This is a genomic window from Vibrio sp. Vb1574 (genome assembly GCF_033338675.1).
In genome coordinates this window covers 57,672-115,342 of sequence record NZ_JAWOTC010000004.1, presented here as the reverse complement: position 1 = coordinate 115,342, position 57,671 = coordinate 57,672, and the positions used below count along the sequence as shown (strand labels likewise).

The 57,671-nt window shown below is 46.6% G+C and carries 42 protein-coding genes and 1 pseudogene (2 of these 43 cut by a window edge); 24 read left to right on the top strand and 19 right to left on the bottom strand.

Annotation, left to right across the window (positions count from 1 at the left end):
* On the top strand, positions 1-2,243 hold the 3' portion of the coding sequence (gene pulA, locus R7O12_RS04605) for a pullulanase-type alpha-1,6-glucosidase (protein WP_318097345.1). 1,747 nt of this gene lie to the left of the window's left edge; the window shows 2,243 of its 3,990 coding nt (coding positions 1,748-3,990); its start codon lies off the left edge, out of view; its stop codon occupies positions 2,241-2,243.
* Positions 2,244-2,342: 99 nt separating this feature from the next.
* Here the strand turns inward: pulA and R7O12_RS04600 are convergent, their stop codons facing one another.
* From R7O12_RS04600 to R7O12_RS04580, 5 genes are all read right to left on the bottom strand, one after another.
* Complete coding sequence (locus tag R7O12_RS04600) at positions 2,343-3,959, bottom strand: endonuclease (protein ID WP_318125655.1); 1,617 nt, start codon at positions 3,957-3,959, stop codon at positions 2,343-2,345.
* A 331-nt stretch (positions 3,960-4,290) separates the two neighbouring features.
* Positions 4,291-5,904 carry an alpha-amylase family glycosyl hydrolase gene (locus R7O12_RS04595; RefSeq protein ID WP_318103788.1) on the bottom strand — a complete coding sequence of 538 codons (1,614 nt, stop codon included), beginning with the start codon at positions 5,902-5,904 and terminating at the stop codon, positions 4,291-4,293.
* Positions 5,905-6,024: 120 nt separating this feature from the next.
* Positions 6,025-6,531, bottom strand: a complete 507-nt coding sequence (locus R7O12_RS04590) for a hypothetical protein (protein WP_017634473.1) — start codon at positions 6,529-6,531, stop codon at positions 6,025-6,027.
* Positions 6,532-6,848: 317 nt separating this feature from the next.
* Entirely contained in the window at positions 6,849-7,658 is an 810-nt protein-coding gene (locus R7O12_RS04585) for a MalM family protein (protein WP_005374786.1), read from the bottom strand.
* Positions 7,659-7,758: 100 nt separating this feature from the next.
* Complete coding sequence (locus R7O12_RS04580; protein WP_005374784.1) at positions 7,759-9,030, bottom strand: maltoporin; 1,272 nt, start codon at positions 9,028-9,030, stop codon at positions 7,759-7,761.
* A 446-nt stretch (positions 9,031-9,476) separates the two neighbouring features.
* Between R7O12_RS04580 and glgX the strand changes: the two genes are divergently transcribed.
* The gene (gene glgX, locus R7O12_RS04575; protein WP_213906959.1) at positions 9,477-11,468 is read left to right on the top strand and encodes a glycogen debranching protein GlgX; all 1,992 of its coding nucleotides are present in this window, start codon (positions 9,477-9,479) and stop codon (positions 11,466-11,468) included.
* Between the two features lie 78 nt (positions 11,469-11,546).
* Here glgX and R7O12_RS04570 read toward each other — a convergent pair whose 3' ends face one another.
* Together R7O12_RS04570 and R7O12_RS04565 are read right to left on the bottom strand one after the other, a co-directional pair.
* The gene (locus R7O12_RS04570) at positions 11,547-12,917 is read right to left on the bottom strand and encodes an L-serine ammonia-lyase (RefSeq protein WP_318103791.1); all 1,371 of its coding nucleotides are present in this window, start codon (positions 12,915-12,917) and stop codon (positions 11,547-11,549) included.
* A gap of 11 nt (positions 12,918-12,928) precedes the next feature.
* The gene (locus R7O12_RS04565; RefSeq protein ID WP_318103794.1) at positions 12,929-14,470 is read right to left on the bottom strand and encodes a sodium:solute symporter; all 1,542 of its coding nucleotides are present in this window, start codon (positions 14,468-14,470) and stop codon (positions 12,929-12,931) included.
* Positions 14,471-14,808: 338 nt separating this feature from the next.
* Here R7O12_RS04565 and R7O12_RS04560 point away from each other — a divergent pair, with 338 nt between their 5' ends.
* The 3 genes from R7O12_RS04560 (at position 14,809) to R7O12_RS04550 (ending at position 18,485) form a co-directional block, all read left to right on the top strand.
* On the top strand, positions 14,809-16,104 hold the full coding sequence (locus tag R7O12_RS04560; protein ID WP_045390635.1) for an MFS transporter: 1,296 nt from the start codon (positions 14,809-14,811) through the stop codon (positions 16,102-16,104).
* 101 nt (positions 16,105-16,205) lie between these two features.
* Complete coding sequence (locus R7O12_RS04555; RefSeq protein WP_005374772.1) at positions 16,206-17,222, top strand: nuclear transport factor 2 family protein; 1,017 nt, start codon at positions 16,206-16,208, stop codon at positions 17,220-17,222.
* 177 nt (positions 17,223-17,399) lie between these two features.
* Positions 17,400-18,485, top strand: coding sequence for a porin (locus tag R7O12_RS04550; protein WP_017634480.1), 1,086 nt, complete (start codon positions 17,400-17,402; stop codon positions 18,483-18,485).
* A 69-nt stretch (positions 18,486-18,554) separates the two neighbouring features.
* Here the strand turns inward: R7O12_RS04550 and R7O12_RS04545 are convergent, their stop codons facing one another.
* Genes R7O12_RS04545 through hisD form a run of 4 tightly spaced genes read right to left on the bottom strand, consistent with a single transcriptional unit; the run spans position 18,555 to position 22,350 of the window.
* Complete coding sequence (locus R7O12_RS04545) at positions 18,555-19,268, bottom strand: alpha/beta fold hydrolase (RefSeq protein ID WP_182016037.1); 714 nt, start codon at positions 19,266-19,268, stop codon at positions 18,555-18,557.
* Position 19,269: 1 nt separating this feature from the next.
* Complete coding sequence (locus tag R7O12_RS04540) at positions 19,270-20,274, bottom strand: cupin domain-containing protein (protein WP_186585589.1); 1,005 nt, start codon at positions 20,272-20,274, stop codon at positions 19,270-19,272.
* Between the two features lie 47 nt (positions 20,275-20,321).
* Complete coding sequence (locus R7O12_RS04535) at positions 20,322-21,056, bottom strand: SDR family oxidoreductase (RefSeq protein ID WP_318125654.1); 735 nt, start codon at positions 21,054-21,056, stop codon at positions 20,322-20,324.
* A 1-nt stretch (position 21,057) separates the two neighbouring features.
* A complete protein-coding gene (gene hisD / locus R7O12_RS04530; RefSeq protein WP_215810067.1) occupies positions 21,058-22,350 on the bottom strand; it encodes a histidinol dehydrogenase in 1,293 nt (430 codons plus the stop codon).
* Between the two features lie 289 nt (positions 22,351-22,639).
* On the opposite strand from hisD, the gene R7O12_RS04525 reads away from it, so the two are divergent.
* From R7O12_RS04525 to R7O12_RS04470, 12 genes and pseudogenes are all read left to right on the top strand, one after another.
* Complete coding sequence (locus R7O12_RS04525; RefSeq protein ID WP_005374748.1) at positions 22,640-23,389, top strand: HpcH/HpaI aldolase family protein; 750 nt, start codon at positions 22,640-22,642, stop codon at positions 23,387-23,389.
* 150 nt (positions 23,390-23,539) lie between these two features.
* Complete coding sequence (locus R7O12_RS04520; protein ID WP_206957627.1) at positions 23,540-24,496, top strand: LacI family DNA-binding transcriptional regulator; 957 nt, start codon at positions 23,540-23,542, stop codon at positions 24,494-24,496.
* Between the two features lie 267 nt (positions 24,497-24,763).
* Positions 24,764-25,759 (top strand): TRAP transporter substrate-binding protein, encoded by a 996-nt coding sequence (locus R7O12_RS04515; RefSeq protein ID WP_182016039.1) that lies wholly within the window; start codon positions 24,764-24,766, stop codon positions 25,757-25,759.
* 58 nt (positions 25,760-25,817) lie between these two features.
* On the top strand, positions 25,818-26,381 hold the full coding sequence (locus R7O12_RS04510) for a TRAP transporter small permease (RefSeq protein ID WP_206957626.1): 564 nt from the start codon (positions 25,818-25,820) through the stop codon (positions 26,379-26,381).
* Complete coding sequence (locus R7O12_RS04505; RefSeq protein ID WP_005383432.1) at positions 26,378-27,658, top strand: TRAP transporter large permease; 1,281 nt, start codon at positions 26,378-26,380, stop codon at positions 27,656-27,658. Before R7O12_RS04510 ends, R7O12_RS04505 begins: the two co-directional genes overlap by 4 nt.
* Positions 27,659-28,171: 513 nt before the next feature.
* Positions 28,172-29,146 carry an ester cyclase gene (locus tag R7O12_RS04500; protein WP_064376319.1) on the top strand — a complete coding sequence of 325 codons (975 nt, stop codon included), beginning with the start codon at positions 28,172-28,174 and terminating at the stop codon, positions 29,144-29,146.
* 49 nt (positions 29,147-29,195) lie between these two features.
* Positions 29,196-30,191, top strand: a complete 996-nt coding sequence (locus R7O12_RS04495; protein WP_017634491.1) for an ester cyclase — start codon at positions 29,196-29,198, stop codon at positions 30,189-30,191.
* Positions 30,184-31,896, top strand: a pseudogene (locus tag R7O12_RS04490) (sodium:solute symporter family transporter); the annotation flags it as partial. The gene R7O12_RS04495 and the pseudogene R7O12_RS04490, both read left to right, overlap by 8 nt.
* A 225-nt stretch (positions 31,897-32,121) precedes the next feature.
* Entirely contained in the window at positions 32,122-33,129 is a 1,008-nt protein-coding gene (locus R7O12_RS04485; RefSeq protein WP_017820101.1) for a LacI family DNA-binding transcriptional regulator, read from the top strand.
* A gap of 146 nt (positions 33,130-33,275) precedes the next feature.
* Positions 33,276-33,920 carry a recombinase family protein gene (locus tag R7O12_RS04480; protein ID WP_054576561.1) on the top strand — a complete coding sequence of 215 codons (645 nt, stop codon included), beginning with the start codon at positions 33,276-33,278 and terminating at the stop codon, positions 33,918-33,920.
* A complete protein-coding gene (locus tag R7O12_RS04475) occupies positions 33,917-35,101 on the top strand; it encodes a multidrug effflux MFS transporter (RefSeq protein ID WP_158173280.1) in 1,185 nt (394 codons plus the stop codon). Before R7O12_RS04480 ends, R7O12_RS04475 begins: the two co-directional genes overlap by 4 nt.
* A 77-nt stretch (positions 35,102-35,178) precedes the next feature.
* The gene (locus tag R7O12_RS04470) at positions 35,179-35,823 is read left to right on the top strand and encodes an START domain-containing protein (RefSeq protein ID WP_170889931.1); all 645 of its coding nucleotides are present in this window, start codon (positions 35,179-35,181) and stop codon (positions 35,821-35,823) included.
* 80 nt (positions 35,824-35,903) lie between these two features.
* Here the strand turns inward: R7O12_RS04470 and R7O12_RS04465 are convergent, their stop codons facing one another.
* On the bottom strand, positions 35,904-37,658 hold the full coding sequence (locus R7O12_RS04465) for a hypothetical protein (protein ID WP_258479639.1): 1,755 nt from the start codon (positions 37,656-37,658) through the stop codon (positions 35,904-35,906).
* Positions 37,659-38,085: 427 nt separating this feature from the next.
* Here R7O12_RS04465 and R7O12_RS04460 point away from each other — a divergent pair, with 427 nt between their 5' ends.
* Both R7O12_RS04460 and R7O12_RS04455 read left to right on the top strand, forming a co-directional pair.
* Positions 38,086-39,039, top strand: a complete 954-nt coding sequence (locus R7O12_RS04460; protein WP_005374721.1) for a M23 family metallopeptidase — start codon at positions 38,086-38,088, stop codon at positions 39,037-39,039.
* Positions 38,943-39,395, top strand: a complete 453-nt coding sequence (locus R7O12_RS04455) for a polymer-forming cytoskeletal protein (protein WP_080659230.1) — start codon at positions 38,943-38,945, stop codon at positions 39,393-39,395. Before R7O12_RS04460 ends, R7O12_RS04455 begins: the two co-directional genes overlap by 97 nt.
* An 88-nt stretch (positions 39,396-39,483) precedes the next feature.
* On the opposite strand, the gene R7O12_RS04450 is transcribed toward R7O12_RS04455, so the two are convergent.
* Positions 39,484-42,234, bottom strand: coding sequence for a M16 family metallopeptidase (locus R7O12_RS04450; protein WP_318125653.1), 2,751 nt, complete (start codon positions 42,232-42,234; stop codon positions 39,484-39,486).
* A 364-nt stretch (positions 42,235-42,598) separates the two neighbouring features.
* On the opposite strand from R7O12_RS04450, the gene R7O12_RS04445 reads away from it, so the two are divergent.
* A complete protein-coding gene (locus R7O12_RS04445; protein WP_005383451.1) occupies positions 42,599-44,485 on the top strand; it encodes a methyl-accepting chemotaxis protein in 1,887 nt (628 codons plus the stop codon).
* A gap of 117 nt (positions 44,486-44,602) precedes the next feature.
* Here R7O12_RS04445 and fecE read toward each other — a convergent pair whose 3' ends face one another.
* The 6 genes from fecE to R7O12_RS04415 form a co-directional block, all read right to left on the bottom strand.
* Complete coding sequence (gene fecE / locus R7O12_RS04440; RefSeq protein WP_005383457.1) at positions 44,603-45,367, bottom strand: Fe(3+) dicitrate ABC transporter ATP-binding protein FecE; 765 nt, start codon at positions 45,365-45,367, stop codon at positions 44,603-44,605.
* Between the two features lie 2 nt (positions 45,368-45,369).
* Positions 45,370-46,341: a FecCD family ABC transporter permease gene (locus R7O12_RS04435; RefSeq protein ID WP_005383459.1), complete on the bottom strand. Its 972-nt coding sequence runs from the start codon at positions 46,339-46,341 to the stop codon at positions 45,370-45,372.
* Positions 46,338-47,297, bottom strand: a complete 960-nt coding sequence (locus R7O12_RS04430) for a FecCD family ABC transporter permease (protein ID WP_318103839.1) — start codon at positions 47,295-47,297, stop codon at positions 46,338-46,340. The genes R7O12_RS04435 and R7O12_RS04430 overlap by 4 nt, the downstream gene beginning before the upstream one ends.
* 74 nt (positions 47,298-47,371) lie before the next feature.
* Entirely contained in the window at positions 47,372-48,295 is a 924-nt protein-coding gene (locus R7O12_RS04425) for a Fe(3+) dicitrate ABC transporter substrate-binding protein FecB (protein ID WP_169628466.1), read from the bottom strand.
* Between the two features lie 101 nt (positions 48,296-48,396).
* The gene (gene pvuA / locus R7O12_RS04420; RefSeq protein ID WP_318103806.1) at positions 48,397-50,535 is read right to left on the bottom strand and encodes a TonB-dependent siderophore vibrioferrin receptor PvuA; all 2,139 of its coding nucleotides are present in this window, start codon (positions 50,533-50,535) and stop codon (positions 48,397-48,399) included.
* A gap of 120 nt (positions 50,536-50,655) precedes the next feature.
* The gene (locus R7O12_RS04415; protein ID WP_025768678.1) at positions 50,656-52,692 is read right to left on the bottom strand and encodes a TonB-dependent receptor; all 2,037 of its coding nucleotides are present in this window, start codon (positions 52,690-52,692) and stop codon (positions 50,656-50,658) included.
* A gap of 250 nt (positions 52,693-52,942) precedes the next feature.
* Between R7O12_RS04415 and R7O12_RS04410 the strand changes: the two genes are divergently transcribed.
* The 4 genes in view from R7O12_RS04410 to R7O12_RS04395 are tightly spaced (at most 6 nt apart) and all read left to right on the top strand, a layout consistent with a single transcriptional unit that may run on beyond the window.
* Positions 52,943-54,154, top strand: coding sequence for a hypothetical protein (locus R7O12_RS04410; RefSeq protein ID WP_318103809.1), 1,212 nt, complete (start codon positions 52,943-52,945; stop codon positions 54,152-54,154).
* Complete coding sequence (locus R7O12_RS04405) at positions 54,151-55,983, top strand: IucA/IucC family protein (RefSeq protein ID WP_318125652.1); 1,833 nt, start codon at positions 54,151-54,153, stop codon at positions 55,981-55,983. The genes R7O12_RS04410 and R7O12_RS04405 overlap by 4 nt, the downstream gene beginning before the upstream one ends.
* 6 nt (positions 55,984-55,989) lie before the next feature.
* Positions 55,990-57,195, top strand: a complete 1,206-nt coding sequence (locus R7O12_RS04400; RefSeq protein ID WP_005374702.1) for an MFS transporter — start codon at positions 55,990-55,992, stop codon at positions 57,193-57,195.
* A protein-coding gene (locus R7O12_RS04395; RefSeq protein WP_318125651.1) for an IucA/IucC family protein crosses the window boundary here: on the top strand, positions 57,167-57,671 show its 5' end (the start). Its footprint extends 1,325 nt past the window's final position; the window shows 505 of its 1,830 coding nt (coding positions 1-505); its start codon is at positions 57,167-57,169; its stop codon lies beyond the right edge, outside the window. The genes R7O12_RS04400 and R7O12_RS04395 overlap by 29 nt, the downstream gene beginning before the upstream one ends.

Sequence of the window (57,671 nt, the reverse complement as noted above, 5' to 3'; positions counted from 1 at the left end):
GTATTCTAGAGTTCCGCGAAATGGTTCAAGCGACGCATAAAATGGATCTGAAACTGGTCATGGACGTCGTGTACAACCACACAAATGCATCTGGTGTGAACGAAAAATCAGTACTGGATAAGATTGTCCCTGGGTACTACCACCGCCTAAACGTCAACACTGGCGGAGTCGAAAACTCAACCTGTTGTGATAACACCGCAACCGAGAACTTGATGATGGGTAAACTAATGGTTGACTCATTGATGGTATGGGCGGATGACTATAAAGTCGATGGTTTCCGTTTTGACCTTATGGGCCACCAGCCGAAAGATGTGATGGTTTACGCACTTGAAAAAGTCCGTGAAATTGACCCGAATACCTTGTTCTACGGCGAAGGTTGGGACTTTGGTGAAGTCGCGCAAAACGCTCGCTTCGATCAGGCGACACAAGTCAACATGGCAGGGACAGAAATCGGTACTTTCTCTGATCGTCTGCGTGACGCAGTTCGTGGCGGAAGCCCGTTTGATGGCGGTGTAGATTCTGAAGGTAAGCACCCACTTCGCTTTAACCAAGGCTTTGGTAACGCCGCTTATCCTAACGAAGAAACCAAAACTGACGCCGAATCGGTGAATGGTCGTTTACACAACCAAGATCTGGTTCGTCTAGGTATGGCTGGTAACTTGGCTGACTACATCCTTCTTGATTACAAAGGCGAAACCAAGCTGGGTAAGAACGTTGATTACAATGGTGCGCCTGCAGGCTACACAAAAGTGCCATCAGAGAACATCTCTTACGTGTCTAAGCACGACAACCAAACATTGTGGGATAACAACGCCTACAAGATTGCGACAGGCACTTCATCTGCCGAGCGTGCACGTATGCAGTCTGTGTCCCTATCAACGGTGATGCTTGGTCAAGGCATTCCATTCATCCACATGGGTTCTGAGCTATTGCGCTCTAAATCCATGCAGCGCGACTCGTACGATTCTGGTGACTGGTTCAACCGTGTATTCTTCGACGGAAGCGACAATAACTGGAACGTTGGTCTACCACGTGAAGACAAAGACGGTGCAAACTGGGAGCTGATCAAAACCATCGTTGGTGACAGCACGGCGAAACCAGATTCAACCGACATCGAGCTGACTAAGCAACAATTCCTAGAGCTACTAAAAATCCGTAGCACAAGCGAACTGTTCCGCCTAGATACCGCGCAAGAAGTGATGAACCGTGTTGACTTCCGCAACGTAGGGAAAGACCAAGTGGAAGGCTTGATTGTGATGTCTATCGACGATGGTACATCAGCAGGTGCCGATTTAGATTCGAACTACGATGCTGTTGTGGCCGTTGTGAACTCAACATCAACTGAGAAGTCTTTCAAAGTTGCTGGCGCAACTGGTTTCGAGTTACATGAAGTTCAACAAAACTCTGCGGATGACATCGTGAAAGGTGCAAGCTTCACCAATGAAACGTTCACAGTACCAGCACTGACAACAGCGGTATTCGTGCAGCCACAAGACGGCGCACAAGGTGCTGGCCTACCAGTAAACACGGATAACAAAGACGTATCGAGCATTCCTCCTTACGGCGAAACCGTTGTTTACGTGAAAGGCACGATGAACGAGTGGTCTGATAGCAGTGATTGGGCGATGACCTTTATTGGCAACGGCATGTACTCTGTAACTGGCGTTCTTGAAGCAGGTGAGCACGAGTTCAAATTCGCGGACTCTGGTTGGGCAAATCCAAACATCGGTTGTGATGCTGCGAATATAGCTTCTGGTTCACTAGACTTAGGTTCAGAAGGTAACTGTAAGCTGTCTGTTGCTGAAACAGGTAAGTACAACTTCACTCTGAACGCGCTGCATGTTCAAGATGAAAGCGTAGAAAAACCGGTCGTGTCAGTGACCAAGTCAGCAGATGCACCAACATTCGGTGAAACAGCACTTTACTTACGTGGCACTATCACTACATGGGATGCTCCAGCACAAGACTCAACAGCGAAGTTCAGCTATGTTGCAAATGACGTTTATTCGCTAGACATTACCCTAGCGGCGGGCAACTACGAGATGAAAGTTGCGAGCGCAGACTGGGCAGCAGACACCAACTTCGGTGGTGAAGGCAGTGTTGAGCTTGGTAAAGCGCTGACGATGGAAGCCGGTGGCGGTAGCGCAAACCTAAAAATTGCGATTGCAGAAGCAGGAAACTACAACTTCCACTTCAATGCGGCTGACAAGTCGGCGCCAATCGTGACGGTAACGAAAAACTAGTTTCATTTAAAAACATCCGTAATGAAAAAGGGGAAGCATCACGCTTCCCCTTTGTTTTGTTGGCGTCACTAAATGGTGGATACCAAAATCAAAAAGGTGTTAGTTTCCCCAAATCTGTTCAACAAACTCAGGATGATCAATGAATGGATTACGATTGCCCTGAAAATCAAACACTTGTTGATTGCGGTTTCGTTCTTTTTCACTAACGGGATCATTTTTGTGCCAACGCTTAAGCATGTTTAACATCCAAGGTTCAAAAACCTTTGAACTTGAACCATCAAGGACAGCATCCGCATTGCTTGAATTGCCTTCCCAGTTACCTACAATATTTTCATAGCGGGTTGCCATGTAGAAATAGGCACGAGCAAAATCGCCTTTAAACTCATCGATCGGCTCAAACACCGTACCGGAGTAGCCCAGACTAGTGCTTGCTTGGCCAAGTTTAGAGCCATTACTAGACACGTAGGTCGCGGTGCCCACTTCACCAAATGGCCAATTACTGCGCTTCGCGTTTACATAACCATCGGTTGCAAACAAGTGATGACCGTCTGAGTTCATCGGCTCAACCTTACCGCCAAACCAGCTTTTCGGAAAAGAGTGCTCACGGTTGTAGCAATCCCCTTCCGTTTTGTATTGGCCACATTGGTCTGTGACTTTGGTAAAGCTTACTGTATCGCTAGCAGATGGCTTTTCAGAATACATATCGAGAATAGAGCCATCATTTTCGTAATAACGATCAATATCGGCATCTTTTACCAAGGTCCAGACCGCAGAATAGCCTCGGCTGGAGTGATTATTGATAATGTTAAACAACGCTGTTTTTAGAGCGTATCCCGTCTTACCAGATGCCGCTTGATAGTAACCATCAACCACTGGTGGGGTCGTGGTTGAGTCACCTAACGTAAAATCGGTGGTTTCACTTTTCGAGAATTCAGCGCCAGAAGCAAGAGTCTTATCTCCCTCAGTCAGCGTGTACGACCCCGCGCCACTGCCACAACAAATGCCGTCACCATACTCGTCTTGAATCGTGAATTGGTAGTTACCGTCAGCTAAGCACATGCTCTTTTCAATGGTGATTGCTGACTCATATCCCTGACCAGAAAACAGTACTTCAGCTTGGTTGTTTTTTAACGTCCAGCTAGTTTCTGAACCATAATTATCGGTTGTGAGAGTCAAGACCACTTGGTGATCACTACAACTTTCTACAGGAGGTTGTGTACTTGTCTCGGTCGGTTGAAAATTATCGACGTAGACAACTTCTGAGCCATCAAAACTGGCTTCATCGTAAAAACGCAAACCGACGTTGATGGTCTTGTTCGAGCTCGCTGTGTAATTGTGCACGAGCTCTTGCCACTGGTTTATCTGTTGTGGGTTCGAGTAATTGTGATAACCATCAACCACCAGACGTGCTTTTACATTTCCTTCGGTATGATAAACCGAGACAGAAAACGGATAGGTTTTCCCTTGCTCCACATTAATGGTTTGCAAAAAGTCGGTGTTGCTTTGGGTACCTGTATTCACGACGACCTGGGCAGCCAGACCACCCGATTTGATTTGCTCGCTGCTTGGCGACACTGTAATGCCCGCGTCAATCTCTGACCACTGCGTAGGTACATTGCCATTCCACTGCTCAAAGTCACCGTTGATAATTTGGCTATATGCAAACGGAGAGCTAACAGCAGCAAGGAGACAGAGGGAGTTTGTTATGGATTTCATTATACTTTTCCATTAGTTATATAAATCCCAAACACGATAAACATATTAGTGGGGCATAAGTAATCCTTCAATCACATTTTTACGTTGCACAAGTGTTAATTTACTTTTTAATGTGCAGCTTATCTCACAAATATCCATCTGCTGAAAACAAATGCCAATACAAAAAGCGAAGCAACTTGTTGGCTACATCGTCGTAAAACCATTAAGGGAAAAGTAAAACAGACAGAAAAAAGCCAAGTGTGAGCCTATGGGGGTCAGCAACAACACTTGGCTTGTTTATAAGAAAGCTTGTGGTCAGCTCAACTGGTGAGCATAAATTCTGGATAATTCCTTAAGGTTTTACCGCAAAGAATCGTCCTTGTAGTGGCGACATCAGAATCTGATATTGACCATTACTCGGAGTAATTTTTTCATTCGTGAGCAAATCCACCAACTCACCAGTACCAACACTCTCCTGAGTAAGAGTGACGCTTCTAGCGCTCTGTAAGGTATTTAGCGCAAACAAGACTTTGTCCGAACCAGATTGTTTCAAGTCCACATAACTGCCGTTACTCGCAACTAAATTCGTGCGTGACCCTTGATAAAGTGCAGGATGCGCATCGCGCATTGTCATCAGCGATGTCACATAAGATTTGAGATCGGCTTGGTTTGCATCAAGCGTCGCCGTCACGCCTTCAATTTTCGCACTACTGCGCGCAACGTGATCATCGCACAAACCTTGAATGGCGCAGGTGCTGTTGTCTTCTTTTGCGGCAAAACCATCCACTTGATCCCCGATTTCATCACCGTAGTACAACGTGATTGGCCCGGTGTACGCCGCTTGGAAAGCAAACGCGGCTTTATGGCGTAACCAATATTCTGCATCATTCACATCCGCCAAGTTTCCGCGCTGTAACAAGTCACCAAAGCGCACTAAATCATGGTTGCCGATCATCAAATTCGGCTGCGCATGTGTTGGATATTGGTTGTGTGTGCTGTAGCCGTTGTCTAACCAATCCGCACCGCGACCACCCACGCCGCTCTCATTCACGGCCAAAGTTTCAACGAGGCGATATCGCATAGGGAAGTCAAACGCAGAGCACAATGCCGGATCGCTGTTCGATCCATACGCCTCATTCGCGATCTCAGACTCCCCTTTCCAAATCTCTGCCAGCATGTAACCCAACGGATTCACTTGTTCGCCTTTGCTATTGGTGTACGTCACACTTTGTGAGGCTTCATCGACGGCTTTACGAAGTTGTGTCCAAGCGTCTGTCGGAACTTGATAGGCTTGATCTAAACGCCAGCCGTCAATCTTCAGTTCTTTGATCCAATACGTTGCCACTTCTTTGTAGAAATCGAGACTGGCTGGGTAATCAACGGGGTTGCTCGATCCCGATGGCAACAAACCGGAGGGAGATGGTTTGATCAAACCATTCTTATGGTGGCCAAATACGCCATCAAAAAACACGTACAAACCGCGTTTGTGTGCTTCTTCGACCAAGGTTCTCGCCGTTTCTAAATCACCAAAACGTGGATCAATGGTGAAGTAATCCGTAGCAAAGTAGCCCGTGGCATCCAGACGATCGGCCCAGTGTTCTTGGCCCGCTATCGCTTCCGATTCAAAAACTGGCGTCAACCAAATCGCGTTCATCCCTAAATCTTGGATGTAATCGAGTGAATCAATCACTCCTTGCAAATCGCCGTTATGATGGCTGGTGCCATAACCTGTACCGTGACCAATGCTCGCATCACCATCTACAAAACTCTCTACCATGATTTGATAAGTACGAAGTTGGTTACTTTGCGCCATGACATTGGCTTGGCAAGCATAACTGGTATCCGGTAGCGGAGTGCTACTATTAGTGTCGCCACCACCAGAAGAATTACACGCAGATAAAGCACCAATCACACTTAACGCAAGCAACGATCGAGACAGGCGATGGTTACGTAGGATATTACGCATTTTATTCTCCCTAACTTACTCAAATAAACTACGGAAATTTGAGTAATAAAATTAACCCCGACATGTGTTTCATGCAGGGGTTAATAAATAAAAATAGATTTTAAATAATTGAATGGAATATTATTGGCACTTATTTACCATGACATGAACAGGTTTGCCTTTGCCTTCAAACTGAAGACTCCATACATATTTACCATCTTCTTTAATATCAACCGAAGTATCCGTACCGTAACCACCAAATGTTAATGGTGTTAATTCACCAACGTTCATTCGATTACCTTTTGCGGTAAATTGTGGGAACCATAATTCGGTCGCATACTGCATTTTGTAGGAGCCTACTTTTTCTTGAACCACGGCTTGGTAGAAATTATTCCCTTTGTAGGTGTATTGACGCTGAGGCACGTGTTTCCAATCGGAATCCGCAAAAGTACCCACCACAAATAGTGGTTTAGAAATAGGTCCTTTCGCCGTGCTGTCTGGGTTGTCACACGCTTTCATGAAAGCAACCACTTCGTCTTGAGACATATTAACAACTGGCTCTGTGGCCGCTTCAGGTTCTGCCGTCGATTGACAACCTACTAAGGCAACAAGTAGGGCAGCAGCAAGAGAGGTCTTCATCATGTTCATTTCACGTAATTCCTTTTTAGTATATCCAAAGCAAAATAAACTCAACGGTTAAAAGAAATATTAATCGTTATTAAAATGGAAATATCAAACGCCAAATAAATATCGTCAGATTGCGAATTTAAATCACTTTGAGAAGTTTGTTTATTTCCTAAGTACACAAAATAAATTAGGAACTGCCATTAATTATTGATCCAACCTATATAAAAAACAAAGTAATAAAAATAATTATGTGAATAAGGTAACTCTATGTAGGGGTATTTTTATTAGTTTATTTTCTATGAAAAAGGTCAGCATTTCGCTGACCTTTTTTTATCTGATTATTTTCTATTTACGGCTTTCACAAACACTTGTTGCGCACCTTCGATACCCAGTTCTTTTGCTTCATCAAGCAAAGTGAGCGCTTTCGGAATATCATTCGCTGCGACTGCCGCTTCAATTGAGCTGTAGTAGTAGCTAGTAAGGTCCGTACCTTGGGGAATGTTATCGTTTTTCGCAACAATCTTAGTATTCACAATATCATTCGCGGATACCGAAAAGCGGAACTGACCAAGTGGGCTATGTTTCGCTAGAGGGTCTGCAATATCTGGCGGCTGAGTGTGACGCGCCATGGCGAAGGCTTTTGCAGGGTGTAAAACTTGTGTACTTCCTTTTAGATCGGCGGAAGTCGTGTAAACCAACACATGCAGATCGTTACCTGTCATGTCTGGAATCACATTGAGATCAAGTACGAATTTATCGTTGTCCAACAGTTTTGCTGGTTCATACTTAAACTTTGAAAAATCTGCTTGGTAAATGGTTTCTCCTGCCGAGTTCATCACTGCGACATTAGGAGCATAAAATTGAAGTTCTTTACTTACGAATGTCTCTAATTTGATATCGAGACTGCCACGGTTACCTGGAAGAGCAAACGCTGCAATAGCGCCAGCACTGTTACCATCCAACAACATTTGGCTTTTATCAGTCAAAGCGAATTCAGTAACCACAGGCACGTTAAGCGGTACCCATTGAATATCACCCGATTGCGTGATCACTTGTTGCTGACCTTTTGGACTCATCTCTACTTGTTCTACAGACGCACAACCAGTAGCCAACATGCCCAGCAGTACGGGAGCAAGCCATTTTTTCATTACTGTCTACCTCGACTCTTTATTGTTTTTTAAATAAATACAGCCAGATAAGTTCTGGCTGTATCATTCTAGGACAATTTAGGACTTAGTGGTTAGATGATTACCACCAAGCTTCAGCTTGTACACCGAACTGGAACGTATCGTCTGAACGACCGTTGTCAAATGTGTTTGAGTTGTCTTCTTTGTCAGCCGTTAGGTAAGAAGCGTAAACACGGATCTCAGGACGAGCCCAGAAGCTAGAGCCAGCAGACCATGCTTGAGCAACAGTTAGCTTACCGTATTTGTTTTCTTCGCCGTCGTTATCGTCGATAGCGTAACCAGCTTCGAAAATAGTTTTGTGGTTGTCATCCCATTTGTACATTGGACGAACAACAACAGACATTGTTTCCCACTTGTCTTGGCCAGCCCACATGTCTTCACCAACACCGTACACTAACTGGTGACCCATTTCCCAGCTGTCGCCCATGCCGATTACACCCCAGTTGATTAGGCGGTAACCAGATGCACCGTTGTCAGCTTCTGCGCCGTACCAGCTACCGTCGCCGTAGAATGCCATTGTTTTAGAGTAACCTTCAGTACCGTACTGAAGCACTGTTTTGTTGAAACCAGCGTCTAGACCTTGAGTCAATTCTGCTGTGAACATTACGCCGTTTTTCGCATCTTTAGTGCCGTTTGGCGCAGCGTCAGTTTCGTTAAGAATTGCGTAGTTCAAGCCCATTTCTAGAGAGCCGTTGTCCCATAGAGGAAGACCTGCGTAACGTACGTCTAGAGTGTTTACGTTTGTTGCGCCACCATCGTTGCCTGGGTCTGCGATATCGCCGCGGTCGTTACGAACCCAAGCGAAAGAAACTTTACCAGGACCAGCTTCGATACCTTCAACACCAGCGCCCGCGCCAGAGATGTTCCAGTAGTAGAAGTCAGAGATATGAATGTCGTGACGTTGGTAGTAGCGTTTACCTGCCCAAAGCGTTGCTTCAGGAGCAAAGTTTAGTAGGCCTTTAGCTTGAACGTTGAACTGACGTAGTGCGAATTGTGCATCGTCTACACATTTCACTTCGCCGTTATCCAAACCACAGTTAGCAGAAGTGCTTTCCCAGTCGTTTGAACCGTTAGAAGTCATTGCAACCATAGAGTCTACGTAGAACGTTTTGCCGTTGTTGTTGTAAACTTCTTTACCTAGTTGAATCTCGCCGTAGATATCGCTTTCATTACCTAGACGACCGATCTTGTTCTTTTCGAATGTTAATTGTTGACCACCGTCAGCGTTCACGCCAACGCCAGCACGCATGTAACCGTGGAAATCCACTGCGAATGCAGAACCAGCAGCTAAAGTTGCAGCTACAGCAGCAGCAATTGCACTTACTTTTTTCATTCTTAACTCCATTAAGGGTATTTATAATTCTGTCTTCCCTGCTCACTCTTTTAGGTGAATATAGGCAGTAAAAACACACCTAAAGAAAGAGAGGTAAGATGGGAACGAATCCCCGTTTGTTTCAACAGTTGTGAGATTACCCGAGGCGTACAAGGATGACTTCCTCCGCCCTAAACTAATTTAAGGGGGATGAGAAGGGAGTAGAAAATTTACCGAATGGTGTTTTTTCGAGTCAGATCACCAATCTAGGGAGGAATTAGTAAGTTTGTTCGGTTTTGAGCCGCTACAAAGTGATAGCCATTTCATATTTTTGACTCTAAGCCGTCACATAAAGTAATTAAATTACACGAATATTTTTATATTTAGGGTGGTTGACCTTAGTAAGACAAAGTTTTTAACTTATAGTTTCCTAAAGGTAGCAATAAATATTAAATAAAGTATCTCCGATGACACGACTTCTCTCTCGCCCCTACCCCCTGGGCGCAACATTAAATAAAGAAGGCTGTAACTTCTCTATTCATGCTCCGGGCGTAAAAGACATTCAACTGGCATTGTTTGCAGACGATGGCAGCTACGAGCTTCGCGGTTTACCGAATGAATACGCTGGCATACGTCATACTTTTATTCCAGATATTAAGCCGGGGCAAAAATACGGTTATCTTGTCTCCCACAAGGACGAGCCACTGTTAATTTCTGATCCGTACGCAAAATCAATAGATAAAGCCCTCCACTATCACCCTCCCTACTCTCCAGCCAAAAGTTTCGATATGCCGAAGTGCGTCGTTATCGAAGATGATTTTGACTGGCAAAACACGGATCACCCGCGTATACCCAGAGAAGAGATGGTGTTGTTTGAGACGCACGTCAAAGGGCTTACCCAACGCCACCCAGAGGTTGAAGACAAGCTGAAGGGGCGCTACTTAGGTCTTGCATCACCTGAAATGCTGGCCTTTTACAAACAGCAAAACATCAACACGCTGCAATTGCTACCTGTCGCAGCATGCATGCATGAGCCTCACCTACTAGAGATGGAAAAGGTCAATTATTGGGGATACAACCCTTATCTCTTTATGGTGCCCGATCCGCGCTACGCAGAACAAGACGCCGTTACGGAATTAAAAACAACAATTCGCGAATTGCATAAAAACGGTATCGAAGTGATTCTCGACGTGGTTTACAACCACACTGCTGAAGGTGGTGAAGGGCCTACAATCTTCAACCTGAAGGCCCTCGATTCCTGTTTTTACATCAAACATGGCAACCACTTCGCCAATTACACTGGCTGCGGAAATACAGTCGATCTCACCTACCAACCAGCGTTAAACCTTGTGATGGATACATTACGCTACTGGGTTAGCGAATTTAAAGTCGATGGCTTCCGTTTTGACTTGGCTGCAACGTTAGGTCGACAGGGCGATGATTACAACCCAGAAGCAGCTTTCTTTAAAGCCGTTGCGCAAGACCCAATTTTGCGTGAAACCAAATTGATTGCCGAGCCTTGGGATATTGGTCCAAATGGCTACCAAGTGGGTAACTTTCCATTTGGTTGGAACGAATGTAATGACAAACTGCGTGATATTTCCCGCAGTTTTTGGCGCGGTGATCAAGGCTATTTAAAAGAGTTTGCCACTCGATTAATGGGCTCTCGTGACATTTATAGTGCAGCGAACTGGCCATACAAACTCACCGTAAATTACATCACGTATCACGATGGCTTCACACTGCAAGATTTAGTGTCTTACAAGCACAAACATAACGAAGCCAATGGCGAAGAAAATCGCGACGGTCACGGTGACAATCGTTCAGAAAACTACGGTGTTGAGGGCGAGACAGAAAATCTGATGATCATCGCCACGCGTGAGAAGCAAAAACGCAACCTTATTGCTAGCTTGCTGTTTGCCTTCGGTATCCCACACATTCTCACTGCTGACGTGTTGTCTCACACCCAAGGTGGTAACAATAATGCCTATTGCCAAGACAACGAAACCAGTTGGCTGAACTGGGAAGAGACAGAACGTAAGCAACATTTCAAAGCATGGATGTCACAAATGGTCGCCAACCGAAATCAATACATGGTGCCATTTATCCGAGCTTTCAGTGGCGAAAACCGCAATAACAACCGTATTTTCTGGCGCCGTACAGACGGTCGCTTAATGGAGCACGATGATTGGAACCGTTTAAGCTCTGTCGCACTTCACCTTGGTATCGGTAAAGAAGGGCAAGAGCTGGTTTACCTCATCAACCAAACTAACGCCACAGCGCGCTTTAAGCTCCCCAATGAGCGAAAGCAAGAATGGGTGACGATCTGTGATACAAACGTACGTAACCTCAACCCAGGACATGCTGAAGGCGAAGTCTTGCTCTCACCCACCTCGATGGTGATTTTGCACTATCAACCAATCCAAAGCACACCAAAAGGTGAGCAAACGCGTAGCTAAGTTATAAACGCTCCAAAAAAGGAAAGCCGATGCATCTCAGTGCTTCGGCTTTTTTGTTGGTTAGATGTGCCTAACTCATTATTCGCAAGGCGGCGCTAGGTGAATCAAAGCTAACCCACCCTGTGACGTCTCGCGGTATTTCTTGTTCATGTCCTTGCCCGTTTGGTACATGGTTTCAATCACCTTATCCAACGAGATCAAACATTTACTATTACGCTTTAGTGCCATGCGAGATGCATTGATCGCTTTCATTGCACCCATTGCATTACGCTCAATACACGGTACTTGCACTAAGCCACCAATTGGGTCACAAGTCATGCCTAGTGAGTGCTCCATGGCGATCTCGGCCGCAATACAAATTTGCTCATTACTACCACCACGCAGCGCGGTCAAGCCAGCTGCCGCCATAGAAGAAGAAACACCGACTTCGCCCTGACAACCTACTTCGGCACCCGAAATAGACGCATTAGTTTTGTACAAAATGCCAATCGCACCGGACACAGCAAGGAAGTCTTTAAGCTGTTTAGTATCAAGCTCTTTGATGAAGCGATGGTAGTACATCAATACCGCCGGAATCACACCCGCCGCACCATTAGTTGGCGACGTTACGACTTGTCCACCAGCCGCGTTTTCTTCACTCACAGCAAAAGCAAACAGGTTAATCCAATCCATAATTTCCATTGGATCGTTTTCGATTGCTGCATTTGCTTCAAGCTTCTTCAACAAGTTTGGCGCACGGCGGGTCACGTTCAAACCGCCATCCAAAATACCTTCTGTTTCGAAACCACGCTCCATGCAACGCGTCATCACACGCCAGATCTGTTCTGCGCGTTGATTGATGGCTTCCATTTCCTGAAACGCTTGTTCGTTTTTCAGAATCATGCCGCCGAGGCTCATGCCGTTCTTCTCTGCCTGTGCCAACATTTCGTCCGCACTGGAGAATGGAAACTCAACTTCAACGGGAGCAGTCGCACTGCCATTTTGCAGTTCATCCGCCGTTGCGATGAAACCACCACCGATTGAGTAGTAAGTTTCAAACCCAACCTGATTGCCGTGCGCATCTAACGCAGTAATCGTCATGCCATTCTCATGCAGAGGAAGGTTCTCTTCATGGAACAACATGTCCGTTTTGTAGTTGAATTCGATTTCATGACGGCCATCGACAGACATCATGCCCTCTTCAATCGCCTTGCGCATCGCTTTATTCGCAGAAGCGATTTTGATGGTATCTGGTTTGTTACCCAACAGACCCAAAATCGTTGCGCGGTCAGTATGGTGACCAATCCCCGTTAACGAGAGTGAGCCGTATAAATCGACTTGAATACGAACCACTTTTGCCAAGTTCGATTCAATCAAACGAGTGAAGTGGTAACCCGCGATCATTGGACCATTGGTGTGAGAGCTAGAAGGGCCCACACCAATCTTGTAAATATCAAAGATGGACAGCATAAACTTACCTATTACGACAATGCAGCATAAAGCCAATCAGGGAGAACCATACAAGCAGCGATGGTCGCCACAGCGAACACCAATAGCCCGTAATGGCTTGCGGTTGGCTTTGCAAAAAGATGTTTTTGATTATTGATAAAAATATGTTGCTCGGCAGTCACAGCGCCCCAACGACGGCTTACTAACACACCAAACAAAAGGAAGACAAACGTACCAATTGGCGCGAACCATGGCCAAGCCACGTCGAGATACATGGCAGTAAACACCGCAATCACACTCATGATACTGCCAACGATCACGCCTTTCTCATTGGCTTTCGCCCAGAATAAACCAAGCACGAATGAACCCAAACGGATACCAACAAAGATGGAAGTCAGGCTAGCGATGGTTTTGAGTACCGATTCATTCGATACCGCCAGAAGAGCTGGCACTACCACCATGGCCGCAGCGAGCAAACTCATCTTTCTTGCGACTTTTTCGTAGTGCTCATCATCGGCACTCTTGCGAACGAAACGCTTGTAGATATCGAACGTCGCGACGGTCGCCATCGAGTTGTAGGTCGAGTCCAGCGTCGACATTGCGGCCGCCGCCAATGCGGAAATGATCAAACCAACCACAATAGGGTTAGTGTGGTTGAATACAAAATCCAAAATCACTTCGTTGCTGTTTTCAAACGATTGATCTTGATAGAAAACACTCAAAAGAACACCGAGTACCGCGAAGAACAAGTACACGAAAAACGCACCGTAACCACACAACAGCATCGACTTCTGCGCCGTCTTTTCACATCTCGTCGCTAACGTACGTTGGATGATCAATTGGTTGGTGCCGTACACACTCAAATGCAAAAAGCTCACGGCAACCACGCCAGCCCAGAGTGTGGTATCCACGCCCAAATCAAAGTCTAAGTTGATGATATTCAAGTGATCACGAGAAAGGTAATCTGCCGCATTAATCTCTGTCATTAGAATGGCAAAGATAGCGATGCTGCCTGCCACCAATACTGCAGATTGCAACATATCGGTCCAGATAACCGTGGAGATCCCGCCCGCATAGGTATAGCAAGCGGTGAAAATACTAATGTAGATAATGGCTTCAGAAATACTGATAGGCAGAACTTGCACTAAGATCAGCGCCACGGCATACAAAATCACACCCGCTGAGATACATTGAACCACAATGAACACAATCGAGTTGATGGTTCTTGCATACACCCCAAAGCGGTGCTCAAGGTATTCATAAATCGAAGTCAGACCCAGCTTATAAAAAACAGGCACAAAGAAAATAACAGTGAAAAAGATAACGATGGGATAGTTAAGGTGAATACTCATCGCTTCCATGCCAGAGCTATAAACCCAACCAGGCATCCCTACAAACGTCATCGCACTAATGTAAGTCGCAAGTATCGAAACACCCGCCGTAAACCAGCCAAATTGCTTTCCACCCGTGGAAAAGTCGCCACCATTGCTGTAGCGCTTATTCACTAAATAGCTGATTAGTATGGTAATTGCTACATATAACGCAATCACCACAAAACTTGAGTACGTAACCATTTTAAGGTTTTCCTAATTCTGGGTAGCTAATTATTATGCCCAGATATTACTGTAAAAAGGCATTTTTAAACGACAATCCCACTGTAAGTGTGATTATTATCACCAATATAGGCGAAAATGTATTCAAAATCGCCAAAAACGCCGATTAGTGAGATCCTTGTCACTAAAACCCACAAAATGGGTACGCATTCATTTTAAAATTGATTTTGATCACGGATCTAATAACCTTAAAAAAACTATGATTCACCCCGACACGAAATCGAAGATGATCCAAATAAGATCGTGTTCATTAAGTTTGAATAGCAACAAATCCTAAGTGAAATAGAGGTTTATCGGTCATGAATGCCAAAAGACACATGAGCGAAGTTCCTATGATTCAAAGGGTAGCTGCCTATCTAGCGATACTGGTTGGTTACTTTTTCTATTGTTATAACTTTGTAATTATTGACTACGTACGCCCATACATCGTTGAAGCGTATGATGGTATTAGCCTATCAGACACTGCCCAGTTCTATACATGGCAGTCGGTTGGTGCACTTATCGGTGCATTGAGCTGTGCTTGGTTCGCAACAAAATTTGGTAAGAAATCCACTCTTATTACCATCACAGCCCTAAACGGTGGCGCAACGATCATCAATATGATGTTCACCGACTACGCAACATGGGCAGCAATGCGTTTCATCATTGGTTTGTCACTGGGTGGTTACTTCACCGTGGCAGTAAGCCTAATGATCGGCCTATTTACGCCAACGGTACGTGGTAAGTTGACGGCATTCGCGTCTTCTATGTTCTCTGTAGCACTGATGGTAATGGGTGCGTATGCAGCATTTATTGCAAGCATTGATGCACCATGGGAAAGCCTAATGCTTGTAGGTGGTATCCCACCATTGGCAGCCGCTGTGGTCATGATCTTTGTACTACCTAGCGACAGCAAAGTGATCGCTTACGGTGAAGAAGAGCAAGCAAAAGTAGAAGAATCAAATGCACCAGCGAAAAAAGGCTCTTGGGGCGAAATGCTAAGCAAGCCTTACCGTAAGATCACACTAACGTGTCTATTACTGGCTGGCCTTAACTTCTACGGTTTCCAATTCTTTGGTGGCTTCGTAACCACATACCTACGTGATGTACGTATGTTCGACGGTGCAACCATCGGTCTCATCTTCTCTATCTCAGCATTTGGTTCACTGTTTGGTGCGTGGTTCTGGGGTTGGGTAGCTGACAAATTCGGTCGTAAGGTGAACGCGTTTGGCTTCATCCTAGCGGGCATCATGGTTTCAATCTTCTTTGTTGCACCTGGCGACATGGTGATTGGCGGCCTAAACATGCTGGCTCTACTTGGTCTGATTTACAACTTCGGCCTGTCTTCTTCAGCGGTATGGGGTGGTTACTTCTCAGAACTGTTCCCAGCACACCTACGTAGCTACGGCGCGGCGCTATTCCACGGTGGTCGTATCCTCGGTATGTGGGCACCAATGGTACTTATCTTCATCCAAGAGCGTACCGACCTACAAACCGCAATGTGGGGTTCACCAATCGTATGGATCCTTGCTGGTCTTCTATGGCTATCACTGCCAGAGACACTAAAAGGCGGCGTGTTCGATAAGAGCAAAAAAGCCGAAGCAGCAAAAGCGTAACTGAATTTCAAAAACTCCGGCTGGCTCCCCGGCCGGATGAAAAAACTTAATTTCGAGTCCTGTTCCCAAAGCCGACTCGACAGCAAATAAGAGAGTTTATTATGTCTAAATATCAAGAAGCGAAACGCGTTGTACGTGAATACTTCAGCGCAATGGAAAACGCAACTCACGAGAACGTGGCAGAAGTACTAAAAGCACACACTTCAGAAGATTACCTATGGCGTGGTGTTTACCCATTCCGTGAGCAACAAGGCGCTCAAGCAGCGGCTGACGTTTTCTGGGCTCCTTTGATGAAATCAATGACTCGCATGCAGCGTCGTCAAGACATCTTCATCGGTGGTGAGAACGAAGTAACATCAGGTGAAATCTGGGTAATGAGCATGGGTCACTTCATGGGTCTATTCGACGCTGAATACCTAGGCATGCGCCCAACTGGCAAAATCATGAACATCCGTTACGCAGAATTTAACTGTGTTGAAAACGGCAAGATCACTAAGACTGGCCTATTCCTAGACCTTCTAGGCGCGATGGACCAAGCGGGTTGTTACCCACTACCACCATCAACAGGTAAGCACTTCGTATACCCTGGTCCTCGTAACCACGACGGTCTACTGTTCGAAGACGCAGCACCAGAAGAAGGCGTAGCAACACTAGCACTAGTGAACAAGATGGTTGATGACCTATCTGCACTGAACGACAGCGGCGCTATGGGTTGCCCACCAGAAGTTCTTGAGAAGAGCTGGTCTAAAGACATGATCTGGTACGGTCCATGTGGTATCGGTGCGTCTTACACAATTCCTCGTTACCAACAGCAGCACCAATTGCCGTTCCGTAACAACCTGAAAGACAAGAAGTTTAACGGCCACGTATGTCGTTTCGCAGAAGGTAACTTCTCTTGTTTCTTCGGCTGGCCAAACCTATCTAACACGCCAATCGGTGGTTTCCTAGGTATGACAGGTGGTGAAGTACGTGCAGACATGCAAGTGGTTGACGTTTACTACCGTGACGGCGACAAGCTATCTGAGAACTGGGTACTGATCGACCTTCCTTACTGGCTAAAACAGCAAGGTCTAGACGTGTTCGAGCGTACTCAACAGATCCTAAACCCTTCTCTATAAGAAGTCCTAGGGGCGGATTGTCAACCCGCCTTTATGTTGCCTGAATCCCCTCTCGGTTCAGGTGACATGCTCCCAACTCGTGCCTCAAGGATGGGGCACAACCTCAAGATAGAACCCTTATTCAAAACGGGCATGAACGCACGGTGGCTTTCTGCGCCCTGAATAATGAGATTGATGATGAAAAAGTCGACCCTTTCTGCAGTGATTTTAGCAGCGCTTACTTCTAGCTCAGCCTTTGCTGCACACACTTTTGTTAATGACGCTGGCGACAGCCTAACCATCGATGGCCGTTTCGATCTTCGCTACCAAGACCGTGGCGGTGATGACAACGGCGAATGGAACAGCGGCAGCTCACGTTTCGGTTTGAAAGGCCAAATGGGTCTGGATAACGGCTGGACTGGTTTCGGTCACGCGGAATGGGGCTACAACTCTGGCGCGAACGGCGACAACATTTACGACCGCTTGCTATACGCAGGTGTTGATCACGAAAAATACGGCAAGATTGCTGCGGGTACTAAGCAGTGGTCTACCTTCTACGACGTAGCATGGTACACCGATTTAGGTCGTGTATTCGGTACTCGTGGCTCAGGTGTTTACAACCTAGCTGACTGGGGTATCGCTTCCGGTGCTGGTCGTGCAGAAAACTCAATTACGTACCGTAATTCAATCAATGAAAAAGTGAGCTACGGCTTTACTTACCAAACCACGCGTGAAGATGTTGCTCTAGCAAGCAATGCGACAGCCTCACTGAAAAACGGCATGGGTGCGTCGATCACTTACAAACCCGTTGATGGCGTAACACTTGGTGCGGCTTACCATCAAAATGAAGTTGCGGATCTAGACGCAAGCGTGGTTGGCGTAGAAAACGGCGACAACATGCGCATCATGCTATTGGGCGCAAACTACAGCAACGGTGGCTTCTACGCGGGTGCGACATTCCACGTTGGCGAAAACTGGGAAGCAGTGAGCCAAGGCGGTACGGACGTAATGTTCGATACCCTAGGTGGCGAAATCTACACTTACTACCACTTCGATAACGGCCTACGCCCAACGTTGAACTACAACTACATGGAAGATCGTGGTGACGAGACACAAGGTTACGAGCGTAACTTGCTGATCCCTGGTCTTGAATACCACTTCCAGAAGAACAAATTCCTAGTTTGGACTGAATACCAGTTCGATCTAGGTAAAGATCAGTACGATGGCAGCAAATTCGAAAACCGTGATGATCAATTCGCGGCAGGTATTCGCTACTACTTCTGATAATACTCATCGCTCACCACCTATACCCAAGTAACCTTAAGGTGGTGAGTGATGAAGTTCTTATCAACACTAAGCAAAGTTATCTTGAAGCCAAGTAGTCATCACTTCACTAATAATTAAAGGCTGCTCAAGCGTAGATAGATGCCCACACTCAGGGATAACATGAAGCGTGACGTTTGGGATGCATCTCTCCATGAGCAGATGATTGTCTAGCGGACAAAGCTTATCTTCTTTACCTGTTATCACCAACGTAGGAACTTGAATGTCCGCCAATAAAGGTCGCGCATCCGGGCGAGTGGCTAACGCTTTAGCATGTGCTTCAAATGCCTCCAAACCTACATTGACCGCCATGCCTTCTATACGCTCAGTTAACGCTTTGTCTTGCAAACGGCTTGGATGAATCAGCACAGGCATCAGAGTGTCAGGCGTAATGCGTTCAAACTCACCACTTAACGCACGGCTAACCAGTGCATCACGCTTTTGTGTCACCTCTGGCTTTTCATCTGCTGCATTGGTATCCATGAGGATCAAGCCTTTGACTCTGTTTGGCGCTTGACGGTACACCTCAAAGGCAAGAATCCCACCCATTGATAAGCCCCCCAAGACAAACTCCCGCGGTGCGTCTTGCAACACTCTCTGCGCCAGCTGTTCCATTGACGGCAATGAAGCCAGCGTCGGGCATGTAGGCTCAACCCAACTTGGCAACGCTCGGTTGATATCCTCAAACAATGTGCCATCACAAAGTAGTCCGGGTAGCCAAACTAACGAGGTGGGTTGCGTCATTTTATTCTCCTGCCAGCGGCTTTGGTTGATCAGAGCCAAGAATGCAATACGTCAAACTATTACCACGCAAGTTCGTCAGTGAGTATGACGCACCTTCTGGAACATTCAGCACATCACCGCGCGTTAAAACAACACTCGCTTGTTCGCCTTGATGCGTGAGGACCACTTCAGTATCGCCATCAAAGTTGATAAGCACTTGTTTTTCTTCTCGCCAGTGTTGAGGAATCGAGCCACCTTCAGAAAGCTCATAAGCCATGATGCTCACTTCATCTTCACTCTTTACTTGGAAGTCATAACTCGCCAAAGGATGACCCGTTAAGGCGTATTGTTTCACGTTGCTTCCGCTGAAATCGCCTTTGATTTCACGATAATCTTTTTGCAGAGCGACAAATGGCATCATCTCTTCTGCGGTGTAGGTATCGAAGGTCGCGAGCTCTTCTTCGGTAAGCAGCGGCATCAATTCTGATTCTTGTGGCACCGGGTCGCCATTAATGGTGTCCACGAGTGTGCCATCGGCTTTGAGGTATAAACCATAACCTTGACTGTCTTTAATAACGTTTGGATGCCAAATAACGCCGCCACCTGAATCGTCGCCGCCAAGTACCGAGAACATAAAGCCGTAATCGCGGCCAACCACTTCAAATCCACGGAAGAGATTGGTTGGAATCGAGATGACGTCACCGTGAGACAACACCGCTTCATGCTCTCCATCGTTCCCCCAATAAAAACGGAACTGACCTTTGAACACCAAGAAAAGCTCGGCGGTACGATGAGAGTGCAACGAATTTTTGATGCCCGGCGGTTGGCCTGCGGCACCAATGTTAAAGCCCGCCGTATCGCGAATATGAACATGCTGACGACTGCTCTCTGCCACCCCTGCACCGATAATGCAAAAGTTATCTTTGAGATCACTGCCTGGCGTGCGCGCATCAATAAACGCACTCGTACCCGGAATCAGTTCCATGTAGCGGACCAGGTTATTATTCATTTTAGATTGTAGAGTCATTGTAAATCCTTGTTGTCCTTGTTTGGACCTAGCCTTTGAATTGTTAGTTACAGACCTAAAGGTCGCCCACCATCAACCGCGATGGTATTGCCTGTCGAGAAGGTAAGAAGATCTGCCGCGACGTACACGGCTTGAGCGACTTCTTCATCATTGGCTAAACGCTTAAGCGGTGTGGATTGTTCTTGTTGATTACGCCATGCGTCATCCAAGCCTTTGACAAACTCAGTGTCGACAAGCCCTGGAGCAACAGCCAGAACTCGAACCTCGGGAGACAGAGCGCGAGCTAAAGAACGGGTCATGTTCTCCGCGGCAGATTTACTTGCACAGTAAGCAATGTTGCTCCCCATCGCAGTCTGTGCCGCGATAGAAGTAATGTTCACCACACAACCATTGGCTTGCTTAAGCCAAGGCTCAAACGCTCGAACCATGGCAAAAGGCGCACGGACGTTCACTTGGAAAATTTGGTCAAACAGCTGGTCATCTAAACTTTGCAAATCAGAGTGCGCGACGAATTTCGTCATCCCCGCACAGTTGACCAACAAATCCAGCTTGTCGCTTATTTCACTGACTTGATGTTTAAGCTGTTCAATCGCACTAGAATCTGCCACGTTCAATTTGAATGCTAGATGCTCGTTACGTGGCAGCGAGGAAAGCACATCCTCGGCCGCTTTCTGATTACTGTTGTAAGTCAGAATCACGCGATATCCCGATTCAGCTAGCTTGCGACAAATGGCGGCACCCAGTCCGCCACTGCCGCCTGTGACTAAGGCAAGTTTCGACATATTACGCCTCTTCCACTTTGCCTTTGTAACGGCGCACACGAATATCCGCTTGCTCTTTGTGGCCAGCAAAACCTTCGAGTGCACACAAGCGAGAGCAGTACTCGCCGACTTTTAAGGATGCCGCTTCCGTCACACGCTGGTAAGTACAAGTCTTGATGAACTTCCCTACCCAAAGACCACCGGTATATCGTGCCGCTTTCTTCGTTGGCAGTGTATGGTTGGTACCAATACATTTGTCGCCGTAAGAAACGTTGGTTTCACGACCTAGGAATAAGGCACCGTAGTTGGTCATGTTATCTAGGAAGTATTTAGGATCTTCCGTCATCACTTGAACGTGTTCAGAAGCGATATCGTCTGCCACTTCCACCATTTCTTCGTAGCTATCGCATACGATCACTTGTCCGTAATCTGCCCACGCTTTACCCGCAACTTCCGCCGTTGGAAGAATAGTTAGCTGACGTTCAATCTCTTTGATAGTTTCTTTTGCAAATGTCTCGCTGTTGGTCAACAAGACAGCGGGAGAGTTGTAACCGTGCTCGGCCTGACCAAGCAAGTCCGCCGCTGCCAATTCAGGGTCACAGCCTTTCTCATCAGCAATGACTAAGGTTTCAGTTGGGCCTGCAAACAAATCGATACCGACGCGACCAAACAACTGACGTTTTGCCTCTGCTACAAATGCGTTACCCGGCCCTACAATCATATCGACCGGTGCAATAGTCTCCGTCCCCAGAGCCATTGCACCTACCGCCTGAACACCACCGAAGCAATAGATTTCATCCGCACCCGCCATTGCCATCGCAGCGACAATCGCCACATTCGGCTGGCCATTAAACGGTGGCGCACAAGCAATAACACGTTTTACGCCCGCGACTTTCGCCGTCAGTACACTCATGTGAGCGGATGCAACCAATGGGTATTTACCGCCAGGGATGTAACAACCCACGCTGTTGACTGGAATATTTTTATGCCCCAGTACCACACCAGGCATGGTTTCTACTTCGACGTCTTTCATTGAGTCACGTTGAATTTGAGCAAAGTTTCGAACTTGTTGCTGAGCGAACTCGATATCATGACGAGTCGATTCATCAAGCGCATCCACACAGGCCTGGATTTGCTCTTCTGACAGGCGGAATTGCTCCGGCGACCAGTTATCAAACTTTTCAGACAACTCACGTACAGCGCTATCACCTTTCGATTCAATATCAGCAAGAATGTTTTCAACAATCTGACGCACTTTTGCGTCGTTTGATGCTGATGCTTCTTCAGTGATTCCGTTTTTTAAAATGCGTGCCATTGGGTTTCTCCTTGAACATTGAGGCTGACGAACGGTTATTTTTATGCGTTTGGATACGAATGCAAAATCAGATTAAACACTTAATTAACATTTGACAAGTTAAGTCAACAAACCACAAAAATAATCCTTAAGCCTTTGTATTGATTAATTTAAACAAATAAAATCAAGTAATAAGCACCTTGATTGAGTTTAATTTTTAATCAAAAATGAGTTTTAGATCACATCATTTTTACTCATCATTTACATTTCTACATGTTAGTTTTTGCATACCTTTGCAAAGGAGAGAATTATGAGCAATTTTAAGCAACGTCTGACTAAAGAAACGCTATTAGGTACATTTGTTAAAACCCCTCATCCTCACATTATCGAGGTATTGGCACTGGCAGAGTTGCCTTTTGTGGTACTGGATGCAGAGCACGCACCTTTCGATCGTTCCTCGCTTGATCTGTGCATCATGGCGGCCAGAGCGAATGACCTCGCGTGCGTGGTACGAGTACAAGACAGCGCCCCTTCAACCATTTTGAACGCGCTTGACTGTGGCGCGGCGGGTGTACAAATTCCCCATGTTTGTACTGCTGAGCAAGCGACGCAACTGGCGAAAATCTGCCATTACGGAGAAGGTGGCCGAGGGTATGCTGGTTCCAGTCGAGCAGCGCAATACGCCACTAAGCCCATGGTTGAACACTTAAAAGACAGCCGTGCGAATACGATTGTCATTGCACAAATTGAAGACCCTCAAGGGGTTGAAAATGTTGAAGCGATTGCCAATGTTGAAGGAATTGATGCGCTCTTCATTGGCCAAGTTGATCTCACTGTCGCTTATGGTGCTGATAGCGTTCATGATGAGAAAGTCGCACAAGCAAGTATGCGAGTAATCGAAGCGGCCAGAGCCGCCAATAAACCTGTTGGCATGTTTGTCGCGACGGCTCAACAAGCTCGGGAATGGCGTGAACTCGGCGTTAGCTTCTTTTGTGTTGGGTCTGAACACAAAATGATCATTGATGGCTTCAAACAAGAGAGAAATGTGATGAATTCTTGAGTTTTCTCTGATATTTACGCCTTATCAATGTAATGCTCTAGACACAGAAATCCCCTAGCCCATACACTCAGCACGTATGAGAAGGTTCAATGGCCTTAAATAAGGAGTATCACCATTAAAGCGAAAGTAACTTCGATCGACGTCGCGAAGATGCTCGGCGTCTCTCAATCGACGGTATCTAGAGCATTCAGCCCGACTGCGAGTATTAGCGAGAAGAAACGCAAAATGGTGATGGATGCCGCAGCTAAGCTCGGATACACACCGAATGCCATCGCCCGAGGTCTGATTTCGAGTCGTTCAGGCTTAGTGGCGATTGCGTTAGATAGCGAATCAAACCCAATGTACGACATGCAATCTCGTGCTTTGGCTGTCGAAATTCAAAAGCGAGGCGGACAAGTTGTGCTTTGCCCTATCGACAAGGACGACCTCGATCTCGCCATTTCACGCGCCATTGAATACCAAGTGGACGGACTCGTTATCGCCACCAGCCGTTTAACTTCACGCGCGTTTGCCCAATGCGAAAAGTTTGGCGTTCACTTAAGCTTGATCAACCGCTACGCCGAAGGCATTAATGCCAACAGCTCTGGTATTGATAACCGCTTGGCGGGCCAACAAGCAGCCGAGTATTTAACGCAGAAAGGCGCAAAACAGTGTGCTTACATCAGTGGCGATGCTGGCTCCATGACCAGTGAAGAGCGTTGGCTGGGTTTCTCTTCAAAATTGCAAGAACTCGGCTCCCCGTCACCAACCTTTATCCAAGCCAAGTACAGCTTTGAAGCAGGCTTAAAAGCGGCGAAAGCGATCTTGTCGCATACCAGTAAACCCGATGCAATTTTTTGTGCAAACGACATCCTCGCCATGGGTGTGATGGATGGCTTGCGACAAGCCGGAGCAAAGATCCCCCAAGACTTCTCTGTGATGGGTGTAGATAACATTCCGATGTCTGCATGGCCGAGCTATGATTTGACCACCATTGCTCAACCAGTCGACAAAATTGTTAAACGAGCGGTTGAAGACTTGATGAATCGAATCAACGGCAACCTGGATGCAACTGGCGAATACCTTTTCGAGCAAGGCACCTTGATCGAACGTAGTAGCACCATTTAATAAATCCATTTTTATTCATTCTTCATAAACAAAATGTCTTACTTTCAAGTAAGGCATTTTCTGTGATCGCGATTAAATTTTCACCAATCGTTATTTAATTCCTCATCAATTCATCAATTTTGTTATTGACTTGTTACTTTAATGTTTTATTTTGGATTCGTATGCAAAATGGATATGAATTGCTCAACTAATTTATAAAAACATAAAAAGTTGTGTGACTTGCCGACGAATGCCCATGGCAGGTCATACCAGAAACAAGGAAGAACGATGAAGAAAGCAATCCTTACTTCACTTACCGCACTGGGGCTTGCATTTAGCAGCATGAATACGTTTGCAAACAGTGTTATTCGTCTTGCTCATGACAGTCAAGAAACCTCTCCCGTACACAAAGCAATGCTCTATTTCGAACAAGAAGTGGAAGCTCGCTCAAACGGTGAGATAGAAGTTGAAATCTATCCGGCAAGACAACTAGGCGATGTGCGTGAGACGACTGAACTCGTACAGCAAGGCAACTTACAAATGACGTTTGGTGCGTCAGTTTTACTCTCTCCCTACGTCCCAGAGTTTAACGTGCTCGACGTGTTCTACCTTTTTGATAGCGAAGAGCAAGCACACAAAGCGCTCGACAGTGAGAAGATCGGACAACCATTGTTGAATGCTATGGAATCAAAAGGCTTTCATGGACTTGGCTTTATGGAGGTCGGCTTTCGTAGCGTGACCAACAACAAACAGCCAATTGATAGTATTGAGGACCTGAAAGGGCTAAAGATTCGCTCGGCATCTAACCCCACTCAAATAAGCGCGTGGAAATCTATTGGTACTGCGCCAACACCTCTGTCTTGGGGAGAAATTTTTACCTCGCTCCAACAAGGTCTGATTAACGCTCAAGAAAGCGGCATCTATTCAATTTATGCCGAACGCTTTTATGAAGCGCAGAAATACCTCTCTTTGACTAACCACATTTACACTAACTACGTGCTGTTCATGAACAAATCGTTTTGGGATTCACTTCCTGCAGAGCAACAGGCGCTGATCAGTGAAGTAAGCAAAGAAACCATCGCAAAACAGCGTGAGCTCGCCGCGCAGCAAAACCAAGAAGTAATCAAAGAGCTCGAAGCAAAAGGCATGACGGTTAACATCGTCCCAGACGAGGTACGCAGCATCATGAAAGAGAAAATGAATGCGGCCGTGTACCAGGACTTGCGCAGTAAAACGGGTAAAGACTTGTTTGACAACGTGATGGCCGAGATAGAACGCCTATAACTCCCACTCTTTTGCACGATCTGGCAACAGGTCGTGCTTTCTCGTTTTGGAGGTGAACATGAAGTGGTTTCGCTTACTAGACAAATACCTAGAACCAACCCTTATCGTTATCGCGATCTCAACGATGACAACTTTACTGTGCTTGCAAATCGCCCTACGCCTGTTCGATGCAACGATCGCGTGGGCTGAAGAGCTGGCTCGTTATTTATTCGTATGGGCGATGTACCTGAGCATCAGCTACTGTATCCGAGATGATCGACACATCCGCATTCGTGTGTTCATCGATAAACTTCCGGGCAATTGGACGCAATTCAGTTTGATTGTCTCTGATCTTATCTACCTTGCCTTTAGTGCAACTGTCGCCTGGTTTGGATTTAAGGTTATAAACCGCAGCCTGCAACTCGGTCAGATTGCACCCGCAATGGAAATTCCTATTGCGTGTTTGTATGCCTCTGTTTTAGTTTGCGCACTATTAAGCTGCGTGCGCCTAGTGACAAGCATTTATCAACGTGTGAACGCGTGCTCCACCAGCAATGAACGAGTTCGCTTTTCTCGCCAACGCTATCGCCATATCAAAGCAAAGTATCGTACTTCTAACCGACTATTGGAGTTTAACGCATGACGTCTGCACTTTTGTTTGGCAGCTTTGGTCTGCTTCTGCTCATTGGCGTTCCGGTCGGTATTGCTCTGGCGGCAGCCAGTATGGTCGCGATACTCAGTCTGCCGTTTCTTAACATTGAGTTTTTAGTCCAAGGAATGGTAACAGGGCTCGACTCTTTCCCTCTCCTCGCCGTCGTTCTATTTACCTTGGCAGGTAACCTTATGAGCCAAGGAGGGATCTCAAAACGATTATTACACGTGGCGGAGGTCTTCTTTGGCCACTTTACTGGTGGGCTTGGCATCGTCGCCATTGTGGCGTGCATGTTCTTCGCTTCCATCTCTGGTACAGGGTCTGCCACCGTTGCCGCTATCGGCCTGACGATGATTCCCTCTATGGTGAAGAAAGGCTACGACCGCAGCTTTGCCGGTGCCTTGATCGCCTCTTCCGGCGGGATTGGCGTCATTATTCCACCCTCTGTGGTGATGATCGTCTACGCGATCACAGCTGAAGTCTCGGTCACCAAGATGTTCATGGCGGGCATCATTCCTGGCTTGGTCGTCGGTATGGTATTGATCGGCTACTGTCTAATTGTCTCAAAAATGCGGGGCTACACAGGTAACGAGCGCAAAGCGACCTGGGCAGAGCGTCTTGATGCGCTAAAAGAAGCCAGTTGGGCAATGCTACTACCCGTGATCATTCTCGGCGGTATCTATTCCGGTATCTTCACACCTACCGAATCAGCCGCCATTGGTGTGCTCTATGGCTTATTCTTTGGCATGTTTGTTTATAAAGAGCTCAAACCAGCGCAAGTGGTGAAAATCATTCTAGAGTCGTCACTGTTAGTTGGCGCTGTGCTCGTCATTGTGGGTGCGTCCGTGACGTTTGGCCGCATATTGACCCTAGAACGTCTACCGACCGAGATCGCTCAGTTCATTCTATCGATTACCGAAAACAAACTGCTGATACTGCTTTGCATCAATGTTCTGTTGTTGCTTGTCGGTACCTTCATGGAAACGCTGGCGGCCATTGTTATTCTCACACCAATTCTGCTACCCATTACGTCAGCACTCGGCATGGACCCCGTTCATTTTGGTATCGTGATGATCGTGAACTTGGCCATTGGCTTTGTTACGCCTCCTTTAGGTGCCAACTTGTTTATGGCAAGTCAGGTAGGCAAAGTACCGATAGAGTCGCTCTCTAAAGCCATTATGGGCTGGATTGGGGCAATGATAGTGGCCTTGATGTTGATTACCTTCATCCCTGCCATCTCGCTATCGTTACCTGCGCTTTTATCCTGATCGTTGCACTCATAGAGCGCTTATGACTGTTATAGCCACTAGATAAACACCTTTCTAGTGGCTTATTCGTTATTTACTTCCGATTTAATAAAAAAGCCTTTAAGCATTCGTATGCAAAAGGAAAATTTGAAAGATATAAGGATAATTGACACCAAAATAGCTGAATATTAGCGATAAAGTCTATTTGGGTGCCTTGATCTGCATGATTATCAGTTTTGGCTTAATCATTTGTTTCCATTCAAACAGATAAAAATAAATTAAGCGATTAAAAAACAATAAGATATTAGGAAATTCATACAAAAAACTTTGACCTCCTTTCTTATTAACACGTCTCGATAAGAGATAGCTTCCATCTCTCCTGTACTTTTTTAGTTTGTTTTCCGCTCAATTGTTAAAAGTCTGATCATCAGCACGCTATTTAAACAATCAAAAAACAATCCGTTGACAAAATGGCAACATGATATATTTTGAATACGTAATCAAAACATAATTATTCAATTACGGAGGTGATTTATGGCCATGGTTGGCTTCGATGAAAAGTGGCGTGATTTTCCCGACTACATTCTTGGTATCACAAAAGAGATTTGGGAAGACCGAGGTTTAAACACCTTAGAACACTACTACTCTCCCGACATTGTTGTGCGTACTCCACTCTCTATCGTTCAAGGAAACGAAGGGGTGATCAGTGCAACAATGGCGACACTGGCCGAGTTTCCCGATCGCACGCTATATGGCGAAGACGTCATTTGGTCAGGCACCCCGGAACAAGGCATGCTTTCTTCTCATCGAATCATCTCTACTGCAACACACAGTGGCAACGGCTTCTACGGGCAAGCCTCGAACCGCAAACTTCGTTTCCGTATTATCGCAGATTGCCACGCTATCAATAACCAAATCAATGACGAATGGTTGGTTCGCGATCAAGCCGATATCGCGAACCAACTGGGCATGACGTCAGAAGAGTTTGCACGCCAACAAATCGAATTTGAAGGTGGCGTGGAATCAAGCCCATTTCCGTTCACACCTGAAGTCGACATTCCTGGACCTTATTTGGGCGTAGGCAACGACAACGAATATGGTCATCGATATGAAGCAATTCTCAGAAGCCTTATGAATGCCGAGTTCTCAATAGTACCGAAAGAGTACGACCGCGCTTGCATCGGCGAATACACTGGCGGTCAAACTGCCCTATCACACTCGGAAGTCGATCATTTTTGGATGGCACTTCGTGCGTCTTTCCCAAATGCTCAATTTACCGTTCACCATCGTATTGGCCGAGATGACGACATGATGTCACCACGCGCGGCAATTCGATGGTCTTTGCACGGTAAGCATGAGGGATATGGGATGTTTGGTAAGCCTTCAGGAAAAGAGGTTTACATCATGGGGATCAGCCACGCTGAGTTTGGCCCTTGGGGTCTTCGTCGCGAATTCACTTTGTTTGACGAGACCGCAATCTGGAAGCAAATCCTGCTTCAGCAAGGCTAACGGCTGACTAAACACTATTTATTAAAATCACGGACAGTAAGGAAGCAACATGTCACTCAACATCATCGAACAGTTCTACCAGAACTACTTCAAAGCCGCAGACATCGAGCAAAAACAGGCCGCTCTGCAAACTTTGAACCCTGACGTAAAATGGTGCGTGGCGCACCCTGTGAACGATCTTAATGGCCCAGATGCAACCCACGAATCTTTCCTCTCACCACTTGTTAATGCTTTGCCTGACGCCGAGCGCCGACCAATAATTGTTATGCACGGCGAATACGAAGGCCGCACTTGGTACAACTCTACCGGCTACTTTATCGGTACATTTGAACAACCACTGTTTGGCATCCCAGCAACAGGGAAAACACTCTACTTGCGTTACACCGAAATGGTGTGTGTGGAGAACGACCAAATCACCGAATCTTACATGATCCCAGACTTCATCGACGCGATGAATCAAGCAGGCTGCAACCCTCTTCGTAAAAGCTTAGGTCACGATGGCTTGGTTCCTTCTCCTGCAACTTCTAACGGTATTCAACAATCTGTTGTGTCTTTGGAAGAAAGTGAAAAGAGCGCCCAGCTGGTTGAAGATATGCTGTCTTGCTTGGGTCGTTTTGATGGCAAAGATCTTTTCTCGATGGATTTAGAAAACTACTGGCACAATGACTTTATGTGGTACGGCCCTGCTGGTATTGGTACTACGCGCGGTATCAAAGGTTTCCGTAACCACCATCAAGCGCCATTTGTGTTTGCCTTCCCTGACCGAAGTGTCGATATTGAGGTCAATTTTTTGGCCAAAAATGACTACGTATCCACAGGTGGTTGGCCACATATGCATGGTACTCACACTGGTCACAGTGGCTGGCTCGGTCTCGCCCCGACAGGAAAACACATCGAACTTCGCGTTATGGACATTTGGCGACGCGAAGGCGATTTACTGAAAGAAAACTGGGTGGCGATCGACATCGTTCATATCCTGCTGCAACTTGGCTATGACGTGTTTGCACAAATGAAAGAACAGTTAGAAGGACCTAATTATGCATGAGTTTGGCGCACTTAACTGGAGCATCCTTGGGGGATACATAGCCCTAACGCTAGTATTGGGTGCGGTGATTGGTAAGCGAGTAACTTCAGCTAGCCAATTCGCTTTGGGTGATAAGAGCATCCCTTGGTGGGCGATCGGTATTTCTGTCGTTTGTACTTACGTGAGTGCCATGTCTTTCCTTGGTGGGCCAGCTTGGTCTTACAAAGAAGGCCTGTCGGTTATCGCGATTCACCTCAATTATCCGCTGGTGATCTTCTTCATCGTGGCTGTGTTTATGCCGTTTTTCTACAACAACGGTTTAACCTCTATCTACGAGTATCAAGAACGACGCTTCGGCAAGGCTTCACGACTGACTTTGTCGTTTATCTTCCTTATCAAACAAGCATTGAGCTCGGCAGCCGTACTCTACGCGACAGCAATGATTTTAGAGTTCATTACTGGTATCGACGTGATGTACTGCATCATGATCGTCACTGCAATTGCCCTTATCTACACCGTAATGGGCGGTATCGCGGCTGTCATTTGGACCGATGTGATTCAAGCAGTAATCTTATTTATTGGCGCATTCATCATCATTGAAGCCGTTTGGAATGGCATGCCTGCTCCAATGACGGAGGTCATGGCAGAACTCAAAGCGAAAGGAATGACCGATGCCCTACAAACAAGTTTTGACCTAAGCCAAGTAACGACTGTATGGGCCGGCGTTATCGCAATGACGATGTTCCACACCACCGTGTATGGCGGTAACCAGATGATGGTACAACGTTGTATGGCCGCGAAAAACATGGGCGATGCGAAAAAGGCAATGTTGATGATGGGCTACGTGGCCTTCTTTATTTACTTTGTCTTTATCTTGCTTGGCGTCCTATTCAACGCTTATTACGACGGTAAAGAGTTTGAAAACGGCAACACCATCATTCTTCATTATGCGAGTGAATATGGAATGCCAGGCTTGATGGGCATCATTGCCGCTGCGATTCTGGCGGCAAGTATGTCGAGTCTCGATTCCGCATTTAACTCAATGGCGACCGTTTCTGTGGCTGACTTTTACAAACGCTTCTACAAGCAAAACGAGTCGGAAGAGCATTACTTAAAGGTATCGCGTTTCTTCACGGTGGCGTGGGCGATTTTGGTCATCATTCCAGCGATCATGTTTGCCACCAGCACAGGCTCGGTACTGGAAGTGCTGAGTAAGGCAGGCTCTTACTTTGTCGGTGCGAGCTTCTGTATGTTCGTCCTTGGTTTCTACTCAAAACACATTACGGAAAAAGGCTTGTTAATTGGCGTTGCTGCTAGCTTCTTGGTGATTTGGTATGTAGCCGTTGCGACCGATATTGCGTGGCCTTGGTATTGCGTGATTGGAGTCCTTGTGAATGCCGTTGTCGCTTACATTGCTAGCCTTCTCCTGACGGGTAAACAAGATGAAATGCATCTTTACACAGTGAAAGGCCAGCAAGCGGAATATGCTCGTCTAAATAAACCAATCAAGGAAGATGGTTGGTATGTCGTTCCCGGCAAAATCGATGCTCCATGTTATGGCTTACTAGTGATGTTTGTATTCTCGATCGTGATGCTTTGGGGGATCAACGCGTTTACCGACAACGCTCCTATGCTGATTAACTTTATGCGTGGCTGCTCTATTCTTGTCGCTACCGCTTGCATCGGATACATGGGGTATTCACTCCTCTCCCCAAAATCAAACAAGCAAATTAATGTTCTTTACGCAGATACTGTACGTCCAACAAACGGACAGTATCTACGCTCTAGATCTAGTGCTAGCTCAAAGCAAACCAAATGGGTTAACCCACATTTTGCTTTTTAACACTCCAAAGCCATTATTCTACTTAGGATACCCCGTCAGAACATTTATGAATACGTACCTATTTATGCTAGTCTTATGACCTCAATTACTGGCAACTAAGTTTTATTCATGAAATCAATTAAACACGTAGTCACATCAAAAGATGTGGCAAAGATGGCAGGCGTCTCTCAATCTACTGTATCGCGCGTGTTTGTTCCGGGTAGCTCAGTATCCGAAAAGACCAAGCAAAAAGTCTTTGAAGCGGCTAAAGCCCTTAACTACCGCCCTAACGCCTTTGCACGTAGCCTGACCACAAACGAATCGAAATTGATAGGTTTGGTGTTTCCTGATGCGGATTACCCTATCCATATGAAAACACTGCAATTAATTTCCAGTGAGTTACAGAAAAAAGGTTATTCTGCCGTATTGATTCCATGGCAAGTGGATGAAGAAGAGGGCCACTCAATCCCAAATATCTTCCAGTATCGCGTCGATGGTGTCATTGCTGCTTCCGCAACCTTCAATAAGTCCCTTTATGAAGAATGTGAAGAGTTTAATATCCCAATTGTTCAATACGCACGAGTTGTTGAAGGTACTAGGAGTAGCTACGTTATCAGTGACAACTACGAAGCAGGCCAACAAGCCGCGCAACTTCTGCACAAAAGTGGCGTGAAGAACGCGGTTTATTTGACGGGAGAAGTGCCAACCTTTACGAATGACGAACGCCAAAGCGGCTTCTGCTCTGAATTTGAAGACCTAACCGGCAAGACGCCACGCATCATTGAAGCCAGCTATGACTACGCGAGCTCACTTGATAAAGTCCGTGCCATACTGGCAGACAAAAATCGGCCTGAAGCAGTGTTCTGTGCAACCGATAACCTTGCGATGGCGGTCATGGATATCGCCCGTATAGAATGCGGGTTGAGGATTCCTCAGGACTTACAAGTCATTGGTTTTGATAATATTCCTCAGACAGAATGGTTAAGCTATCAATTAACCACGTTCCGCCAGGATTTCCGTCGCCTCGCTCGCGAGTGCGTGAAGATCATTGTTGATCAAATTAATACGAAAAACGGCAGCCTAGTAAAAATGATGGTGCCAGTGAAGTTAATCGAGCGCCAGACAACAAAAGCTTAAATAGCTATAGCCAGCCATTCGGTTGGCTTTTTTATTTGCCTCTGACTCCCAAACGGCTCATTTAGTGTTGTAAGCATTAATGAACCCATGTATATTTATGAGCTATTACACTATATGAACCAAACAAAAAAAGGCTCATAATCCTTATGACCACGTATCTTTACACTCGTTATTCGCCAAAAAATCGAGCTTACCAAGAGCACCTTAATACTCTAAAAGCTTTTGCTCCCGAAGCTCAGCATTTTGAGGATAAGGTTCGTGGTTGCATGCCTCCAACCGAGAGAGAGGCATTCTTACAACTGCTCGATTCCGTCAGAACTGGGGATACGATTGTGCTCTGGTGGCTGACCGCATTTGGTCGCGACTTTAGTCAAGCATTGAACACAATAAAAATGCTACTCGATAAAGGGGTAACATTGAAAACCGTATGTGAATCACTAACTTTTGAGCCAGGTTCTGTTCAAACTCAAACACTACTCACAGTGTTATCTGGATATGGGAAAGTGCAGACTGAACATCGCCTGTTTGCCGCAGAGCAAGGGCGACAGGCCATTAAAGAGCAGCCAGAATTATGGAAACAGAAGTTTCGCGGCCGCCCCGCAAACAAAACCAAACACCAACAGATCGCAACGTTACTGCTAGAAGGCTACACATTGCAAAACGTGGCAGAGCAATGCGAAGTCAGTCTATCGACTGTGAAGCGGGTCAAAGCAAAGCTAAATGAAGTGGATGACGAAGGCGGCTTAAGATCACGACGCCAAAAAGGTTGTTTGAATGGAGACCAGTCATGAGTCGCCCAATCAACTTTCATACTATACTACTCGCCTGTCTTATTATTAGCGTTGGCCAGTTGAGCATGGGGCTAGTCATGCCCTCTTTGCCATGGATAGCAAAAGACTTTTCCATCTCCCTCGACCAAGCTCAACTACTTGTGAGTATTTATTTGCTCGGCTTTGGCCCCTCTCAATTTATCTACGGGCCAGTGTCAGATGCTTTAGGACGAAAAAGAGTATTACTTACCGGTTTACTCATCGCGATGTCTGGTCTGCTGATGATTATTTTCTTCAGTGACACATTTACAGGGATGGTAATGGGGCGCTTTTTACAAGGGTTAGGTACAGGATGCTGCGCGGTACTCGCGAGGGCGTCGACTCGAGATAGATTTAGCGGGGATGAACTCCCAGTGGCAATGTCTTACATCGCCATGGCGGCTTCAATCACGCCACTTATTGCACCTGTGATTGGCGGCTTTATCAACTTCCACTTCGGTTGGAGTATGGTGTTTATTTCTCTATTGGGCTATGTCTCGCTGGCCTGGGTAATCATCGCCTTTAAGTTCACAGAAACCATCACAAAACGTTCTGTCATTCCGTCACCCCGAAAAATGTTACTCCAATACAAGAGCTTACTTACGTCTCGTTACTTTATGAGTTTCGCCAGTATCAGTTGGTTAAACTTCAGCTTAATGATTACGACAGTCTCTGTGATGCCATTTATCATGCAAGATCAAATTGGCATGACCTCCGCTCAATACGCGATGTGGGCGCTCATTCCCGCTTTGGGTATGTTATGTGGTACCACGATTTGTAACCGAGTAAGGCCAATTATTGGCAATAAAAAAATGCTGCTCTGCACCCCATTTCTTCACCTCGCTGCCGCAATATGGTTATTTTTCTGTCCTGTTGAGCCTCTATTTCTGATGCTAGGACAGCTATTAATGATCTTGGGTAATGGTATTGCCCTACCTTGTGCACAAGCGATGGTAATGCAACCTTATAAAAAGCAAGCAGGTGCCGCAGCGGCAATGTCTGGTGGTGGACAAATGGTCGTCTCCTCATTGGTCAGCTTAACTCTGGTGCAGCTTGGATTGAGTCAAGCATGGCATCTAGCGATCGTTATCGTAATATTTGCATCGCTTACCTTCACCAACATTCAACGTGGCTTCAGTGCAGAGCAACCTTCAGAACGATAACAAAAAACATACTATTGTCCTTATAGTTACGACAAATCGTATAAACTTAAATTTAGGAAAAGTTGGTGGATACTAACATGATGTTGCATTTAAGAATGGGCGCCTTAACACTCGCCACATTGATATCCGCTGGCACTGATGCGAGCGCCAACGAGAACTGGCAGTTCGAGAGTGACAAGAATGGAATCACAATTTACTCCCGAGAACATAGTGACGGTTTAGTTGAGATCCGTGCCCGGATGTTCACACCCACCAGCTATGGTGCATTTTTAACGCTACTGGAAGACAGTGACAATATCCCGAACTGGATTGACAATGCCAGTCATAGCCGGGTTTTAAATCAAATATCGGCCACCGAGAACATCGTTTACACCCAGTTTAAAGCACCATGGCCTGCCAAAAATCGGGATATGGTCACCTACTCAAAGTACTGGGTCGATGAGCTGGGATTCACGATAGAAATCAAAAGCGCACCTGACTCATATATTGCTGAACAAAATGGTTATGTTCGAATTCGCTCGGTTGATGCGACTTGGGAGTTACAAAAACTCACAAACGATACAACACTCGTGGAATACAAGGCGTTTGCTGACCCCGGAGGTCTATTGCCAAACTGGCTGATCAACAAACTTTCAAAAGAAAGTGCATGGGCGACATTTAGTAACTTAAGAAAAGAGTTACCTGAATATCAGCAATACTCTCATCCTCAAATAGATGAGTAAGCGTCGCTCTTCCCACTCGCTTTTTAATGCGGTACATAATAACAAAAGGCGGCATATGCCGCCTTTTTCTACGCAATGTGTTACTGCTGTGCAACCGTTACAGGTTTAGTTGCACCGCGGTAATCAAACTCAAAACCAATACCTTGGTCTGTCACGTCCATCGTCATACCACCAACAAGCTCGCCTTGTAAGCTTTTGACAACATCATCCGGAACCGGCTCCCCTGTGATTGACGACGCACTCTCTAGCACTTCCAAAATACGCTCTGAATCAAAATCAAAGCTGAACAAGCCATTTGGAGAAAGTGATTGCGCCATCACTTCTTTGCTTGCTTCCGCAGCACTATCACCACTGTAAAGGGTGAAATGGTTTTCGTTTAGACGAGCAAACACGTCCACCTTCATGCCAGTATGCATTTCTAATAGCTCACTGACATTAACAGGTTGGTTATCCGGTTGAATTTGCAATTGAGCAAGTTCAGGAACGAACATTTGCGCAGTTTGAATAAGCATCATTGGATCATTGGCAGAAAGAGACAACATACCATCTAGCTGGCTAAATACTTCACCATGCTGAGCATTAGTATCTACTTTGATATCAAACATTTGCAGGCTTAACCCTTTAAGGCCGTTAACCATGCCTGACCCCATGCTTACAGCGGCTGCTGGATTCTGGCCGCCCATCTCTTGCTGCATTTGTGTCAATAAAGAGCATTGGTATTGAGGCTGGGTCAAGTCAGCCCAAATCTGACCAATCGATGGCGCTAGCGTATTAATGTCTAAGCCAAGCGCCATACTAAAGAAACTCTTATCACTTTTAGACTCTGCCAATACACCACGAATCGACTTGAGCGCATCTAGAATCACTTTATTGTTGGACTCAACAACAAAAGAACCTTTAATGAACGCCTGATCGCCTTTCATCTTGTATTCTGCAAACGCGACGGACTGAGGCCAGTTTTCTGCAACTTGAGTAAGCTCAGTATGGCAGGCTGGTGAACGCATTTCCTCAATCGTTGGTTCAGGATCTATTGCATCCAACGTGCTGATTTGACGAGCAAACATATTGCCATCTTTCGTCGTCAAACCTTTAATCACTTCGCGATGATCAAAGTAACCAAAAGAGTTGTTGTTTTCACCGTATTTGGCTTGCAACGCCTCAAGACGTCCACTGTCAGCAATATTTTGACTTGGTGCTTCAAGCCCTAATGCCATTTTAATCGGGTTTTGAACGCCCAGTTGCGGAACATCAACCGTTAACGTAAGCACGTTATCAACCACGGCTACAACCAAGCCAATACCGTCCTGCGGGTCAATTGAATCAGTCATCTCGTAACGACGATACTCGACGTCACCAAGCTTAACCAACTCATGCTTAGCGCCGCTCATCTGCTCTTCATGATCCAGTGTTTTCCATAACGCGGCAGGGTCTTCAATATCCACTTTGTACACGGGTACCATACCAATTGTGTACAACACAGGATTAATGTTTTCCCCGGTGCCCAAATAAGCTTTTAATGTTTCTGGCGACGCAGCACTCTCTAGGTATCCATCGAATAAGTTAACTGCAAACTGCTGTTGTGGAGACAGTGGTTCATCGGCAAAAAGTTCTGCAATCGAGCCTTGATTCGCCGTACCGAATGCGTTCATGTATTTATAATGGTTAAAAGGTTCTGTCTGATACGTCACCATAAGTGAATCTGCAGGAACTTGCGTTAACAGTGAGCCTGCATCACTCGCGGTAGTATTGTTTTGGTACAGGTAGCCAGCGCCCCCTGCTGCTGCGACCACTGCTGTAGCCAATAGTAGTTTTTTCACGACCAACTCCGTTGTCATAGTTATGTGTTCCTAAACGAAATGTAACGCTTAGGTTTAAAGCCAATGAATAGTGCTTTATATCAACCGCTATCATAAACAAGTTATCGATGTAATGAATGTCGGTTTGATAAATTATCCAACATTTATAAGGCAAACCGTGAAGTAAGTTGAATTGCGTGCGGATGCTATTGGCAATATTCACAATCCAATTTCTCGGATAACCGCCTTAAAAATCATAATATTCAGTTAAATGAAGCGATTTGGAGTAATTACGACCAAAATCAGCAGAATATTAAATCTTTATTGAGTCTTTTATCTAATATCTGAAAACGCCTCACGACCTGACACTTCTTTCCAATTTGCCTCTGGCGGTCCCTACTCGTTTTCCTTACATTCCTACTAACTCAGTGACGAGACGTATACCAAATACGAGCAATAGAAGACGATGAAAGACCAGTTGACGATCTCTATATCAACTATCAATGGCTCAAGACATTGGTACTTCAGTAAAAGGATGCAACGCAACATAAAAACGTTTTTCGTTTTTTTTGTGGTTGCTCTGGCCGCGACCGTAATCTTAATTCATCACTTGTACACTCGCGTTGATAATGCAGCGTTAAAACAAGCTGAATTGACAGAGCATTCACGCACCATGGGTGAAGAGCTCAGCACACTGAAAACACTTAAATCAGAGCTAGAAAATGACCTTTCAGAACGTGAAGAACGGGTACAACTTGTTTCGGAACGTTTGGGTGAATTAGAGAAAGTGCTTGGGGTTGGAGAACATACCTCGACAAATAACTTGGATGCTAGGCTCGATGCAGCAGCGATAACCTCAAACGTTCGCATGGTGTTATTAAACCAAATACCAAGTGGCTCTCCAGTCGGCAACGTACGACTATCTTCCGGATTCGGTAAGCGTATCCATCCGGTGACAAAAGTTGCCAAGATGCATCGTGGGCTCGATTTTGCCGTAAATATCGGCACCAAAATTTATGCCCCTGCCGATGGGGTAGTGGAAGTCACCCGCCGCAGTAATAAAGGCTCTGGTAACTTCCTCAGGCTGCAACATTCTTTCGGTTTTTCGAGTTCTTATTCGCACTTGAAAGCGTTCAAAGTAAAAAGTGGTCAGTTCGTCAAAAAAGGGCAGCTGATTGCAATTTCCGGCAACAGTGGGCTCTCTTCTGGCCCTCACCTGCATTACGAGGTGCGATTTGTTGGGCGAGCACTGAATCCGAAACCATTTGTCGATTGGAGCCTTAATGATTTCGAAGACATTTTTACTAAGGAGCGAAGAATACGATGGGAATCTTTAATCAAAACAGTGGAACAACGAGTAGCTCAGCAGCTTCAACTCTCATCGCCAAAGGCTGTTCTCTTAGCGGAGAACTCAAAGTAGAAAACGATGTCCAGATTGATGGCATCGTCGATGGTCAAATTAACGTGGAAGGCACTCTCGTTGTCGCAGAAAGCGGGCGAGTAAACGGTGAAATCTACGCTAAACAGCTGATCATTAACGGCATGATGGACGGAAACTGTCACGCAGAACACATTCAAGTGCTTGCCAAGGGACGCGTAAGCGGTAGGATCTGGAGCAATAACCTCAGCATTGAACCTGGTGGCAAATTCTTTGGTGAAGCAGCCGAATTACCTGAAAAGGAAGTGGTAACGTTAAAGGGTAAGGCTCAAGACAGTGCGAACACAAAAGAAAACAACACCAACAATGAAAAGCGACTTGCGCGTAAATCAGCATAAAACGCTCTGATTAAAGTGCTTAAAAAAGACGGCTTTCACGCCGTCTTTTTTATTACTATTGCCACGATTTTCGTCAGAAACTACGTGATTATTCGGCCGGATTTAAAACCATCACCGAGCGTTTTGCTTGTGGACCAAAAGCTGATTTTGCATGCGCTTTCACTTCATCTAACGTCACACTCTTAGCCACTTTCTCAACGTCAAGCAACACATCGACGCCGTAATCATGCACCAAATAACGAGTATATGCCCATGATCTCTGTGCTGGGTTGTCATCCAATCCTTGCATCGCGACTGCCAGTTGTTTCGCGGCCGTATCCACTTCTTTTTGGGTAATATTTGACGCTAAACCATCAAACACTTTGCCTAGTTTACTCTCTAAAAGTGCCACGTCTTCGGGCTCAACTTGAGACTCCAAGAGCCAATCAGAGATGGGTTCGCGATCTTGTGTCATGGTGTAAATGCTCGGGCTGTAATCAAGGCTAGACTCTTCTCGCACAATATCCAAAACACGTGCATTACTAATACGTTGCAAAATATCTTCGATAACCGTGTCTCTTGCCGTACGTTGGTAATCGCTCGTATTAGTCAAACGCATTACATACAACGATGAAGGTTCATGCCCATCCGCAACCACAGTTCGCTCCGGCACTTCCGGGTTAAACGCAACGTGATAATCAATCGAACGACTCGGTTTCATTTCGATAGAGGCCACATATTTACGCAAAAGTGGTGTAATTTCTTCCGGCTCTACGTTTGCAACAATAACCATCTTAAAACCATCATTGGTTTTGAAAAGTTGCTCATGCACCGCTAGTATCTGCTCGGAAGTCACTTGTTCAACATCATCACTGGACACTATACGATGACGACTACCCGGCAAATAAGAATTGCCGTTTGCTTTTTGAATCAGTTTTCCCATCGGTGATTCAAAAAAAGCGCCGCTCTGCTGTTTAAACTCTTGCTTCGCTGCTGCCATCTGGCGCTCGTCGACTTTAATCTCCGTCGCTAGGTTGTATAGTCCATTCAAAGCATCAGTTAGGTGCGTATTTTGCGCCGTAATTTGCGCTCCGTGACTGGTCGCATCAAGCATCGCGCCAAGCGCAATGTTGTTTTTGCGTAAGTAGCTATCTAGCTCTGAACCAGAAAATGCCCCTAACCCACTGCGTATTGCCGTTGTTGCTGCGATTTCATAAGCGGCATACAACGTCGGATCAACAGCGGCTTTACCACCTTGGCTCGCATAGTAAATATACGCTCGACCACCCGCTTTAGTATCTTTTTGGAACCACACTTCGACACCGTTTGATAGCGTATAGACTTGAAAACCACCCGCTTCCTGACGCATGCTCGTGATGCTGCCTTCCTGGGTAGGCTTTAAGAATCCATCCACTTTGTCATACATCTCTAACGGTTTTTCGCCAGTTTGAAGATAGGCACTGTTTAGAGCGGCAAATACACCATTGAACTGTTCTGACGTTTCGCTTTTCCCCAAACCAATAAAAAAGCTTGGCTGCTGAGATAACAAAGCCGCCAATTGTGTGTTAATGCTCTCTAAATTCTCGTTGTTGATGAATTCTGCCAAACTCTGGGCATAATTCTCTTTTGATTGGCTGACACTGTCTTGTCCAATTTGAAAAACACGTGCTTCTGCGTAACTGTTTGGCTTACGCTGACTCCAATCTGAATCAATATTTGCAAGTTCACCTTGCCAATTTGACATAACGCTATCTAACTCGGATTGAGTCGCACCATAATCTCTCAACGACGCCAAGGTACGAATGAAAGTCTGGTGCATTTGTTCGCGGCGATCTGGTGCAAACGAAATCCCTGCCGACATCATACGCTGATAGTTAGAGTAATAGGGCTCTGCATAAGCGTATTGAAAAGGTTCAGCGGCATCACTGAGTACACGGATCAAACGCTGTTGAATGAGTTGTGTTGCGACTTCATCACGCCACACTTCATGTTGTTGCTCAATCGTCGTGCCGCCACTTAGACCACGCTCAATCACTAAATGAAGACTGGGTGATTCCATCGTGTTACTTGGCAAGATTCTGTTTTCGTTGTTCACTCGAATATCACGGCGCTTCTCTATTACCGTATCCGAGGTACTTTCCCAGTTCGAGAACTTGCTTTTGATAATCTTGGACAGTGAATCTACGTCGATATTACCAGTCACAATCAACTCGGCATTTTGTGGCTGGTACCATTTGTCGTAAAACGCCTTTAACTTACTTGAGGAAGCATTTTGAATCGCTTCGCGAGTACCAATTGGGTCATGCTCACCATATATAGTGCCTTCAATCGAGGCTTGGTAAGCATGCATAGAAAAGGACTTATCATCCGGATTAGCACGTCGCCATTCACCGAGAATCACCCCTTTTTCTTTCTCTACTTGCTCAGGAGCAAACTCAAGCCCGTTACCGATATCTCTCATCCACTTCAGGGCATCTTCTAGCTTCGTATTATTCGCAAGGTCAAGTTGGTAAGACGTTTGCTGATAACTGGTAAAAGCGTTGATATCAGCGCCAAAGCTACCACCAGATTGCTCGAAAAGTTTGACAACGTCGTTACCGGTAAAATGCTCACTACCATTAAACGCCATATGCTCAACAAAGTGAGCGTAACCCTTTTGAGAGGATGTTTCTTGGAATGAGCCGATATTCATCACCAAACGGACCGAGACTTCTTGGTCTTCTGTTGGATAAAGATGGTATTTCATACCGTTCGATAACTGGTCCACGTGCCAGTTGGCGTCAGGTTGAATCGGCGTCGACTGTTGTATCAGAGCACACCCTGACACTAATAACGCGGGGACTAACAATATACTGCGCATAACGATTGCCCATAACAATGATTAAGCTAATCAATATATATCCGGTGCTATAACCTTCACATTTTTAATGGATTATCAAATACGCAAATGTGATAAAGATCACCATTTATTGAAATGAATTCTCATTTACAAAAATCGACAAATCCTTACTTTACAAATACATAAATAATATCGTCCCAAATGCTTTTGCTTATTTGATGTAAAACTCAAATTCGCGACATGGAGTCAGTATTTATTTTGAGCAATAAAATATAATTATTGAACAGATTCGAATCTGACTTTCTGCTGCATATTCAACAGCGCAGAGAGCACTGATGAGAATAAAAACACAACAACTATTATTCAAAGATCTATTATTCGCTTTATGTTCAAAAATCTATCATTAAAAAACAAACTGGCAATCTCTGCCAGTGCCGCCATCATTCTAGGGGGAGTGCTGGTAGAGGGGCTGTCTTTTCGAGATTCATTAAATAGGCTCGATGTCGAAGTCGCACAGCGACTAGAAAGCACTAGCGCATCTTACAATCAATACGTAAAGGACTGGCTACTCTCTAAAGAGCGCGCACTGACTTCACTCTCTTCTGATTCAGAGAAACGTTCTCTGGTTACACATTTGAAACAAGTCCGAGACTCTGGCGCGTTCGATAACGTTTTCCTCGCTTACCCGGACGGGTCACAAGACAACGCTAATGGGGTGGTTTTGCCACCAGGTAATAATGATCCTCGCAAGTGGGGCTGGTACACCAACGCCATTGCCAATCCATCGAAAGTCTTTATGGATAATCCGACCGTTGCTGCTGCAACTGGTGCGAATGTGGTGTCGCTCGGTAAAGCCCTGCAATTGCATGGTCAAACCGTCGTTCTGGGTGCTGACGTAGAGATCGGTGATATCCTGAACAGCCTCAACCAAGTGATCCTACCGGGTGAAGGTTATATGTTTATTGCCAATGAACAGGGCAATATTTTCACTCATAACAACGGTAAACTGCTGAATCAACCGGTTAGCAAGCTAGGCCTCAACAACAACGACATTACGTCAGCCGCACGTTCAGGTACAGAACGTCGCGTCTCTATTAACGGCATCGAATATGTGATTTACGCGCGCCACATAGAGGGTACCAAACTCACAACGGTCACAGTGTTAGATCAAAACTCGTTGGTTGCCCCACTTTACGATGCAGTTTGGGATCAAATCATCGCAACCACTATCGTCGTCGTTATCTGTGTGGCTTTGTTTAACCTGCTATGTAACATCTTGTTCCGTCCGCTCTACAATGTTTCGAATGCGCTTGCGCAAATCGCCAACGGTAGCGGCGATCTGACTCAACGCATCAAAGTAGAAAACCGTGACGAAGTTGGTGAACTGGCTGAAAACTTCAACCAGTTTGTTGAAAGTTTACAGCAGCTTATTGGTCATATTCGTCACCAAGCGGAAGAACTAAGCCAGCAATCAGAACTGAGCACGACTCGCGCGAATCAGTCGGTTTCTGATCTGAACCATCAGCAACAAGAAATCACTATGGTGGCGACCGCTGTGACCGAAATGGCATCGGCAACGCAAGAGATTGCCGCACATGCAGAGCAGACGGCTAAAGCCGCTCAAGACTCTTCAGCAAGCACACAAAATGGTCATGAGTTGGTGATCAACTCCAAATCGTCCATCAATAATTTGTCTTCTGAAGTCAACCAAGCGAGCGTTGTCATCGGTGAGCTCAACCAGCACGCGCAAGACATCTCAACCGTGCTATCAACGATTCGAGACATCGCAGAGCAAACCAACTTACTGGCTCTGAATGCGGCGATTGAAGCGGCGCGTGCAGGTGAACAAGGTCGCGGTTTTGCCGTTGTTGCAGACGAGGTTCGCGTGCTATCACAACGCACACACACCTCAACCGAAGAAATTCGCTCGACGATCGAGACCTTGCAGCAAACCACACAACGCGCTGTGACTATCATGGATACAAGCTCTCAGCTCGCGCAAGGTTCGGTGGAAGATGCTGATCGCGCAGCACTGGCTCTGGATGAAATCAACGCGGCCGTTGCGCTGATCAGCGATATGGCAACGCAAATTGCGACAGCCGCCGAAGAGCAAACGCACGTAACCAATGAAATCACGCAAAACGTCACGTCCATTAAAGATGTGACCGATCACTTGGTAGTTGGTGCCGAAGAATCGATGAATCAATCTGCTGAGCTGAAATCGCAAGCTGAGGATCTCAACTCGAAAGTGGCAACGTTTAAACTGGCTTAAACGCCACATTAAGGACGCTCTTAAAAACAACAAACCCCGCTAGCGACTTTGTTACTAGCGGGGTTTGTTTTTATGGATCGACGTTTTTATTGCAGATAGCTTTCGAAAGACGTAAACCTACACCGCCACACACATCGGCGTGCCTGAGATTGGGTCGTTAAATACTCTCGCTTGTAAATCAAACACCGATGCCAACATACCTTCTGTCAGTACCTCTTGCGGTGTTCCCTGCGTGACTAACTGACCTTTTTCCAACACCACCAAATGATCGCAGTAACGGCACGCTTGGTTTAGATCGTGCAGCACTACCACCACTGTTTTGCCTTTGTCGTTCATCTGCCTCATGAGTTTCATCAGCTCAACTTGGTGAGAGAGATCCAAGTAAGTGGTTGGCTCATCAAGCATCACTACGTCGGTATCTTGCGCCATTACCATCGCAATCCACGCCCTTTGTCTTTGGCCACCAGACAACGATTCAACTGGCTTGTCAGCAAACTCAATCACGCCAGTATCTTGCATTGCTTGCTCGACTAAGGTCTTGTCTTGTTGACTTAACCGGCCCCAATGAGAGAGATAAGGCGAGCGGCCATATTCGACCAGTTTTCTGACTGTAATACCTTCAGGACTGACAAGAATCTGCGGCAGCAAAGACAACGAACGCGCCAAGCGTTTATCACCGTAGTTGCTTAGAGGTTTGTCGTCATACAATACTTGGCCAGAAGCGGGTTTATTGATGCGTACCAAGGTTTTTAATAGTGTCGATTTACCGCAACCATTTGGGCCAACAAGCGCGGTAATTTTACCTTGAGGAATCGACAAAGAGAGATCTGGAATGATGGTCTGTTTGCCGTACGCGACGGATAAGTTCTGCGTTCGTAACATGCTTACCAACCTCTATAACGATACAAAAGAAAAATGAAATATGGTGCGCCAATAACAGATGTCAGCACTCCCGCTGGTAGCTCAATTGGTGGCTGTAAGCCTCTCGCTAAACCATCGGCGCAAATCACCAACAAAGCGCCAAGGGTTGCAGCGGCTGGAATCAACAACTTGTGGTTGTGGCCAAACAGCAAACGCGCAAGATGCGGCGCAAGCAGGCCAACAAAGCTGATCGTGCCTGCCACAGACACACTGATACTCGCCAATAGCACGGCAGCAATCAACGCAAGAATTTGGATCTGTCTTGGTTTCGTGCCAAGTGTAGTGGCGCTTTCTTCTCCCAGTCCCATAACATCTAGCCGCCAAGCCAGCCAAAACGCCAATGGTAGTAGCAGCAATAGAGCACTCCAAATAAACGGCACTTGTTGCCAATTTCGTCCCCACAAACTGCCGGTTAGCCATACCATCGCCGTGTTGATTTCGATAGGGTGCACAATCAGAAGAAAATCGATACCGCTGGCTAAAAATGCGCTGACAGCAACACCAATCAGCGCCAAACGTGCTGGTGTTGGTTTCGACCAGTAAGCCAGCACAGCAATAAAGCCAGCAGCAAGCAAGCCTCCCGCCATGGCGACCATCGGCAACATTGCCACTGGCGCATTCGGATACAGCACCAAACAAGCGGTAGCGGCCAGTCCTGCTCCGGCGCTTATCCCCATTAAATCTGGTGAGGCAAGTGGATTACGGATGACGCCTTGAACTAAAACGCCTGACAGCCCCAACCCAGCGCCCACGCCAATGGCGAGCAACATTCTCGGTAATCGATATTGGTGAATCACAAAGTCCGAGTCAGAGAAAGAAAACAGCAATGCAAAAACCTGTTGAGCCGACATGTTCGCCGCGCCAACAAACAGCGTGAGAGAAGACGCAATCAGCAACAATCCAACTAATGCAAACAGTTTGGTTTGATTCATCATGATGATTTCCTCATTGCAATCGCGATAAAGCAAGGTGTGCCCAACAGCGCGGTAATCACGCCCACTGGCGTTTCAGCCGGAAAAGCAATCGCTCGTGATAAAGCATCTGACCACGTCACTAATGCCGCGCCACACAAGGCGGAAACCGGAATGAGAATGTGATAGTTGTGACCAACAATCGGGCGTACCAAGTGCGGCACTAACAACCCGACAAAGCCAATTGGTCCAGCAATCGCTACGCTAGTTCCTGCCAACAGCACAACCGATAAACCACTGATAAATCGCGTAAGGCGAATGTTACCACCTAGCCCAACAGCAACTTCGTCCCCCAACGCGAGTAAATTTAAGTTTCGCGCTAAGCCCATGGCGAGCACCAAACCTAAAGTCGCAAAAGGCCACAGTTGCTGCCACTGCTCAGAATCTACCGCGGAGAGTGAACCCGTTAACCAATGCAACACGCTGTAAGCCATGTCATCCGCCAAAATTACCGACGCACGAGTTAACCCTATCAGCAGTGCACTGATGGCAATGCCCGCTAGCACTAAACGCAATGGGTGAGAACGCGCGGAGAAAAAACCGCCCAACAACATGACCGCACCACCACTTAGTAGCGCGCCGAGTACTGCGTTGATGATTGGGTTCAATTGACTAAAGAATGGTACGCCGATAGACGCCAAGGCCATAAAACAAGCCGCACCAGCATTAATGCCGAGAATGGATGGCGACGCCAAAGGGTTACGAGTTAATCCTTGCATCAGCACTCCAGATACCGCAAGCGAAGCGCCAATTAGTAACCCAGCATAGGTACGAGGCGCACGCAGCGTCTCGAGGATTTGATGCAGCATATTACCCTCATCAAACGCAAACCAATAGCTTGTCAGATCATTAACGCTCAAAGAAAAGTTGGACCAGCCAATCATTGAGGCTGCATAGCCTGAGAGCGTACACAACGCCATAGCACAGACAAACAAGCTCGCTTTCCAATGCGATTTGCTAACCGAAGACGCGCTTTCCGAGCTTATCGCCGCACTCATGAGCGCTCCAATAACGCTTCAAGATTGCGGGCAATTTCTTCCGCAGCCAACATGCCGCGATTTAACGACCACAGTTCAGGAGAGACCTCAACAAGTTGCTGTTTTTTCGCAGCTGTTAGCAGCTTAAATAATGGGTTTTTGCGCCACTCATCCACAATATTTGGTTGAGAGTAAAGTCCAACTAACAACCAATCAGGGTTGGTTTTTAGTAAAAGTTCGAAACTGGTTGGGATATACGCTTTTTGCTCAGATGGAGCCAGCGGGCTTTGGATGCCCAGCGTACTCAAAACGCCCCCAGCGTAAGAAACCGGGCTATGCAGCCACATCCCTTTGTCAGAAACCACACCAAACTGAATGGTTTCTTGTGTTGCAAAATGCTGTTTGAACTCCGCCATTGTCTGTTTGTGCTGCTCAATTCGTTGTGTCATTTTCGCTTGTTTGCCAATTGCCACGCCGATTTTGTGTGCGGATTCGAGATTTTCTTGATATGTCTCACCACGGCTTTTTAACAGCAAAGTTGGCGCAATTCGCTGCAAATCCTGATAAATAGCGCGATGGCGTTCTGCATCAGCAATGATCAAATCAGGCTTGAGCACCGCAATCGCCTCTAAACTCGGTTGTGAACGCATGCCGACCGATCGCCAAGGTTCAATCTTAGCGCGAACAGCAGGGATAACTCGTGTGGCATCGTTGTCATCGGCGACGCCTACCGGTGAGACATCGACTGCCGCTAATGCATCGACAAACGAAAACTCTAAAACCACAATACGTTGAGGTATCGCTTCTAGCTCAAACGTGCCTTGCTCATCTTGCACGCTGCGCGCCTGAGAAAATGCGCTAAATGACATCAAAGCTGAGCTCAGTAGCATCAGCAAAACGGTTGAAAAGTGTTTGATCGTAAATTGTTTTTTATTTTTCATCTTGCTTTTTTCCAGTGCTAAGAGTTTTCCATTACCTAAGATCGGCAAAGTCGCCAAGGTAAATTGGCGACTTTTCTTTTCAAACTCGGTGAACGAAACGCTTAAAACTGATAGTTCAGATCCAGTGTGTAAGAGCGTCCCGGAGCTGGGTACCGACCAACTGGGCTTGTATCAATCCCGCGGAAGTAATACTCCTCGTCAAACAAGTTGTTCACCGCAACATTCATGCGTAACTTGCCTTTGTCGTCTTTGTATAAATCCGTCCCCAAGTTGAAATTCCACACCATGTAAGATGGTACTTTACCCGTTGCGCCAGTTGCATCTTCGGCACTGGTGTTGGCGTTATCGGTATACGAATCACTAAAGTAGAAGCCCGATAGCGTGGTGTCCATGCCGTAAAATGCGTAGGTTGCATCCCAACCAAGCTGATGCTTAGAGGTGTAAGGCAGTTGATTACCTTTATTCGTGCCTTCTTCTTCAAGCGTAGCGTCTAGATAGTTGTAGCTTGCGCCTAAACTCAGTGCAGGTAGTGCTTCAGGCACGTAACGAGCAGAAAGCTCTATGCCTTGGTGAAGTGTTTTTCCGATGTTATCGAAGGTCTGCGTTGAGCTTTGCCATTGCAATTGATCTTCAAAGTCGATGCGATAAAGTGCAGCGTTAAAGCTGGTCGCATCTTGGGTGTAACGCGCGCCGACTTCGTAGTTCCAAGCCAGTTCGCTACCTTCTTCACCCAAACCTCGGATGTAGGCAATTTGTGGCGCACGAAGTGATTTTTGCGCGTTCGCATACGTCACCCACTGTTCAGTTAAGTTGTATGCCACCGTCAAACCTGGCAACCATTCCGTCACGGTGTTGTCTGCCGTTTGTTTTTTACCACGATCGGTAAATGTCATTCGAACCGACTCAACACGCAACCCAGGCGTTACCTTCAATGTATCATTGAACAAACCAATTTCGTTGCTAACGTATCCAGCAAACGCGTCCGTATCTAAATGCCAATCACGCGGAACGCTGGTTGCACCACCGGCGATTGGAGTCTGAGTGAGTTTGTAGTCAATGTCTTCATTAACATAACGGGTACCCACGATCCAGTTTTGAGTAACGGATTTACCTTCGCCAAAGTACATCGCCATTTTTGGCTCTATACCATACACGGTAAATTCACGTGGAGAGGTACGAACGTCCGTCGCTGGCAGAGCCGGATCCGCCCAATGGCCACCCGCGCTGTTAAAGCCCCACTTGAAAAGACGCTCTGACTTATGGCCAAACGTTAGCACTTCTAGCTCGGCACTGTCGGCAAATGGCAAATCGTGGATGTACTTAACACTCCAGCGTGTCGACTTACCTTCATAATCATCGTAAGGACGTTTCGATTGGTGACGATCTTGTTCGTAGTCTTGTGGCGAAAGTGCGCCCGGCATTTGCGTTTCAGCATCGTAACGTTGCAGGAATGCTTGAATCTCTTGAGTGTCACTCAATAGCCACTGTGCTTTAGCTTGAAAGTTCTTCACGTCCGTATCGGAATGTTCACGGAAGCTTTCACCTTTTAGGAAGTTACCTTCCAACTGTAGTGCAAATGTGTCGCTTAACCAGCCGCCCGTGCGTAGGTAAAAATCATTCAGCGGCGCATCACCGCCATCAAACACGGTAAGGCGGTTACTGATTTCAGTTTGCCACGTGTGTGGAATCGGTTTGGTCACTAAGTTGATCACACCACCGACGTTGTTTGGGCCGTACTGTACTGCAGCACCACCGCGTACAATGTCAATACGATCAAGCATCGACAGTGTTGCTGGGAAGATAGACTGACCAGTGTGACCATATGGCGCAAGTGTTAGCGGTACACCATCCATCAAGAACTGAGCATGACCACTACGGCTTGCTTTCAAACCACGTACGGAAATGTTGGGCAATACGCCCGTTCCGCTTTCATCCTGAACTTTAATACCCGGCACGCGCTGTAGCGCGTTATCAATCGAGCCTGCGGCGGTTTTCTCGATTTGATCGCGGGTAATGACGGTACGAGCACCTGGGTACTCTTTGACGTCTTCAATTTCAGATTTACCAATCACGCTACCAGTGACAACGACGGTTTCCATCGCGGTAGTTTGTTCTGTTTTAGCAGGAGCGGCAACCGCGCTCATGGATGTGGCAGAAGCGATTGCAATCGCAAGCACACTGTAAGTGGTAGACAAACCAGCACGTACACGCACTTTACCATCCAAATTCTGGTAAGACATTAAGATCTCCTTTGCGAGAAATTGAGCCTCGGGCAGAATACATCCCGTAGGCTCTCGGGGCTAAACATCCTCAATATGAGGAAAAAATCGGCTAACAGGCGCTAACTACGCACAAAAAGCCTAGAACTGATATCCGTAGCTGAGCATGAACTCGGCTGGTGCGCCGTAGCCAATCTGGTTTAAGCCAGACGTGCCGTTTGTTGCGCCAAGAATGTATTTCTCATCCAAAATGTTGTAAGCGTTCGCTTGGATTTTGTGACGACCAGTGGTGTACGCCGCCATCAAATCCACCGTTGTGTAATCGCCAAGTGCGACGGCTTCGTCGTTACCTGCGTAACGGTCGCCCACGTACTTCACACCACCGCCTAAACGCCAGTTGTCATCCAATTGGTAAGTGCTCCAAAGAGAGAACAAGTGGTCTGATACATCGTTAGGCTTTTTGCCTGTGGCTTTGTCTTCCGCATCTAAGTAGCTGTAACCCACAGAGATGTCCCACTGTTTGGTGATTTGACCGCGAGCCTCTAATTCAATACCTTGGTGACGCACTTCAATTTTATCGATCACATCGCCGTCCACGTTAGTTTGTGGTTGCTCTTGATCAATCTGGAACAGTGCCGCATTCAACATTAATGCGTTATCCAAAAGGTACGCTTTCGCACCCACCTCTTTTAAGTCGGTGTGGAAGAATTCCGCCAATTTTGGATTGATGTAGATACCAGCGTACGGTAACTGCCAAGAGCGCGCTAAACTGGCGTATACGGATGTGTCGGAATTGATGCGGTATACCAAACCAGCACGGTAGCTGACTTTGTCATCATCCAATTTTTCCTTATCTGAGCCCGCTTTTTGTTGTTCGAGTTCCATCGAGTCGTAACGCACGTTACCGATCAAAGAAAGGTCACCCCACGTATAGACGTCTTGCACATACAAACCTGTCGTGGTGGTGGTATTGTCACGAAATGGCTTAAAGCCCGGATCAGGCGTTGGACCAACGACTGGGTCGTAGATATTTTGCGGAGGAAGCGTTTTGTCACTTGCCAACGTTAGGTCGATATCGATCTGGTTGAAATCTGCACCCACCATCAATTGATTGTCCCTGGTTTCCCAAACCAACTCAGATTGTAAAGTGGTCGTAGTACGTGGATCGTAACCAAAGTTGTTGACGGTTTGAGACACTTCATTACCCGTCACTTTGCCCTGACGCGTGCCTTTTTGCTCAAGTTCGATATGGTTGAACGCCGCTCGGTTGTTCCATACCCATTGATCATTCAGACGCCATTCGTAATCCACCGCAATACGGAGACTGTCTGACTCCTGATAGTCGTTTGTGCCGCCAAAGTAAGTGCTTACTGGCAAATCAACTGGCTTGCCATTTTTTGATGGCACACCACGATACGGCACTAGTTCTTGATGGGCGTATTCCACGTCAATATCAATGGTGTGACCTTCCGCTGGTAACACACGAATGGTCGGTGCAATGAAGAAATCGTTTGAATCAACATGATCAACGTACGAGTCGGCTTGACGGTATTCCAAGTTAATACGCCCGTTGACCTTATCTGTAAACGCCATTGAGCTGTCGACCTGACCAACATACTGGTTGTTGCTGCCTACACTACCGTTTACGTGAGTAAAATTCTCACCGTTAGCGCGTTTCGTCACCAAGTTGATGATGCCCCCAGCCGAACCGCGGCCATACAAAGCACCCGCAGGGCCTTTCACAATTTCAACGCGTTCAACGTTCGCTAAGCTGCGGTAAGACTGCAACGTACCGTCATCTCGCAAGCCATCACGGTACATATCGTTGAGTGAATCAAAACCACGGATCATGAACTGATCGCGGCTGCCTTCGCCCAAGGTGTTATTGACCCCGGCTACCCCATCTAGCGCATCCACTAAACGCACCGCGCCTCGGTCTTGCATTTCTGTTTTCGTTACTACGGATACCGCTTGTGGCACATCAAGCCATTCCACATCGGTTTTGGTGCCTGATTGAGGCATGTGTTCAGCATAACCTTCGTACTGATGACCGAAGACTTGAATCGTTTCAGTTGCTGATGAGGTTGAGTTCGTCTCTTCTGAAGCCACTGCGCTTGGTGCTACTAATGAAGAACCAATCGCGACCGCCAAGGGGGTCAGGGTCAATAATTTATTCATTCCATAATTCCGTTTAGTTGTTATAAAGCCAACGGATGGAAATAAGAACAAATATTATTTCTATTTGCAATATTAATTTTATGCTCTATATTTATTTACCCTAAAAACACAACTAACAACAAAAAAAACCAAATATCATAACAATAAATACTAAAACTTCTGCCCTCCGTCTCGAGAGAGGCACATTGGAAGACGACCGTGAGCGACTTTATCAACGTTAGAAGAAAATGTTAGAAAATTAGGAAAGCTCATGAAATCTACGATGATTATCGTAAGTCATGTCGTTAACGATGCAGTCACTCACGGCTTTGTGCCTGCAGCTAAAGCGATGGACCTTCACGTCGTTCTTATCACCGACCATAAGCTCAGCCATTTAGAGTTGGCGAGTCATGATAGTCACTTTAATCCGGATACCATTCTAGAATGTGATGTCTTCAACCCATTAGAACTCATCGAAACCATCACGGAGCATGAATTAAAGCCAGACGCTATTTTCAGCAATAGTGATCACTTACAAACTTCCACCGCCATCTGCGCGCAATTTTTTGGCCTCCCATCCAAAGATTGGTCTGTCACGTTAAAGGCCAAAAACAAACACTTAACTCGACAAGTGTTAAATGAAAAATCCTTACCCAACACACAAAGCTGTTTGCTGCATCGCCATTCGAATGTGGCATTAGGCATGGCCTTCCCTGTCGTAGCAAAACCCAAAGAAGGCGTGGCAAGTTTAGATGTACAGCGCTGTGACTCCCAAAGCGAGCTCGATGCTTACTGCGAGGCGTTTTGGCAAAAGCACCCAAACGCCGCCATTCTGGTGGAGCAGTTTCTTCAAGGACCGTTGGTTACGCTCGAAACTTTAGGAGACGGTAACCAACTTATCGCCGTGGGCGGTTTTGATGTGTCGCTCTCTGAGCCGCCTTACTTTATCGAAACCGCCGCAGACTGGAACGGACCAAACGGCATTGCTCACCGAGAAGCTTGCTTGGCTCAACTGAAAGCGTTCGGCGTTGGTTTTGGAGTTTGCCACAGCGAATTTATTATTACGGAAAATGGCCCGGTTCTGGTGGAAATTAACTACCGCAGTATTGGAGATGGCCGCGAATTCTTGCTCAACAATCTCGCTCCCTTCGGTTGGTTTAGCACGATTTTGGGTCTGCATCTGGGTCGAAGATTGGACGGCGATTACCAAATTCATGGGTCAGCGCACGTGCACTACATAGTTGCGGAACACAGTGGTGTGATTGACGGAGGTTCGACGTCGTTCATCCAACACGATGACGATATCATCACCCAGCAACAGGTACTAAAAACCGCTGGAGAACACTTCCAACAGAGTTATTCCAATAAGGATTATCTCGCCCGAATTTCGATTGTCTCACCATCAGGGCGAAACCTCGACCAAGCGCTGCAGAACGCGCTTAGCAATTTCGATCTCGCTCCGACTCGTGAGGTGGCAGCATGAATGACAACGCTTTGTATCTAACGCAACGATTGATCGACACTTGCTTGCGCGAAGACATGTTTGGCATTTTGTCGAAGGCCAAGTTCAGTAGAGACGCGCCAAAAGGGGTAATTGTTCCTCAAGACGAGCAAGTCTGGCTGATATTTGCCAACTCTGATTTCACGTTGTATTTACCTGTTGCGCCAACGTATTACATGCAGCACTGGCGCTACGGTCACGCCAATGACGAAACACCACCAGGTTGGTGGGTGGAGAAAAATGGCCAAATCGAGCATCAACAGCATTACAAAGAGTGGATTGCGCTACTAACGACACTGGCGCATGAGAGCTCTCACGAGTTGCTGGCGGGATACCTTCAAGAACTGGAATGTGCAGAGAAACACAAAGCGCTGTGTGACCAAGCGTTTCATCATCACGCAGACCACATTTCTCAACCAATATCCGAGCTTGGTTCTTGGCATCAAAAACTGCTGCTAGCCGACCAGATCGCTTCTTACCTTGACCACCCGTACTATCCAACTGCGCGGGCGAAGTTTGGTCTGAGCGATAAAGACCTTGCTAAGTACGCGCCCGAGTTTGCACCAAGCTTTGCTCTGCATTGGATTGCGATTGAAAAATCACTGGTGACATTAACCAGCGAACAACCTGATTGCTGGCCAACCATGGAGCAAGTTGGGCTTCCTGCTGATTTTGCACTGAGCCACGTACTGTTCCCTGCGCATCCGCTCACCCTGCGATCTTTAGAAGCCTTACCCGAAGGTATGATAGAAGCGCCTTTAACGTATCTAGACGTGACGCCGACGCTTTCCGTTCGTACTGTGGTCGTCAACGAGGCACCGCACATTCACATCAAGGTTCCGCTGATCATGCGATCGCTAGGCACGAAAAATATTCGCTTAATCAAGCCTTCAACACTGTATGACGGCCACTGGTTTGAACGCCTACTCAGCCACCTTGAACAAACGGACGCCGACTTAAACAGTCGCTTGTTCCATTGCAACGAAAAACACGGTGGACACATCGGCGAGGATAAAACCTTCGCGTACATCGTACGTGAGTACCCACTTACTCATTGCGAAGACAAAGCGTTAGTTCCGGTTGCAGCACTAGCAAGCCCAATGCCTGACGACCGCTTGTTCTTAGAACATTTGGCAGAACATTACTATCAACAAGATACGCTGGCGTGGTTCCAAGATTACGTCGATCTATTATGCCAAGTGCACCTCACCTTGTGGCTTCGTTATGGCATCGCATTGGAGTCCAACCAGCAAAACGCCATCGTTGCATTTGATCAACAGGGCAGAATGACGCTCGCGATGAAAGACAACGACGCGGCGCGAGTTTGGCCAGAGCGCTTCCGCTTTGCAACAGACCATGCTGCCGAAAAACACGGCGCAAAAACAATTCCAGTGGATTGCGATGAACTGCTCGACCAACGCATCAAAGTCGACAATGAATTGGCGCTCGGTCAGATGTTTACCACCATCACACTGCAACTGGATATCGCAGCGATTGTAGAATCTATGGCAGCGAAGGGCATTGCCTCTTCAGCATCGCTTTACGCCATCGTGGCCAAAAGCATTGCAGAGCAACTCAACCGATTGGAAGGCGAAGGGTTAGAGACAAAACTGGCACGCGAGTTACTGCAAGAGGCGCCTGATTTGTACGCCAAGTACTTGTTGAGCTCTGGCAGTTTGCTCTCGAAAGAAGCCTCCGGCGCGAGTGACATCAATAAGTTCTATGGTTTGTCGGCTCCGAACTTCTTGCTGCTTTCTAACGAAGAAGCGCAACGCGCCTACTTAGAAGCCATCAAAAAAAGCGTACGTTAAACGATTATGACCAAACTCATCTACAGTGTGTTGTTGTGCCACTTTATCGCTGCGTTTGCCGCGTTAGGTATGCCGCTATTTCTACCCGTCGTGTTGCCAACGTTAGGCGCAAGCATTGATGCGGACTGGGCAGGGGTATTGTTTATCCTACCTACGTTTTGTACTGCGTTGGCGGCGCGATTTTGGGGCAACTTTGCCGATCGCTACGGTCGCCGCCTCTCACTCTTGCGTGCGCAACTTGGCCTTGCAGCAGGGTTTGCGCTGTGCGGCTTGGCAGACAACCTCGCCATGTTTGTGTTTGGTCTTATTGTTCAAGGAACCTTTGGCGGCACCATGGCCGCCTCGAACAGCTACTTATCTAGTCAAATTAAAGAAGCCAAAACACTCGGCAAGTCACTCAATAAAACCCAACTATCTGCTCGCTTGGCGCTGATCGTTGCGCCCATTGGGCTCGGCTGGAGCTTGTCAGAGACCAACCCGCTCAACGCGTACCTGTGGTTATGCGTTTTGCCTTTAATTGCTATGGGCATCACGCTAACACTGCCAGCGGATAAACCCGCCGACCAAAACCTCGAAAAGCCAAACTCAGAACCTCAGCAAGAAAAACCGGTTGCACAGAAAAACGCAATGCATGCCATTCGTTGGATCTTCTTTGCTCAATTCGGGTTTGCGTTTTCTATGGTGGTGACCTTTCCTTACTTCTCGCCGTTTGTGCAGCAATATGGCATCACTAACCACGCATGGATCGGTTTTTTGTACGCACTGCCGCATGGCGTCTATCTGTTGCTGGCAGGAAAAATTCACGTGTTGTCAGATGGGTTGAATCGCCATCAACCGCTGCGCACGTTATGGCTTGGGTTTGCATTGCTTGCCGTGAGCTCTGCCTTGCATTTGATTGCGTCCGAAACCGCACTCATTGCTGCGAGAATTATCTTCGGCATCGCGATGGTGTGTTGTTATCACGGATTGCATCAGCATCTTGCGAGCAATCTGGATCGCAAACTCAGTGGCAAAGTATTTTCTCGCTTTGATGCCATGTCCAAATGGGGTGGCGTGGCAGCGGGATTTTGCGCTTCTTTCATTTCTAGCTTGGGGCTACTTGAGGTTCCTTTCCTACTTTCTGCGATAGTCAGCGTAATCACCTTGATCGCGCTGGTTCTCCACTCAAAATTTGGAAATCAACATGTTACAAACTCAATCCTCTCAGACTAGCGAGTTGCGCGCACATGAGGTGCAGCTCAACCGTGAGAAAGCCCAACTCAACACGATAATGGGTGTTCTTAATTGTTACTTACGTGAATTTGCGCTACCGAATCAACAAGTGGAATGGCACTACCAATCGACATCGCTACCCCAAACGTTAAAACGCAACTATCCCGCTAAACAGCGGATAGCCGTTCATCTTTCTCAACAAAATGGCGTGCTGGTTTTGCCGATTCACTACGCGAGCAAACTGGGCAAAATCAAATTGGCAGAACTGCCTTGGGCGAAAATGCCGGGATCTGGTTGGGCGAAATTGGATGCCACGCAAACTCTTACGCTTTTGCTTAACTATCTCAAGCAGGTATTGGCGATCCCGTTTAACCATGAGCTGATCGAACAACTAGAAAATAGCGTGCTGGTTACCGAGCAGTTTCTCAACGTCGCGCCCAAATCGCATCACAACGAATTTATCGCTTCGGAACAAT

Coding starts and splice junctions, on each gene's coding strand:
- R7O12_RS04565 (WP_318103794.1), bottom strand. CDS start 14,470: ATGGTTACGTACTCAAGTTTTGTGGTGATTGCGTTATATGTAGCAATT.
- R7O12_RS04410 (WP_318103809.1), top strand. CDS start 52,943: ATGAAATCTACGATGATTATCGTAAGTCATGTCGTTAACGATGCAGTC.
- R7O12_RS04590 (WP_017634473.1), bottom strand. CDS start 6,531: ATGAACATGATGAAGACCTCTCTTGCTGCTGCCCTACTTGTTGCCTTA.
- R7O12_RS04470 (WP_170889931.1), top strand. CDS start 35,179: ATGATGTTGCATTTAAGAATGGGCGCCTTAACACTCGCCACATTGATA.
- R7O12_RS04545 (WP_182016037.1), bottom strand. CDS start 19,268: ATGACGCAACCCACCTCGTTAGTTTGGCTACCCGGACTACTTTGTGAT.
- R7O12_RS04475 (WP_158173280.1), top strand. CDS start 33,917: ATGAGTCGCCCAATCAACTTTCATACTATACTACTCGCCTGTCTTATT.
- R7O12_RS04405 (WP_318125652.1), top strand. CDS start 54,151: ATGAATGACAACGCTTTGTATCTAACGCAACGATTGATCGACACTTGC.
- R7O12_RS04560 (WP_045390635.1), top strand. CDS start 14,809: ATGAATGCCAAAAGACACATGAGCGAAGTTCCTATGATTCAAAGGGTA.
- R7O12_RS04430 (WP_318103839.1), bottom strand. CDS start 47,297: ATGGCGTTGTGTACGCTCTCAGGCTATGCAGCCTCAATGATTGGCTGG.
- R7O12_RS04550 (WP_017634480.1), top strand. CDS start 17,400: ATGAAAAAGTCGACCCTTTCTGCAGTGATTTTAGCAGCGCTTACTTCT.
- R7O12_RS04570 (WP_318103791.1), bottom strand. CDS start 12,917: ATGCTGTCCATCTTTGATATTTACAAGATTGGTGTGGGCCCTTCTAGC.
- R7O12_RS04455 (WP_080659230.1), top strand. CDS start 38,943: ATGGGAATCTTTAATCAAAACAGTGGAACAACGAGTAGCTCAGCAGCT.
- R7O12_RS04495 (WP_017634491.1), top strand. CDS start 29,196: ATGTCACTCAACATCATCGAACAGTTCTACCAGAACTACTTCAAAGCC.
- R7O12_RS04500 (WP_064376319.1), top strand. CDS start 28,172: ATGGCCATGGTTGGCTTCGATGAAAAGTGGCGTGATTTTCCCGACTAC.
- R7O12_RS04520 (WP_206957627.1), top strand. CDS start 23,540: ATGCTCGGCGTCTCTCAATCGACGGTATCTAGAGCATTCAGCCCGACT.
- R7O12_RS04540 (WP_186585589.1), bottom strand. CDS start 20,274: ATGACTCTACAATCTAAAATGAATAATAACCTGGTCCGCTACATGGAA.
- glgX (WP_213906959.1), top strand. CDS start 9,477: ATGACACGACTTCTCTCTCGCCCCTACCCCCTGGGCGCAACATTAAAT.
- R7O12_RS04480 (WP_054576561.1), top strand. CDS start 33,276: ATGACCACGTATCTTTACACTCGTTATTCGCCAAAAAATCGAGCTTAC.
- R7O12_RS04600 (WP_318125655.1), bottom strand. CDS start 3,959: ATGAAATCCATAACAAACTCCCTCTGTCTCCTTGCTGCTGTTAGCTCT.
- fecE (WP_005383457.1), bottom strand. CDS start 45,367: ATGTTACGAACGCAGAACTTATCCGTCGCGTACGGCAAACAGACCATC.
- R7O12_RS04450 (WP_318125653.1), bottom strand. CDS start 42,234: ATGCGCAGTATATTGTTAGTCCCCGCGTTATTAGTGTCAGGGTGTGCT.
- R7O12_RS04415 (WP_025768678.1), bottom strand. CDS start 52,692: ATGAATAAATTATTGACCCTGACCCCCTTGGCGGTCGCGATTGGTTCT.
- hisD (WP_215810067.1), bottom strand. CDS start 22,350: ATGGCACGCATTTTAAAAAACGGAATCACTGAAGAAGCATCAGCATCA.
- R7O12_RS04585 (WP_005374786.1), bottom strand. CDS start 7,658: ATGAAAAAATGGCTTGCTCCCGTACTGCTGGGCATGTTGGCTACTGGT.
- R7O12_RS04445 (WP_005383451.1), top strand. CDS start 42,599: ATGTTCAAAAATCTATCATTAAAAAACAAACTGGCAATCTCTGCCAGT.
- R7O12_RS04505 (WP_005383432.1), top strand. CDS start 26,378: ATGACGTCTGCACTTTTGTTTGGCAGCTTTGGTCTGCTTCTGCTCATT.
- pvuA (WP_318103806.1), bottom strand. CDS start 50,535: ATGTCTTACCAGAATTTGGATGGTAAAGTGCGTGTACGTGCTGGTTTG.
- R7O12_RS04555 (WP_005374772.1), top strand. CDS start 16,206: ATGTCTAAATATCAAGAAGCGAAACGCGTTGTACGTGAATACTTCAGC.
- R7O12_RS04465 (WP_258479639.1), bottom strand. CDS start 37,658: ATGACAACGGAGTTGGTCGTGAAAAAACTACTATTGGCTACAGCAGTG.
- R7O12_RS04525 (WP_005374748.1), top strand. CDS start 22,640: ATGAGCAATTTTAAGCAACGTCTGACTAAAGAAACGCTATTAGGTACA.
- R7O12_RS04485 (WP_017820101.1), top strand. CDS start 32,122: ATGAAATCAATTAAACACGTAGTCACATCAAAAGATGTGGCAAAGATG.
- R7O12_RS04510 (WP_206957626.1), top strand. CDS start 25,818: ATGAAGTGGTTTCGCTTACTAGACAAATACCTAGAACCAACCCTTATC.
- R7O12_RS04535 (WP_318125654.1), bottom strand. CDS start 21,056: ATGTCGAAACTTGCCTTAGTCACAGGCGGCAGTGGCGGACTGGGTGCC.
- R7O12_RS04400 (WP_005374702.1), top strand. CDS start 55,990: ATGACCAAACTCATCTACAGTGTGTTGTTGTGCCACTTTATCGCTGCG.
- R7O12_RS04580 (WP_005374784.1), bottom strand. CDS start 9,030: ATGAAAAAAGTAAGTGCAATTGCTGCTGCTGTAGCTGCAACTTTAGCT.
- R7O12_RS04435 (WP_005383459.1), bottom strand. CDS start 46,341: ATGATGAATCAAACCAAACTGTTTGCATTAGTTGGATTGTTGCTGATT.
- R7O12_RS04595 (WP_318103788.1), bottom strand. CDS start 5,904: ATGCGTAATATCCTACGTAACCATCGCCTGTCTCGATCGTTGCTTGCG.
- R7O12_RS04460 (WP_005374721.1), top strand. CDS start 38,086: ATGAAAGACCAGTTGACGATCTCTATATCAACTATCAATGGCTCAAGA.
- R7O12_RS04425 (WP_169628466.1), bottom strand. CDS start 48,295: ATGAAAAATAAAAAACAATTTACGATCAAACACTTTTCAACCGTTTTG.
- R7O12_RS04515 (WP_182016039.1), top strand. CDS start 24,764: ATGAAGAAAGCAATCCTTACTTCACTTACCGCACTGGGGCTTGCATTT.